Origin of the sequence: Candidatus Binatus sp., assembly GCF_030646925.1 — a bacterium.
GTDB lineage: Bacteria > Desulfobacterota > Binatia > Binatales > Binataceae > Binatus.
Genome location: NZ_JAUSKL010000016.1, coordinates 1 through 42,211 on the forward strand (window position 1 = coordinate 1; position 42,211 = coordinate 42,211).

At 60.8% G+C, this 42,211-nt stretch carries 43 protein-coding genes and 1 tRNA gene; 25 read left to right on the plus strand and 19 right to left on the minus strand.

Annotated elements, in window-relative coordinates; all coding sequences use genetic code 11:
• Window positions 1-44: 44 nt before the first annotated feature.
• The 3 genes from Q7S58_RS01750 to Q7S58_RS01760 form a co-directional block, all read right to left on the minus strand.
• Window positions 45-1,052, minus strand: coding sequence for a DUF262 domain-containing protein (locus Q7S58_RS01750; protein WP_304820169.1), 1,008 nt, complete (start codon window positions 1,050-1,052; stop codon window positions 45-47).
• 147 nt (window positions 1,053-1,199) lie between these two features.
• Window positions 1,200-2,180: a CPBP family intramembrane glutamic endopeptidase gene (locus tag Q7S58_RS01755; protein WP_304820171.1), complete on the minus strand. Its 981-nt coding sequence runs from the start codon at window positions 2,178-2,180 to the stop codon at window positions 1,200-1,202.
• Between the two features lie 32 nt (window positions 2,181-2,212).
• Window positions 2,213-2,959 (minus strand): SDR family oxidoreductase, encoded by a 747-nt coding sequence (locus tag Q7S58_RS01760; protein WP_304820173.1) that lies wholly within the window; start codon window positions 2,957-2,959, stop codon window positions 2,213-2,215.
• 142 nt (window positions 2,960-3,101) lie between these two features.
• Here Q7S58_RS01760 and Q7S58_RS01765 point away from each other — a divergent pair, with 142 nt between their 5' ends.
• The gene (locus Q7S58_RS01765) at window positions 3,102-4,457 is read left to right on the plus strand and encodes a phosphomannomutase/phosphoglucomutase (protein ID WP_370655436.1); all 1,356 of its coding nucleotides are present in this window, start codon (window positions 3,102-3,104) and stop codon (window positions 4,455-4,457) included.
• A 4-nt stretch (window positions 4,458-4,461) separates the two neighbouring features.
• On the plus strand, window positions 4,462-5,523 hold the full coding sequence (locus tag Q7S58_RS01770; RefSeq protein ID WP_304820177.1) for a mannose-1-phosphate guanylyltransferase: 1,062 nt from the start codon (window positions 4,462-4,464) through the stop codon (window positions 5,521-5,523).
• A 26-nt stretch (window positions 5,524-5,549) separates the two neighbouring features.
• On the opposite strand, the gene Q7S58_RS01775 is transcribed toward Q7S58_RS01770, so the two are convergent.
• Together Q7S58_RS01775 and Q7S58_RS01780 are read right to left on the minus strand one after the other, a co-directional pair.
• Window positions 5,550-6,020 carry a hypothetical protein gene (locus Q7S58_RS01775; protein ID WP_304820179.1) on the minus strand — a complete coding sequence of 157 codons (471 nt, stop codon included), beginning with the start codon at window positions 6,018-6,020 and terminating at the stop codon, window positions 5,550-5,552.
• Between the two features lie 123 nt (window positions 6,021-6,143).
• Entirely contained in the window at window positions 6,144-6,650 is a 507-nt protein-coding gene (locus Q7S58_RS01780) for a hypothetical protein (RefSeq protein WP_304820181.1), read from the minus strand.
• 141 nt (window positions 6,651-6,791) lie between these two features.
• Here Q7S58_RS01780 and Q7S58_RS01785 point away from each other — a divergent pair, with 141 nt between their 5' ends.
• The 3 genes from Q7S58_RS01785 (at window position 6,792) to Q7S58_RS01795 (ending at window position 11,292) form a co-directional block, all read left to right on the plus strand.
• Window positions 6,792-7,274, plus strand: coding sequence for an adenosine-specific kinase (locus Q7S58_RS01785; protein WP_304820183.1), 483 nt, complete (start codon window positions 6,792-6,794; stop codon window positions 7,272-7,274).
• Window positions 7,275-7,416: 142 nt separating this feature from the next.
• On the plus strand, window positions 7,417-9,867 hold the full coding sequence (locus Q7S58_RS01790; protein ID WP_304820185.1) for a transglycosylase domain-containing protein: 2,451 nt from the start codon (window positions 7,417-7,419) through the stop codon (window positions 9,865-9,867).
• A 105-nt stretch (window positions 9,868-9,972) separates the two neighbouring features.
• Entirely contained in the window at window positions 9,973-11,292 is a 1,320-nt protein-coding gene (locus Q7S58_RS01795; protein WP_304820187.1) for a kelch repeat-containing protein, read from the plus strand.
• Between the two features lie 19 nt (window positions 11,293-11,311).
• Here the strand turns inward: Q7S58_RS01795 and rcsF are convergent, their stop codons facing one another.
• The 3 genes from rcsF to Q7S58_RS01805 form a co-directional block, all read right to left on the minus strand.
• The gene (gene rcsF, locus Q7S58_RS21955; RefSeq protein ID WP_370655434.1) at window positions 11,312-11,719 is read right to left on the minus strand and encodes an Rcs stress response system protein RcsF; all 408 of its coding nucleotides are present in this window, start codon (window positions 11,717-11,719) and stop codon (window positions 11,312-11,314) included.
• A 17-nt stretch (window positions 11,720-11,736) separates the two neighbouring features.
• Window positions 11,737-12,072, minus strand: coding sequence for a helix-turn-helix transcriptional regulator (locus tag Q7S58_RS01800; protein ID WP_304820188.1), 336 nt, complete (start codon window positions 12,070-12,072; stop codon window positions 11,737-11,739).
• A 403-nt stretch (window positions 12,073-12,475) separates the two neighbouring features.
• A complete protein-coding gene (locus Q7S58_RS01805) occupies window positions 12,476-13,372 on the minus strand; it encodes a tRNA (adenine-N1)-methyltransferase (protein ID WP_304820190.1) in 897 nt (298 codons plus the stop codon).
• A 219-nt stretch (window positions 13,373-13,591) separates the two neighbouring features.
• Between Q7S58_RS01805 and Q7S58_RS01810 the strand changes: the two genes are divergently transcribed.
• The 14 genes from Q7S58_RS01810 to Q7S58_RS01875 all read left to right on the plus strand — a co-directional run bounded on the left by Q7S58_RS01810 (window position 13,592) and on the right by Q7S58_RS01875 (window position 23,354).
• A complete protein-coding gene (locus Q7S58_RS01810; protein WP_304820192.1) occupies window positions 13,592-13,762 on the plus strand; it encodes a hypothetical protein in 171 nt (56 codons plus the stop codon).
• A 23-nt stretch (window positions 13,763-13,785) separates the two neighbouring features.
• Entirely contained in the window at window positions 13,786-14,193 is a 408-nt protein-coding gene (locus Q7S58_RS01815) for a hypothetical protein (RefSeq protein ID WP_304820194.1), read from the plus strand.
• A 37-nt stretch (window positions 14,194-14,230) separates the two neighbouring features.
• Window positions 14,231-15,163 carry a protein translocase subunit SecF gene (gene secF / locus Q7S58_RS01820; RefSeq protein WP_304820196.1) on the plus strand — a complete coding sequence of 311 codons (933 nt, stop codon included), beginning with the start codon at window positions 14,231-14,233 and terminating at the stop codon, window positions 15,161-15,163.
• Window positions 15,164-15,206: 43 nt separating this feature from the next.
• Window positions 15,207-15,533 carry a hypothetical protein gene (locus Q7S58_RS01825; RefSeq protein WP_304820198.1) on the plus strand — a complete coding sequence of 109 codons (327 nt, stop codon included), beginning with the start codon at window positions 15,207-15,209 and terminating at the stop codon, window positions 15,531-15,533.
• 64 nt (window positions 15,534-15,597) lie between these two features.
• On the plus strand, window positions 15,598-16,086 hold the full coding sequence (locus Q7S58_RS01830; RefSeq protein ID WP_304820200.1) for a GNAT family N-acetyltransferase: 489 nt from the start codon (window positions 15,598-15,600) through the stop codon (window positions 16,084-16,086).
• 232 nt (window positions 16,087-16,318) lie between these two features.
• The gene (locus Q7S58_RS01835; RefSeq protein WP_304820202.1) at window positions 16,319-17,536 is read left to right on the plus strand and encodes an IscS subfamily cysteine desulfurase; all 1,218 of its coding nucleotides are present in this window, start codon (window positions 16,319-16,321) and stop codon (window positions 17,534-17,536) included.
• 50 nt (window positions 17,537-17,586) lie between these two features.
• Complete coding sequence (gene iscU / locus Q7S58_RS01840) at window positions 17,587-18,003, plus strand: Fe-S cluster assembly scaffold IscU (RefSeq protein WP_304820204.1); 417 nt, start codon at window positions 17,587-17,589, stop codon at window positions 18,001-18,003.
• A gap of 5 nt (window positions 18,004-18,008) precedes the next feature.
• Complete coding sequence (locus Q7S58_RS01845; RefSeq protein ID WP_304820206.1) at window positions 18,009-18,332, plus strand: iron-sulfur cluster assembly accessory protein; 324 nt, start codon at window positions 18,009-18,011, stop codon at window positions 18,330-18,332.
• 72 nt (window positions 18,333-18,404) lie between these two features.
• On the plus strand, window positions 18,405-19,010 hold the full coding sequence (locus tag Q7S58_RS01850; protein ID WP_304820208.1) for a hypothetical protein: 606 nt from the start codon (window positions 18,405-18,407) through the stop codon (window positions 19,008-19,010).
• Window positions 19,011-20,876 (plus strand): Fe-S protein assembly chaperone HscA, encoded by a 1,866-nt coding sequence (gene hscA / locus Q7S58_RS01855; RefSeq protein ID WP_304820210.1) that lies wholly within the window; start codon window positions 19,011-19,013, stop codon window positions 20,874-20,876.
• Between the two features lie 31 nt (window positions 20,877-20,907).
• Window positions 20,908-21,132, plus strand: coding sequence for a Fe-S cluster assembly protein IscX (iscX, locus tag Q7S58_RS01860; protein WP_304820212.1), 225 nt, complete (start codon window positions 20,908-20,910; stop codon window positions 21,130-21,132).
• Window positions 21,133-21,179: 47 nt separating this feature from the next.
• Complete coding sequence (locus Q7S58_RS01865; RefSeq protein ID WP_304820214.1) at window positions 21,180-21,797, plus strand: hypothetical protein; 618 nt, start codon at window positions 21,180-21,182, stop codon at window positions 21,795-21,797.
• 171 nt (window positions 21,798-21,968) lie between these two features.
• Complete coding sequence (locus Q7S58_RS01870) at window positions 21,969-22,247, plus strand: hypothetical protein (RefSeq protein WP_304820216.1); 279 nt, start codon at window positions 21,969-21,971, stop codon at window positions 22,245-22,247.
• Between the two features lie 225 nt (window positions 22,248-22,472).
• Window positions 22,473-23,354 (plus strand): hypothetical protein, encoded by an 882-nt coding sequence (locus Q7S58_RS01875; protein ID WP_304820218.1) that lies wholly within the window; start codon window positions 22,473-22,475, stop codon window positions 23,352-23,354.
• Window positions 23,355-23,437: 83 nt separating this feature from the next.
• On the opposite strand, the gene Q7S58_RS01880 is transcribed toward Q7S58_RS01875, so the two are convergent.
• The 3 genes from Q7S58_RS01880 to ccrA form a co-directional block, all read right to left on the minus strand.
• The gene (locus Q7S58_RS01880) at window positions 23,438-24,439 is read right to left on the minus strand and encodes an LLM class F420-dependent oxidoreductase (protein ID WP_304820220.1); all 1,002 of its coding nucleotides are present in this window, start codon (window positions 24,437-24,439) and stop codon (window positions 23,438-23,440) included.
• Between the two features lie 64 nt (window positions 24,440-24,503).
• Entirely contained in the window at window positions 24,504-27,386 is a 2,883-nt protein-coding gene (locus Q7S58_RS01885; RefSeq protein ID WP_304820222.1) for an FAD-binding and (Fe-S)-binding domain-containing protein, read from the minus strand.
• A 228-nt stretch (window positions 27,387-27,614) separates the two neighbouring features.
• Window positions 27,615-28,868, minus strand: coding sequence for a crotonyl-CoA carboxylase/reductase (ccrA, locus tag Q7S58_RS01890; protein ID WP_304820224.1), 1,254 nt, complete (start codon window positions 28,866-28,868; stop codon window positions 27,615-27,617).
• A gap of 380 nt (window positions 28,869-29,248) precedes the next feature.
• On the opposite strand from ccrA, the gene Q7S58_RS01895 reads away from it, so the two are divergent.
• From Q7S58_RS01895 to Q7S58_RS01910, 4 genes are read left to right on the plus strand one after another with little or no spacing between them, the layout of a single operon-like run.
• The gene (locus Q7S58_RS01895) at window positions 29,249-29,716 is read left to right on the plus strand and encodes a MaoC family dehydratase (RefSeq protein WP_304820226.1); all 468 of its coding nucleotides are present in this window, start codon (window positions 29,249-29,251) and stop codon (window positions 29,714-29,716) included.
• 15 nt (window positions 29,717-29,731) lie between these two features.
• Window positions 29,732-30,898: an acyl-CoA dehydrogenase family protein gene (locus Q7S58_RS01900; protein ID WP_304820227.1), complete on the plus strand. Its 1,167-nt coding sequence runs from the start codon at window positions 29,732-29,734 to the stop codon at window positions 30,896-30,898.
• Window positions 30,899-30,903: 5 nt separating this feature from the next.
• Window positions 30,904-31,386, plus strand: a complete 483-nt coding sequence (locus Q7S58_RS01905; RefSeq protein WP_304820229.1) for a MaoC family dehydratase — start codon at window positions 30,904-30,906, stop codon at window positions 31,384-31,386.
• A 34-nt stretch (window positions 31,387-31,420) separates the two neighbouring features.
• Entirely contained in the window at window positions 31,421-32,458 is a 1,038-nt protein-coding gene (locus Q7S58_RS01910; protein WP_304820231.1) for a CoA ester lyase, read from the plus strand.
• 244 nt (window positions 32,459-32,702) lie between these two features.
• Here the strand turns inward: Q7S58_RS01910 and argC are convergent, their stop codons facing one another.
• The 8 genes from argC to Q7S58_RS01950 all read right to left on the minus strand — a co-directional run bounded on the left by argC (window position 32,703) and on the right by Q7S58_RS01950 (window position 39,224).
• A complete protein-coding gene (argC, locus tag Q7S58_RS01915; RefSeq protein WP_304820233.1) occupies window positions 32,703-33,758 on the minus strand; it encodes an N-acetyl-gamma-glutamyl-phosphate reductase in 1,056 nt (351 codons plus the stop codon).
• A gap of 74 nt (window positions 33,759-33,832) precedes the next feature.
• Window positions 33,833-36,058 (minus strand): CHASE2 domain-containing protein, encoded by a 2,226-nt coding sequence (locus tag Q7S58_RS01920; protein WP_304820235.1) that lies wholly within the window; start codon window positions 36,056-36,058, stop codon window positions 33,833-33,835.
• Window positions 36,059-36,154: 96 nt separating this feature from the next.
• The gene (locus Q7S58_RS01925; RefSeq protein ID WP_304820237.1) at window positions 36,155-36,925 is read right to left on the minus strand and encodes a hypothetical protein; all 771 of its coding nucleotides are present in this window, start codon (window positions 36,923-36,925) and stop codon (window positions 36,155-36,157) included.
• 17 nt (window positions 36,926-36,942) lie between these two features.
• The gene (locus Q7S58_RS01930; RefSeq protein ID WP_304820239.1) at window positions 36,943-37,623 is read right to left on the minus strand and encodes a FecR family protein; all 681 of its coding nucleotides are present in this window, start codon (window positions 37,621-37,623) and stop codon (window positions 36,943-36,945) included.
• Between the two features lie 240 nt (window positions 37,624-37,863).
• A complete protein-coding gene (rpsI, locus tag Q7S58_RS01935; RefSeq protein ID WP_304820241.1) occupies window positions 37,864-38,262 on the minus strand; it encodes a 30S ribosomal protein S9 in 399 nt (132 codons plus the stop codon).
• A 21-nt stretch (window positions 38,263-38,283) separates the two neighbouring features.
• Complete coding sequence (gene rplM / locus Q7S58_RS01940; RefSeq protein ID WP_370655435.1) at window positions 38,284-38,730, minus strand: 50S ribosomal protein L13; 447 nt, start codon at window positions 38,728-38,730, stop codon at window positions 38,284-38,286.
• Between the two features lie 26 nt (window positions 38,731-38,756).
• Window positions 38,757-38,834: transfer RNA gene (locus Q7S58_RS01945), tRNA-Asp, on the minus strand.
• A 210-nt stretch (window positions 38,835-39,044) separates the two neighbouring features.
• Window positions 39,045-39,224 (minus strand): hypothetical protein, encoded by a 180-nt coding sequence (locus Q7S58_RS01950; RefSeq protein WP_304820243.1) that lies wholly within the window; start codon window positions 39,222-39,224, stop codon window positions 39,045-39,047.
• 150 nt (window positions 39,225-39,374) lie between these two features.
• Here Q7S58_RS01950 and Q7S58_RS01955 point away from each other — a divergent pair, with 150 nt between their 5' ends.
• On the plus strand, window positions 39,375-39,827 hold the full coding sequence (locus Q7S58_RS01955) for an endonuclease domain-containing protein (protein WP_304820245.1): 453 nt from the start codon (window positions 39,375-39,377) through the stop codon (window positions 39,825-39,827).
• Between the two features lie 290 nt (window positions 39,828-40,117).
• A partial coding sequence (locus Q7S58_RS01960; RefSeq protein WP_304820247.1) for an efflux RND transporter permease subunit occupies window positions 40,118-42,211 on the plus strand: 2,094 nt, incomplete at its 3' end.

The following is a 42,211-nucleotide window of genomic DNA, read 5'->3' on the forward strand; positions in this document are numbered from 1 at the left end:
GGTCCGCCCCGCGCATCACCGCTACCTCCTCCTCCAACCACTTCCTACTCCACTATACACTGCCAAGCGGAAAACCCGTCGTTTTTCCGCAGCCTGCTAGGGCGTAAGAGCCTACCCTGCCTCTCAAATTGATGCCAAAAGCGATCTTCACCGCGATCGTCGGGCGACGGACTTCGACGCTCATCGAAATGTCGCCAGTACTTTTGATACAGCGAATCTATGTCAATTCCTTTGTAGGACGCGTCCAAAAACACCGTATTGCGAATCAAGTCCGACGGAAGAAGTGGTTGTCCTCGTGCGTTTAGAGTTTCAAAAATGACTTGCGGATCATCCTTTTCCTCGAGTTCTATCACAACAAATTGAAGACTCGTTTTGAGCGCATGAAGAATCGCATAGAGCCGATCACCTTGGCTAAGCTTTGTGCCCTGATACCTATCTGGACTACTGGTCTCGCTCGGACAATCTTCTTCGACAAATTGCTGAATGGCGTTAAAGAAGAATTTATAGGCTTCAGCCATCCTTGGCATCGCCGTCTTCCCACCAAGCGGGGTCTTTCCGAATCGAGCGAGCACTTCATCAAGCGATCCAGCTTCCAAGACGTTCATAAAAACGAGTCGATCAGCATTAGTAGGCCAGACTTTAAAACGCTCGTCGGACTTCGGGTCGCGGAGCGGATTTAAGGTAAGACGTTTCGCAGTTTCTGCGACATCTCTTTCCACATTCTGGGCGAAATCGCGCAAGGCTGCTAGAAATATTTGTAGCGTTGTCAGCCTTTGTTGACCGTCGATTATCTCCGAACGCGCCAATCCCCTACCAAAGACTTTAGCAACGTTGAGTACTATTGCTCCTAAAAAGTGACTTGTCGTTGATTGTCGATCATTTGAGAGGGTTTGGAGTGAATTGTTCGCTTGACGTTCGATGTCGCTCCAGAGCGGTTCCCATTCTCCCTCCTCAGTCCAGACGTAGGAGCGTTGAAACAAAGGAACGGTATATCGGCGTTCTTTTTCGAAAACTTCATGGATTGTTAACGTGGACGGTTGCATAGTCCACATAGTGACTTGGTTAGCGAGGCACTTCAATCGGAGTACGTGCCGTATCGAATGCGCAGGCAGGGTTTCTTCAAAACAGTGTTAACTTCAGCTTCACTGAACCGCGCTTGCTGTCTTTTTTGGCGGACACTAACTTACGAACTGGGATAGCTACTTCGCAAAAGGCCTTGATCTAGTCGGATCTTTGCCTTCATTACCGGGTTTGAGAGGCATTTCGCGTCCACCACTCCTTGGACTTACTTCTTCCGCGGCGGCATATACGCTTGGAGGCGTTCGCACTCCAGACAGTGGCTTCAATAACAGGAGGATGGCCGCGGCCATGAGCCATGCGGCGGCGCCACCGATCAGCGGAACTGCGCCGCCACCGGCGATCCACCACGGCATCGCAAATCTGCCGAGCACGATCTTCGGCCACAGTTTGGCGCCGAGCACGAAGCCAGCGTGCAGCCCGATCGAGAAATACACCGTGCCAGTGAGCAGGAATGCTTTGCCGAGTACGATACCGAGCAGGAAAAGTCCGACCAGCGCGGGAATCGCGACGGCAGGATTCGCGAACTGATCGAGGCTGTGGCCGAGCGTGACGAGACCGGCCATCGGCTCGTAACCAGTGACGAAGAAACGCGCCGGTGAGCGGACGAGATGCGCGAGCGCGTAAATTGCCGAGCTGACGAGCAGCGCGCCGCGCACGCCGAAATCGCTTTTCATTCCGGCCAGCAGGAATCCGCGGAAAAAAGTTTCTTCGATAGTCGCGATCACGATCGCCGAGAGGAAATACTTCGGCAAACGCGGGACGACGGGGCCGAAGGCGCGGAGCCCGCGTCCGCTGACGATCGCCGCGAGCGCAAACAGTATCGCGATCGCGCAGAGCGATACGGCGAGGCCTCGCATTGCGTTGCTCCAGTTGCTCGCGGGTGCGCTGAAGCCGGCGCGCAGCAAAGGCACAAACTTCAAATCGCGAACGGTCCACAGAATCGCGATCAGCAAGGTCGCCATCACGACTCGATCGAAGATGCGTGGAAATGGGAAGTTCCATCCCGCCGAATGAATTGCCGTCGCGACGATGGGAGCGGCGACGATCGCGGCGAGCAGGCCGGCGGCGACAGCGAGCGCAAATCTCGCGGTAAAGGACATCCGCGCGCGGCGCGCGATTTCGAGCCGCGTGCTTATCGCGAGCGCTCCGGATCGAACTGCGGCTCGAGCGCGATCTCGACCGGGCATGCGCGCATCGGCGAATTGACGATTTGCATCACCGCGTGCGCGACGTCGCCCGGCGCGAGCATCGTCGCGCGGTCGAGGCGCTTGTTCGGCGGAATCAGGCAGGTGTCGACCAATCCGGGCGAAATCGCGGCGAGCTTGATTCCACTCGCGCGCAAATCCTGGAATGAGGCGCGCGTAAATGCGATCAGGCCCGCTTTCGACGCTGCGTAAACCGCTTCTCCCGCAGGCGTTTTGTGGCCCGCAGAAGAACAAATGTTAATGATCGCGCCGTTGCCTTGCTTGGTCATCTGGAGCGCCGCGAGCCGCGCCAGCGCGATCGGCGCGCGCAGATTCACCGCGATGATTCGATCCAGATCTTCGGCGCGCATCCGCGTTATCGAAGCGCGCGGCGGCGCCCAGCCCGCGTTGTTCACGAGCAAGTCGAGGCGTCCGTAGCAATCGAGCACGGTGTGGATCACGGCGTCGGGCGCGTCGCCGCCGGCCAAATCGATCAGCACGATTAGCGATCGCTCGTGCGGGAGATCGGTCAGCGAGCGCGTCTCTTCAAGCTGCTCGCGGCTGCGAGCGACGAGGCATAGCGAGAAGCCCGACGCCGCCAGCTCGAGCGCGATCGCGCGGCCGATTCCGCGTCCGGCGCCGGTCACCAGTGCGACCGGTTTTTCCGACGGGGGTGACGCGGGGGTCTCGCTCATCTGCCACCTGCTTGCACTGAACTACTCGCTGCCACAGACTGCAATATTATCCGCGGAGCTTCAGGGTGGCCACTGGAGCCGCGCGGATCGTCGCTCACTGACATTAACTTCAACCGTAACCGCAAGCCCCAATGGATTGATGATGAATTCGCAGGTTTTTCGAGAGTACGACATTCGCGGCATCGTCGAGCAGGATTTCGACGACGCGTTTGTAACCGATCTGGGCCGCGGGTACGCGACCCTGTTGCATCGCGCGGGAGCGAAGACGATCACGCTTGGACGGGATTGCCGGCTATCATCGGACAGACTGCGAGGTCGCCTGCTCGAAGGACTGCTCGAGGCGGGCATCGACGTCGTGGACATCGGCGTGGCGCCGACGCCACTGCTTTATTTTTCAGTGCTGAGCTGGAAGATGGACGGCGGTGTGATGATCACCGGCAGCCACAACGCCGCCGAGTACAATGGATTCAAGCTCGGGGTCGGGCCGGCCACGATTTACGGCGCCGAGATTCAGAAGCTGCGCGAAATAATCGAGCGGCGCGACTTCGTGACGACCGGCAAACCGGGGAACGTAACCGAGCGGGCGGTGATTCCCGACTACAACGCGTTGATCCTGTCGCAGTTCAAGCTGAAGGCGGGACTCAAGGTGGTGGTGGACGGCGGCAACGGATGCGGCGGCGTGATCGCGGCGCCATTGATGAAGCAGCTTGGCCTCGACGTGATCGAGCTATACACCGAGATGGATGGCCGCTTCCCGAATCATCATCCCGATCCGACGGTCGAGGAGAACATGCGCGATTTGATCGCGGCGGTGAAAAAAAATCGCGCCGCAATCGGGATTGCTTACGACGGCGACGCCGATCGCGTTGGCGCAGTCGACGAAAACGGCAAGATCGTGTGGGGCGACGAATTGATGGTCGCGTTTTCGCGCGCGATCCTGAAAGAGCGGCCCGGCGCGACCATTATCGGCGACGTCAAATGCTCGAAGCGGATGTACGACGATATCGCGCGCCACGGCGGCCGGCCGATCATGTGGAAGACCGGCCATTCGCTGATCAAGAGCAAGCTCAAGGCGGAGAGCGCGGCGCTCGCGGGCGAGATGAGCGGGCACATGTTTTTCGCCGACCGCTACTACGGCTTCGACGACGCGATCTATGCGTCGTTTCGATTGCTGGAAATCTTGAGCCGCGAAGGGCGCGGACTGGCCACGATTCTAAGCGATCTTCCGCGGAGTTTTTTCACGCCAGAAATTCGCGTCGATTGCACCGACGATCGCAAATTCCAAATCGTGAGCGCCGCCGCCGAATATTTTCGCCAGCACTACGACGTCACCGATATCGACGGTGTGCGCGTAAATTTCGCCGACGGATGGGGCCTGGTGCGCGCCTCGAACACGCAGCCCGCGCTGGTGACGCGTTTCGAGGCGACCAGCGAAAAGCGCCTCGGCGAAATCCGCGAGCTGTTCGACGCCAAGCTCCGCGAGCTCGGCGCCAACTAGCGTGATGGCTCCAGGAGCCATCGGCGCGTCGGCGCTGATAATCGCCGGCGGACGCGGCACCCGCTTCTGGCCCGCCAGCCGCGAGGTCAGGCCAAAGCCGCTTTTTTCGATCGACGGCAAAACCAGCCTGCTCGCCAACACGATCTCGCGGCTGTCGATTGCGATTCCGCGCGAGCGAATTTTCGTGCTGGCCGCGGGCGTGCATCGCGTGCCGTTTCGGCGCGAGCTACGCGGGCTGATTCCCGCGCGCAACCTGATTCTAGAGCCGGTGGCGCGCGGCACTGCGGTCGCGATCGCGTACGGGGCGGCGATAATACAACGCCGGCACGGCGATGGGATTATCGCGGTGATGCCCGCCGATCACTACATCACGCCCGCCGACGGATTTCGCCGCACGCTGGGCGACGCAATCGGTCTCGCGGCGGCGCTCGATTCGATCGTGGTGCTTGGAATTACTCCGACGCGCGCCGAATCCGGTTATGGCTATCAGAAAATCGGCGCGAAAGTTGGGCGCGGATTCAAGGTCGAGCGATTCGTCGAGAAGCCGGCGCCCGCGCTGGCGCGGCGGATGGTGCGATCGGGCAAGTATTTGTGGAACGCCGGGATGTTCGTGATGTCCACGCAGGTGCTGGCGCGCGAACTGTCGGAGCATTGTCCCGCGCTGGCGACCGCCGCCGAGAAATTTCGCACGATGAAAGTGAGCGAGATCGAGCGCTTCTATCCGACGCTCGTATTCAATTCGTTTGATTTCGAGTTGATCGAGAAGAGCCGCAATATCCTCGGCGTGCGCGCGCGATTCGCCTGGCACGATGTCGGCTCGTGGGACGGACTCTGGTCGGCGGTGAAAGACAAGAGCGGCAACGTGCTCCGCGGCAACGTGATGCCGATGGATTCGGAGCGGGTGCTGGCGCATTCGGACACGCGGCTGCTGGCGCTGTTTGGCGTGAGCGATCTGGTCGTGGTCGATACTGGCGACGCGATCCTGATCGCGCATCGCGATCGCTCGCAGGATATCGGACGTATCGTCAAGGAACTGCAGCGCCGCGGCCTGAAGCAATATCTGTAGCTCGGCACTGCGCGCGAAGTCGGCGCTTAGTCCAAGGCTTGTGGATCGCACTTCAGCGCGAGCTTGCGGAGCGCGCTTTCGTGCTCGTCATCTTCGTTAGAAATGCGGCGGATGACTTCCGCGATCGCCTCGTCGATCGATTCCCATTTGACCGCGGCGAGCCGCAGTTCCGCCGCGAGCGATCCGAGCACTTCGAGATCGCCGCCGAGACGCGCCCAGTTGCTCGATCCGTCGTGGAGCGGCGCCTCGGGCAATTTCGCCCACACATTATTGTCGGAAAGAATCGAGTTCAGCGTCTTGAAGTGCGCAGCCTCGCTCTCCGCGAGCGCCGCGACGCCCTGGCGCAGGTTCGAGAACTTGCACATCTCGGCGTGGCGCCGCAGCCGCTCGGCGAGACCGTGATTATGGCCGGTCAACACCGCCAGTTCCTCGAGCAAACTCGTTCGGCTAAGCGCCGAGGAGCGTAACTTCTGAAAGAATCCCATACCAGTCGCCATTTCTCCCACCGCTGTTTTTCAGGACGGGGCATAGAGAGCGCCGCACAGCCGAAACCGCATCGCTACAATAGCTATCGGGCAATACCTATCGGGCAATAGCTATCGGGATCGACGGCGGCGATGTCAAGCCGGTGCGGAATCGAACAGCGCGCGCACCAGCGAGGATTCGCGCTTGAAGAAGCCGCTGTTGTGGAATGAGTTATCGAGCCGCAGCAGCGCGTAATCGAGATGATGCCCGACTTCGTGCATCAGCGTGCGCACGAAGGTGCGCGGCTTCACGACGTCGTGGCGCTGCGCGGTGCGCATCCATAGTTCGATATACGGCGGCTGGCGGCGGCGCGGATCGAACAGATGATAGAGCCCGTGCAGTTCGCTGCGGGAATTGCGCGGGCGGACGCCTTTCGCCTGGACGCGAACTAGCGGCGCGCCGAGCAGACGGCACACCTCGGAGGCAAGCGCCTGCGCGCAAGCGGTGGTGGTAGCGAGATTGTCAGATTCCAGCGCGCGAAGGAGAGCGTCGAGCGCGATGCGTGCATTGGGACTCACGACAAAGTCGAAGCGCTCGATCGAATCGCCTCTGAGATAGGTCCGCTGCGCGCGTTGCGACAGCCGGTAAAAATACGCCGGCATCGAAGTCGTTCGAGAATTTGTGCGAAGGGTTAGCTGAGTTGCCACCGCACCTCCTCCATCGGCCGGAGTAAGATTTCACTCACTTCCGGCGCCGCATCCTGTTGCATATCATCCACGGTCGAACGCGAAGAGGCAATAAATATGGAACTGAAAGCCGTTGAGATTTCGATGCCGCAAGACGCGAACGTGATCGTCGGGCAGGCGCACTTTATCAAGACCGTCGAGGACGTGTACGAGGCGATGGTGCAGGCGGTGCCAGGGATCAAGTTCGGCGTGGCGTTCTGCGAGGCGTCGGGACCGTGTCTGATTCGGCATACGGGCACCGACGAAGTACTCGAGCGGGCGGCAGTCGATGCGGCATCGGCAATCGGCGCGGGGCACGTATTCGTCGTGATGCTCGGCAATGCATTCCCGGTCAACGTGCTCAATCAAATCAAATCGGTCACCGAAGTATGCACGGTGTTTTGCGCGACGGCGAATCCGCTCCGCGTAATCGTCGTAGAGGAGGGAGATGGCCGCGGCGTCGTCGGGGTGATCGATGGCAGCTCGCCTAAGGGAATCGAGGATGACGCCGCGCGGGCCGATCGTCACGCGATGCTCCGCCGCTTCGGTTACAAGCAGTAGGTTCCGAAGGGGCCGTCGAAGCGGGGCGTTTGGACCGTGTCAGACGCGGGCGGTACGCTTGATTAGGTGAGCGGGTGATTTGCGGCGATCCAACTGTTGCTATCATGTGTGGCGGCAGCGATCAGAGTTGAGGCGATGAGAGATGGGTGGCGGACGACCAGCGGCTGCGAAGAAAAAGCCGGTAACGAAAAAAGAGTGGCGGATTCGCGGATGGCGGGTACGGAACCTCGCGGCGGGCGCGGGCGTGCTTGTGCTCTTCGCGACCGGATTTTACCTCGCACAGGTCTATGCCGACATCTCGGCGATGATCGAGCAGCGGCGGGCGGCGCTGTCGTCGGCAATTTTCTCGGCGCCGCACGTGATTCGGGCGGGCGATGATATCAATCACAGCCTGCTGCTCGATCGGCTGACGTCGCTCAGCTACACGGCGGCCGCGGCGGCGCAGACGCCCGGGGAGTACGCGAGCTCACCGTCGGCAATCGCGATCTTTCTCCGAGGATTTCACCAAGGTGCGAGGCAGTATCCGGCCGAGTGGGTGCTGGTGCGCCTCAAGGGCACGCAGATCACGGCGGTAAACGATCAGGCGGGCGCATCGACGCGCGACGCGATGCTCGAGCCGGAGGCGATCGGGCGGCTCTTCCCCGGCACGCCGGCCGAGCGCGTCGAAATCCAGCTCGCGAATCAGAAGCCGTACCTCGTGAACGGATTGCTCGCGACCGAGGACCAGTATTTTTACTATCATCCGGGAATCAATCCGATCCGGATTATCGAAGCGGCGTTCGTCGATTTGCGGGCGCATCGCCTGGCCTCTGGCGCGAGCACGCTGACGCAGCAACTGGCGCGTACTTTCATGGAGCGCCGCGAACGCAGCTTCAAGCGTAAGTTCCGCGAGCTCGCGGTCGCGATCGTGCTCGAGATTCGCCTCAAGAAAGCGCAAATCCTCGAACGCTATATCAACGACGTCGCGATGGGATCGTACGAAGGCACGCCGATTCAGGGGATGCCGCAGGCGGCGCGGTATTTCTTCAACAAGGACTTGGGCCAGGTGACGCCGGCTGAAGCGGCGACGCTGATCGGGATGGTGCAGGCGCCGACGATGTACGATCCGCGGCGGCATCCGGAGGCCTGCACGCGGCGGCGCAACGTGGTGCTGGGGGTGATGAAGAGCGCCGGCGTGATCGATGACGCGACCTATGCGTCGGCGATCGCGACGCCACTCAAGATCAGCAAGCCGCCGGGGCTGCGGCGCGCGCCGTATTTCACCGACTACGTTATTTCGCAGGTGAACAAGATTCCCGGCTTCGACGGCAACCTCGCGGGGCTGAAGGTTTTCACCACGCTCGACACTGAAATACAGGCCGACACCGTCGATGCGATCACGACCAATATCGAGGCGCTCGAGAAAAATCACAGCAAGCTCCGGCGGACGGCGAACGCCGCCAAGCTGCAGACGTCGGCGGTGGTGCTGGATGCGGGATCGGGCGCGATTCGCGCGCTGATCGGCGGGCGCGACTACTCGCAGAGCCAGTTCAATCGCGCGGCGACGGCGCTGCGCCAGCCCGGGTCGGCATTCAAGCCGATCGTCTATCTCGCTGCCCTCGACCCGGAGCGCGCGCCGTTCTCGCCGCCGCTCACACTCGCCTCGATGCTGCCCGACGAGCCGATGAGCTTCAACGGATGGACGCCGGCGAACTATGAGCGCACCTACGAGCCGCAGGTGACGGTGGTGAAAGCGCTGTTCGAGTCGCTCAACGTGCCGACCGCGTACGTCGGGAGCCGGCTCGGGCCCGGCCTTATCGTGAAGACAGCGCATGAGCTTGGAATCCGGCAGGAGCTTCAGGCGGTATTGCCGATTTCGATCGGCGCCGACGAGACCACGCTGCTGGAACTGACGTCGGCCTACCAGGTGTTCGCCAGCGGAGGATCGCAATCGCCGCCGTATGCGATCGAATCGGTGATCGACGCGAAGGATCACGAAATTTATCATCACGAGGATGCGGACAATCGCGTGATCAATCCGGCGGTCGCGTATCTGATCACCGGCGCCTTGAAAGCGGTGATGAAATACGGGACCGGCGCGAGCGCGGGACGGCTCGGGCTCGATTTTCCCGCCGCCGGGAAGACCGGCACCACGCAGGATTACAAGGATGCGTACTTCGTCGGCTACACGCCGGAGATCGTGTGCGGCGTGTGGGTCGGCTTCGACGCGCCGCAGAGCCTGGGGTTGACGGGCGCGCAGGCGGCGTTGCCGGCGTGGGTGCAAATCATGCACGATTCGGCGCCGGCCGATCCGCAGGATTTCCCCGAGCCGTCGGGAATCGTGATGGCGAGTATCGATCCGGAATCGGGCGGGCTGGCGACGCCGTCGTGTCCGAAGCCGGTCGCGCTGCCGTTTCTGATCGGCACCGCGCCGACCGAGTACTGCCCGATCCACGGCGGTGGCATCTTCACGAGCGGCGTGGCGCCGAATCCTATCTGGGGCGGATCGAATCCCGCGGCACCGTTTGCGCAGCCGGCCGCGGCGGCAAATCGCGCTGCATCGGATGTATTCAGCAAGGTGGGAGGCTTTTTCGGATCACTTTTCCATCGCTAGCCCAAGGTATAAGATTGAACGTTCGATACTGCAGAGCCGGCAATATTGAGCAAATATTTGAACACAAGATCGCGGTGGGCGGCGGCCGCAATTGCGGCGATCGCGATGCTCAGCCTCGTTGCGGCGATCGGATGCATCAATGAAGGCGTCGCGCCGTCGGGCGATTCCACGACTGCGTCGATTCCGCTTGATGAGATCGCTCCGCCGCGAAGCGCGAATGCCGCGAAGCCGGCGCCGGGCGACGTGTTGATCGCGGGCGGCGCGGGCGCATCGCTCCGAACTCTCGCCAAAACGGAATTCTTCGATCAGGCGGCGCAGAAATTCGTCGTGACCGGCAGCGCGATCTCGAATCGCGCGGGCGGCGCGGCGATCGCGATTGCATCGAGCAAGGTGCTGCTGGCCGGCGGCTTCAGCGGGGGCGCATCGATCAATCACTTCACGCTGAGCCTGGAAGGCAACGTGGTGAGTGCGGCGGAGATTTTCGACGAGGCGACGGGATCGTCCAGCGCAGTTTCCGAGATGACGGTGCCGCGGATGGGCTTCACCGCGACGCTGCTCGCCAGTGGCAAGGTGCTGATCGCGGGCGGGCTCGATAACAACGGCAGCGTGCTCGCAAGCGCGGAACTTTACGATCCGGCGACGGGGAAATTCACGCCGACGAGCAACACGATGAGCGACCATCGCGTGTTTCACGGCGCGACTTTGCTGCCTGGCGGCAAGGTGCTGATCACCGGCGGCGCGACCAATCTTTTCGGCGATACTACGAATTCAGCGGACGTTTACGATCCTGCCGCGAATACATTCACGCCGACCGGCACGGCGATGGACCATCAGCGCGCGGCGCATACCAGCACGATACTCAAGGCCGGGCCGCTGGCGGGCAAGGTGATGATCGCGGGCGGCGGAGGTGGTTCGAGCTTTTTCCTGAAGGATAGCTCGGCTGAAATTTACGATCCGGCGTCGGGACAATTTGGGCTGCTGACGAGCTTTCTGAACGAAGCGCGCTCGATGCATACGGCGACGGTGCTTGATGACGGCTCGGTGCTGCTTGCGGGCGGGTTCAACGGCTCGGTCGCAATCGCGGGCGGCGCGCTTTCGGGCGCGTCGGGTGTGATCAGCAACTCGGCGGAAATTTTCGATCCCAATTCGATGGAGTTCAACTGCGTCGTCGGCTTCAACACCGATACGCTGCGATGCAATCAATCGATGACATCGGCGCGCGCGGGACAAACGGCGACGCTGTTTACGACCGGCAAGTTGCGGAAGCAGGTGCTGATCGCGGGCGGTATCGGCGGAAATCAGCCGCAAGCGAAGGGGACGCCGCTCAGCAGCGCAGAGATTTTCAATCCCGCCAGTTCGAGCTTCACCGCAACATCTCCGATGACAACCTCCCGCGCCCTGCACACGGCAAGCGAACTGCGTTAGCGTGATTTGAGGAATGGCCTCAATAAGTAGGCGGCATGTCCAGATAGATCATCGTCGCGCGACAGGTTAGCGAAGACCAACAATTCTTGGAGAGTTCGGTTCCGTAAGACTCGCACCCCCAAAGCAGCAAGCCATTCGCGTGTCGCGTAAATGCTTTGAATCGCAACTGTGAGATCGCGTCTCCTTCCGTCGGAGATGGATCCCACAGCTGGTTTTTGCACGAAATCGCCTCTGTCTCACCAAGAGTGGTGTAGTTTACACCCGTAAGGTCGGCGGGTTTGTAGATGCGTACTTCGCTTTCAAGTGCTTGCGCTGACGTCTTATCGACATGCACCTGAGCGACAAAGGGACCGTAACATCCGAAAAGGTTGCATAGGCACGCCAGACTGAATCTCACGAGAGATGTTCTGCAACGTCGCGTAACCATTTCGCATGGCCTGAAAGCTACGCGACTTTGGGTTTCCGGTTGACGTTGACGAAGCGCAGTTCGACCCGCTTGTTCAACGCATTGGCGATGCGTTCGAGCATCGCAAGTGAGTGGCCGTGGTAATCGGCGTCTTCGAGTCGCGAAATCACGGAAGTGGTGGTACCGACCAGTTTGGCGAGTTGTTGTTGGGTGAGGCCCGCGCGCTTGCGAAGCGCACAAAGCTTTCGCGCAATCGTGTCGTTGGCCTCGGCTTCCGCAAGTGCGGCCATCCGCTGAGGGTGCCCTTCATAGTGACGCCGATGAATGATCTCGATCGCGTCAGTCGTCGGTGTGCGCTTTTTGGTGGCTTTCATAGAGAGCTATTCCGGCATCGGGTAAGAGGTAGCTAAGCGACCGACAGGAGTGCAATGGCGGGCGCGCAGATACCTCGACTTCGGTGGACTCCCCTCAAGATGACGGATTGGCGGTCTAAACGAGCAGCGTGAGCGGATCTGTCATCCTGACCGAAGCGAGTTAACGCGAGCACAGGGACAAAGGCGAGGGAAGCGGCCTCCGCTCAGGATGACAGAGGGGAGCAGCCTTCGCTCAGGATGACGGAGGGGAGAGCAGCCTGCGCTCAGGATGACGGAGGGGGCGCATCGGGCGAGGAAGTGCAGTGGCGGGCGATCCGGCACCCTCACCGCCTCGCCGCTGCGCGCCTCGGCCGCCTCTCCCGTAAAAATAACGGGCGAGGGACGGAAGGGCGGAATCGTTCAATTACACTGGATCGTCATCGGGGGCGCTGTCGCCAGGAAGGACCACATCTGAATCATCGTGGTCGGGAGAATCGCCGACCACCTCGACGGGCTCGGCGGGATTGATCGGCGATGGTGCTGCGATCGGGACGAGGCGGCGGGAGACGATGATGAATGCCGAATGTGCGATCATCCGGAAATGCGGGCGCACGCTGAGTCCCTTGACCTGCCAATGACGCAGCAGAGTCTCGAAGCTTTCGACTTCGCCAAAATCGCTGCGCGACTGGATCGCCTCGACGGTGTCTTTCAACTGAATCGCAGTCGGCACGTAGCAGACCAGCACGCCGCCGGGACGGAGCGCGTCCGACGCCATATCGAGCGCTCGCCCCGGTTCAGCAATGTCCATAAACATCCGATCGACGCCGGTTTCGTCGAAGCCGTGGTAGAGATCGCGAACCTTGATTGTCCAGTTGGGCGCGTCACCGAAAAATGCGGCGACGTTTTTGCGCGCGGCGTCGGCGAAATCCTCGCGCAGTTCGTACGAGATGACGCGGCCTTCTTTGCCGCCCGCGCGCAGCAATGCGATCGTCAACGCGCCTGCGCCGGTGCCGCCTTCGATCACGGTGGCGCCCGGAAACACGTCGCCCCAAATCAGCAGCGGACCGGTATCTTTGGGATAGATCACCTGCGAGCTGCGCGGCAGATGCGGGATCAGATCGGCGTAGGTCGGACGCAGCACCAGAAATTTCTCGCCGGTCGACAACTTGACGCGCGAGCCTTCCTCGACGCCGATCAAATCTTCGGCGCGCATCTCGCCGCGGATGAGAATCTTTTTGCCGGGCCGAATCATCTTCAAGTAGCGGCGGCCCTTGCGATCGATGAAGAGGACGGCGTCGTTCTCTTTGAGGCGGGAATCCAAAGTGCTCCAACGCTTGCACGCATCGCAGCCGCGGGCAACACGCGCGCGCTCGAATAGCCCTGCCGCGCGGGGTGTGCTATTGACTATATAGTACCTGGGCGCTTACGCTTTACGCCGCGCCCGGCCAGATGATCTCATTCTCAGGCCGGGTTGTTTTGCGTCAAACCCACAATCCGATCGGTGACGATCCGGGAAATTCGACAGTCGAGCATTTGAATCATGGCAGAGAAAAAAGCGAAGACCGCTGAGAAGAACGCCGGAATCCTCCAAAAGCACTTCTGTCCCTCGTGCGGCGCGGAGAGCAAGGTGACCAAGTTCGCCGGCTTCGGCCGCAAAGGCTTCTACCTGGTATGCGAAAAGGCGTGCGGCTTCGTCGGCCGCACTCGCTAACAGCAGTCGGCGGAGGCAGTTCGATGGGCAGAGCGCGCAAGAGCAAGACGTCGAAGCGCGACAAATACGCTTCGTTCGGCGACATGTCGGATGAGGCGGAAGAAGATGCGGATCTTCCCAAGGACGAAGCCGGGCGGCGAAAGATCAAGCGCCAGTACGCCGAGTTGCTTGGAATCCGGATCGAGAAACTCCGCGGGCGAATCCTGAACCGCGAACGAATCAACAAGACGATCGAAGGCATCTATTTTATCTGCGCGGGATGCCTGAAGGTCTGCCATTCACTCGACGACGGGCTGACCGAAGATCCGGCCAATCAGAACAACCTGTGCGGCGCCTGCTCGAAGGAGCGCGCGGCGGCGCAAGCCGCGGCGACGGCGAAAGAGGGCGGTTCGACCCGCGCATCGTCGCGCAAGCGCGCCGCGGCCAGTTAGGGTTGTGCATCCGGCAGCGAAAAGATAAACAGGGCCGATGTCCTTACAGCTGATTCGCCCCGACATCAATCTCGATTTCGTCGGGAAGCGCTACTTCTTCGTTATTCTGTCGACCGTGATCAATATTGCGGCGATCGTGCTGCTGCTCACGCGCGGACTGAACTACGGCGTCGATTTCGCGGGCGGCAGTATCGCGCAAATCGAGTTCAAGCAGAAGACCGACAGCGACACGATTCGGAAATCGCTCGCGTCGCTCGACCTGGGCGAAGTCACCGTGCAGGATTTCGGCAAAGCGGGACGATCGTACCTCGCCGGATTTCGCGCGGTGAAGAATATCGGCAGTATCGGTCCCAAGCTCGAGAGCGCGCTCGAGAAGACCTACGGTCCCGGCATCGCGAAGGTGGTGCGCGTCGAGAGCGTCAGCGCGAAGGTCGGCAGCGATCTGCGCCGGCGGGGATTCCTCGCGGTGATCGTTGCGACGCTGATCATGGGTGCGTATATCGCGTTTCAATTTCGGCGCGTGAGTTGGAGCTTCGGCGCAGGCGCAGTGATCGCGCTGATTCACGACGTGCTGGTGGTGATGGGCGCGTTGGTGATCAGCCAGTTCCAGTTCGACCTCACGACGCTGGCGGCGGTGCTGACGGTGATCGGCTACTCGGTGCACGATACCATCATCGTGTCGGATCGCATCCGCGAGGACTCGGCCAAGCGGCGGCGCGAGCCGATCGAGTCGGTGATGAATCGCGCGATTAATGAAACGCTCTCGCGAACCATCCTCACCTCGGGCACGGCGATCGCGGTGCTGATCTCGTTGCTCGCGTTTGGCGGGCCGATCCTGCGGCCGTCGGCGTTCACACTGCTGGTCGGATTCATCACCGGCACCTATTCGTCGATCTATATCGCGGGCCCGGTCGTGCTGTTCTGGGAAGGCGGGAGGAGGGTCGGCGCGGTTTCCTCACGCGCTGCCTGAGCGAACTTCAACCTCGCGCGCGATTTCGGCGCGGCACTTTGGCATGTCGATCAAAATCGAGACCGGACGCGGCATCTACGAACTCAAAAGCGCGGCGCCGATCGAACGATCGATCGATTCGATCGTGCTGACGATCAGTCTCGAACGCGCCGACGGAATCGAGAAGGTCGCGCTCAGATGCAAAATCTCGGCGGCAATTGTGCAAGCGGACGAACTCGACGCGCCGGATAAATTGATCGAGCGGATCGCACCGTGGATCAGGCGCGAGATCGAAGTCACGCGTGAGGCGGCGCTGAAATCGATTCGCAGTGAGCATCGCTTGCTGGAGATCGCCTTCGATTCGGCGAATCGCGGACCGTTTACATCGTGAGGCTCGCCGCCGTATACGATGAATCCGATATCAACTGAAAATCTTGCGCTGGGAGGATCCTTCGATGGCGATTCAGGTTCGGCGCGCGATCGAGTCCGATATTCCTGAACTGTCGCGCCTGATTGCCGGGCTCGCTTCGTATGAAGAGGCGCTCGACCCGCGCGCGAAATTCGATTGGGTTCTGATTCGCGATGCACCGAAGTGGCTCAAGCTGGTGCTCAATCGAGAGCATCATGCGGTATGGGTGGCCGATCATGGCGACGCGCGGCTCGTCGGTCATCTGTGGATTCGTCTCAAGCGCCAGAAGGACGGCGCGCTGCCGGCGACCGTCGGTTATATCAGCCAGGCTTTTTTGGACGAGAACTTCCGCGGTCGCGGGCTAATGAAGCCGATGCTCGAAGAGGCGTTCGAATGGTTCCGCAAGCTGGATATCGAGGTGGTGACGCTGAGCGTGCTGCATCGCAACTGGCTGGGCTCCGCCGCGTGGCATCGATTGGGCTTCAGCGATTGGCGTGAAGAGCGCCGGATGGAGCTGAGACCTCGTCAAAAATAGCCCGCGATTTCCCATTTCTGACCTCTCGGTTAAGCGCGGATTCCCCTTGACAGGCCATAAGAATCTCTTTACTAGACTAAACGGGTCCAGTATTCTTTTCAGGGGCTCGATTCGTTTGATTGCCGTGACCAGCGCGCTATAGTATACCTAAGGAGTCCACTATAGGTTCGATGATGGTTAGATTGAGGCTTGGAGGCTGAGATTCAGAGGCAGGGACTCATTCAGAGGAAAGATGCTTAAGACACCGGTCTACATGGACAATCACGCGACGACGCGAGTCGATTCGCGCGTGCTCGAGGCGATGCTCCCGTACTTCACGGAGAAGTTCGGCAATGCGGCCAGCCGCAATCACAGTTTTGGCTGGGAAGCGGAAGAGGGGGTCGATCGTGCGCGCAATCAGATCGCGGCGCTGATCGGGGCCAAGTCGAAAGAAATCATTTTCACCAGCGGTGCGACCGAATCGGACAACCTCGCAATCAAGGGCGTCGTCGAGTTCTACAAGGAAAAGGGCAATCACATCATCACGTGCGTGACCGAGCATAAGGCGGTGCTCGACAGTTGCCGCGCGCTGGAACGTGCGGGCAAGGCGACGGTCACGTATCTGCCAGTCGATAAATTCGGGATGGTCGATCCCGACGCAGTTCGGAAGGCAATTACCGACAAGACCGTGCTGATCACGATCATGTGGGCGAACAACGAAATCGGCACGCTGCATCCGATCGCGGAAATCGGCAAGATCGCGAAAGAGAAGGGCGTGATTTTTCATTGCGACGCGGTGCAGGCGATCGGCAAGGTGCCGGTGGACGTGGAGAAGGCCGGAATCGATCTCGCATCGATCACGGCGCACAAGATTTACGGGCCGAAGGGAATCGGCGCGATTTACGTTCGATCGAAGGGACCGCGCGTGCGGCTGACGCCGACGATGGATGGCGGCGGTCACGAGCGCGGGATGCGATCGGGCACGCTGAACGTGCCTGGAATCGTCGGGCTCGGCGCCGCGTGCGAAATCGCGGGCAACTCAATGCCCGAGGAATCGCACCGCTTGCTGCAACTCAGGAGCAAGCTCGAGGCCGGACTGTTCGAGCGTCTCGACGAAATCTACGTCAATGGGCATCCGACCGAGCGCCTGCCGGGCAACCTGAACGTGAGCTTCGCGTATGTCGAAGGCGAATCGCTGCTGATGGGCATCAACGATATCGCGGTGAGTTCGGGCTCGGCGTGCACGTCGGCGACGCTGGAGCCGTCATACGTGATTCGCGCGTTGGGCATCAACGAGGAATTGGCGCATAGCTCGATTCGCTTCGGGCTGGGGCGTTTCAACACGGAAGAGGAAGTGGATTACGTGACCGAGCGCGTCACCAAGGAAGTGAAGCGGCTCCGCGACATGTCGCCGCTCTATGAGATGGCCAAAGAAGGAATCGATCTCAAGTCGGTAAACTGGAAGCAATAGCGAAGGAATCGGCGGCCGATCGCGGCCGTGGACGATTCGCCGGAGACATTATGGCTTATTCCGAAAAAGTTATTGAGCACTACAACCACCCGCGCAATGTCGGCAGTTTCGCCAAGGATGAGGCGAACGTCGGCACCGGCGTGGTTGGCGCGCCCGAGTGCGGCGACGTGATGAAGCTGCAGCTCAAGATTAGCGATGCGGGCGTGATCGAGGATGCGCGCTTCAAGACCTTCGGCTGCGGCAGTGCGATCGCAAGCTCGAGCTACGTGACCGAACTGGTCAAGGGCAAGCATATCGACGAAGCGATGACGATCAAGAATACGGTCATCGTGAAGGAGCTGAACCTGCCGCCGGTCAAGATTCATTGTTCGGTGCTGGCCGAGGACGCAATCAAGGCTGCGATCACGGACTGGCGCAAACGCAAGGGCGAGCAGATCGAAGAGCCTGCCAAGGCGCGCGAGGCGTAATTTTTGTGGCAGTGATTTCTCTCTCAGAGGGTGCGGTGCAGAAGATCAAGCAGTTGGTCGCCGACAAGGGCGAAGGCGCGGGGCTGCGCGTGAAGGTGGTCGGCGGCGGATGCTCGGGCTTGCAGTATCGCATGGAAATCGACGCGGCCAAGGAGCGCGACAAGGTTTTCGAGCGCGACGGCGCGCGCCTGATCGTCGATAAGAAAAGTTTTCTTTATCTGAACGGTTCGGAACTCGACTACGGCGAAGAGCTGATGTCGTCGGGCTTCAAGGTGGTAAATCCGAACGCCAAGCGCAGTTGCGGATGCGGAGAATCGTTCGTCGTATGAACGGGTGGAGGCGGGAGCAGCAACCCAACCATGATCGAGTGCCCCTCATGTGGACGGCGGCAGGAGCCGCGATTGATATGTGCTGACTGCGGAGCGCCGCTTTCGGCTGAGCTCGACAGTTTCGCCGCCCTGGAACTTCCCCGAAAACTCGCGATCGAATTGCCGGCGCTGGAGCGCGTCTATCACGAGCTCAGCCGCAAGATTCATCCCGATCGATTCGCGTCGAGCGCGGCGGCGATTCGCGACGCGAGCCTGCGCGGGACCGCGCTGCTGACCCGCAGCTACCGGACGCTCAGAGATCCAGTCGCGCGCGGACTTTACTGGCTCGAGCTGCGTGGCGAGAAGCTCGCGGAAAACAACAAGCGAGTTTCCCCCGATTTGGCCGAGATGGTTTTCGACGTGCAGGAGCAGATCGCCGAGCTTCGCGGCGAATCGCCCGCCAGCGATTCGTTCTGGGCGGCCGCAACCCAATTGATTGAAAAGCGTACAAACATTCAGGAGCTGATGGATGCGAGCCGTGCCGAACTCGAGCGCAATTTCGCGGTGTGGGATGAGGGCAAGCCAGATCGCGGATCAATGCTTACATTGGAGTTGAAGGCAATTCTCTCGAAGATCGCCTATCTCAGAACATTGCTTCGCGATGTCGATAGCGCGCTCGAAAGCATCAGGGCAGCCTGAATGGCACGCATATTCGGAATAGACCTCGGCACCACTAACAGCCTGATCGCGGCGATGAACAATGGCGCGCCGAAGGTGATCGCGGACCGCGATACCGGCGCGATTCTGCTGCCGTCGGTGGTTGCGGTTGCTCCTGATGGCGCGGTGACGGTCGGCGAGCCCGCAATCGAGCTGGAACCGCATCTGACGGTAGAGCGCGACGGGCGGGTGAGTGCAGTTGGTTTTCCTGGCGGCGAGTACGGCGCGGTAATTCGATCGGTCAAGCGCTACATGGGACTCGGCGGCGACGAGGTCGCCGCGGAAGAGCGCGCGCGCTACACGTTCGCCGATCTGAGCAGGCCGGTCGTGCGCTTCCAGATTGGAAAGCGCGTTTTTACGCCGCCGCAAATTTCGGCCGAGATTCTGCGCGCGTTGAAGGATCGAGCGGAGAGCGCGCTCGGCAATGAAACCGTCGAACGCGTCGTGATCACGGTGCCCGCCTACTTCAACGACGGACAGCGCCAGGCCACCAAGGACGCGGGCCGGCTCGCGGGACTCGAAGTGGTGCGCCTGGTGAACGAGCCGACGTCCGCGTCGCTCGCGTACGGGCTCAATCAGATGGCGACCGGCAACGTCGCGGTCTATGACTTCGGCGGCGGCACGTTTGACATCTCGATCCTCAGTATCAAGGAAGGAATTTTCGAGGTGCTCGCGACCAACGGCGATACTCATCTGGGCGGCGACGATATCGACCACGCGATCGTCGATTGGCTGCTGCACGAGCTGCCCGACGCCGTGAAGCGCGATCGCCACGTGTGGAACAGCGCGCGGATGGCCGCCGAAGACGCGAAGAAGCGCCTGACCGACGCAGGTGATACTGAAGTCGTCGTCGAGTTGCCGGGTCATACGGTGCGCCGAAATCTCAAGCGCGCCGAGCTCGACAAGATAGCGGCGCCGTTCGTCGCGCGAACGCTCGATCGATGCGCGCTGGCGCTGAAGGATGCGAAGCTCGAGCCGCGCCAGATCGATGCGATCGTGCTGGTCGGCGGCTCGACGCGGATGCCGATAGTGCGCGAGCGCGTTGCCGCGATGTTCCATCGGGAACCGCTGTGCTCGATTGATCCGGACCAGGTTGTGGCGCTGGGAGCCGCCGTTCAGGCTTCCGTGTTAATGGGAACCCAGGGCGACATGCTGCTGCTCGATGTCGTTCCGCTGTCGCTCGGGATCGAGACCATGGGCGGCATTATGGAACGCTTAATCCATCGCAACACGACTATCCCGACCAGCGTTACCGAAGGGTTCACGACGGCTGTGGATAACCAAACGCACGTGGACGTGCATGTTTTGCAAGGAGAGCGGGAGCTTGCTAAGGATTGCCGGAGTCTGGCGCGCTTCAAACTGGGGCCGATACAGCTTCAGCCGGCAGGGGTACCGCGCATCGACGTGACTTTCCTCATCGATGCAAACGGGATACTAAATGTCAATGCGCGAGATCAGCGCACCGGCCGCGAGCACTCGATCGACGTCAAGCCGAGCTATGGACTGACTGACGACGAAATCGAGCGGATGCTCGAAGAGGCGATCGACCTGGGCGAGCAGGATTTGGAGGAGCGCTTGCTGATCGCCGCCCGCAACGACGGCGAGCAGATACTGGGCGCACTGCAGAAGCAGCTCGGCGAGTTCGGGAAGCTGGTGGAAGCCGGCGAGCGCGCGCGCATTGAGGAGACGGCGGAGTGGCTGGAGGCGGCCCGGAAGGGAACCGATCGCGAGCTAATCGCAAATCTGGTCGAGGAGCTGAACCAGGTCACTACTCCATTCGCGGAGCGGATCATGAACGCCGCTATCAAGCTGGTGCTGGAGAAGCGGTCGGTCGAGGAAGTGTCATAAGCGCGACGCGGCGGCAGAGGAAGAAGGACTTATGGGACTCAAGTGGGATCAGGCGGAGGAAATCGCGGAAGTGCTTGCGGAAAATCATCCGGGGCTGAATCCGCTCGATGCGAGATTTACCGATTTGCGCCAATGGACCGTCGATCTCGACGAGTTCGACGACGATCGGAACGCCTCAACCGAGGGCAAGCTCGAGGCGATCCAGATGGCTTGGCATGCGATTTATAAAGAACAGAATGAGGATGATTCTGAATAGGTTTGAATCATAATTCGTCAATAGCGAGTAGTGGAGGAGGTGGGGTGATGGAAGCGACAGCAGTTAATTTGAAGTCCGGACAGGGTGAGAAAATGCAGGAAAAGGAAACTCTTGACGAAAGATTGCCGGGGTTATTCGAGCCCGACACTCTTTTGCCAATTCAATATTTCGAGGCGATGCGCAAAAAGCATCTGCTCGAAGGCGAGAAGCGGCTGATTCTGAGCGTGCTCGAGGACGCGATCGAATGCTTCATGAAGTGTATCGATGCGTCGACCAGCAAGAGCCAGCGGTTGTTCCGCGAGGCCGATGAATGGATCGCCCACGAGGACAAGCGCTGGGTGTTCTCCTTCGACAACGTGTGCGACATGCTCGACATCAATCCCGAGTACATGCGTGGGGGACTCCGGAGGTGGAAAGAGAAGCGCCTCGAAGCGATCGCACGCCAGCGGGCGGTATTGATCGAAGAGGCGGAACGGGCGGCGCTCGAGGCAGCCTCGCAGCCGGCGACTCCGGTTATTCCGATCACAATCGAAGCGCCTGCGGCGCCAGTCGCGATCGCGGCGCAATCGAAGATCGCGGCGAAGAAGCCGGCGCATCTGAAACGCCGTGAGGAACGGGTTCAGATCAAGCGGAGCGGTCAGAAACTGCGCAAGGTGCGCGCGTGATCGATTAGCTCGACGAACAATTGGCGCAAAAGACCGCCAGCGATAAGGCGGCTCGGATCGGGCCGCCTTTTTCGTTTCGGCTGAAACGCAAGCCGGACTTGCGCGGCGAATGCCCTGCTCGTAGCGTTTCCTTCCGATACGTCGCAGGATCCAAGGTGCCTCGGAAACGCGATGCCGCTGAGGACTAAAATCGAATGCCCCAAATGCAGCGCCGATTTGGTGATCAAGCGCGGCGGCGTATGCCCGAATTGCGGCGAGCCGATCACCGAGCACGTCGCCCGAGTGCGCGCGCGCGAACGGCGGATCGAGCAGGTGGTGGCGATAATCGGCACCGCGCTGATGCTGGGGGTGATGCTGGTGACGAGCGGCGTCACGCTGCTCGAGGGAATCGCGGCGTACGCCGTCGTGGGAGCTGTAATATACTACCTGGCGCGCCGCACGTTTGTATAGTTTCGTTCTAAACGTTTGTTAAGTTATCCCGCCGCCCTCGAATCCTGAACATACGTTAAGCCGTTCTCTCCGTTGACGTTTTGCGTCGAGAGAGTTTGCAATGGTGTATCCAGTTCGCGCGAACTACGTACTCAATTTTGTTGGGATGTAGCTAGTGCGGATAGTTTCTCAGAAACGGCCGGTGGCATCGTTAATGCTCTCAACGATCGACAGAGGTATCCGAAGATGAAGTCGAAGCAAGGTCTAATGACTGCTTTGGTGGGAATCGCAATGATCGCGATGCCGATTACTGCGATGGCTGGCGATCACGGTCGCCATTGGCGTTCGGCTGAGCAAGCGCGCACCCGTTTCACGGGGCCGCCGGTAGCCGTGGGAGGCACTCGCTACATGGGACCGCCGGTCGCGCGTGGCGGAGCGGAATGTGAATACCGGCGCCACGACAACGGGAATCACTACGGCTGGGAGAAGCATCGCGGCTGGGAGAAGCATCGCGGCAATTCCAACGCCGGCTACATCTGCGATGACGACGGCGACGATTGCCGTCCGGCGGGGTACGGATATCAGCCCAGCGGTTACGGATATCAGACGATGGCGCCGACCGCGTACGCCGCGCCTGTTTCATATCAGGCTCCCTACTACGGCTCGGGTTACTCGGCCCCGACGTTGGTCGACCCATCCGCGGGCGGTTCGCAGGCAAACTTGATGGCGGCCAAGGCGCAGGCGCAAGCGCAGTTTCAAGCGGCAAAGCAGTCGGGCAACGCGCGAGCGATCCGGAACGCGCGGAAAAATCTCTACGCGATCGACCGCAAGATCGCGCGCACCAATGTCCGTACTACTGGCGTGCCCTATGCGCGATATGGATCGAACGTGTCGCAGACGCCGCTGCATAAGAGACTGCTGAATGGAGTGCTCGGTACGCCGGGATACAATGCGGCGCCGGCTTACGGCAACGGGCTCGCAAACAACAACTACAACGGCGGCGCGCTGCCGGGAGTCGCGGCATATCAGAACTACGGTGCGGCGCCGGTAGCGCCGGCCTACGGCACGCCGTATGCGGGCGGAGCGACTTCGATGCTCGCGCCGCTGCTGCAGAACTTCGTTCCGTAAGCGCCGGAACTCGAACTCCGATCGATGATGCGCCCCGTCCTCCGGCGGGGCGCTTAATTTTTGCGCCTACCAGACTTTAAGGCTTACCAAACTTGCGCCAGGCGCTCGATCGCGCGCAGCACCTTGACGCGTCGTTCATCGGGCGTCGATGCGAACGACGAAAACTGGAGCGCCGTGGTGGTGATGCCCGCGCGCGCGTAATCATCGAGCCGCCGGCGGCATTGCTCGGCGGTTCCGAACACGAAGATTTTCTCGACCATGTCGTCGGGGATCGATTCGAGCGCTTTCTTGCGATCGCCAGCATTCCACGCGGTCATCGCGACCGTCGCTTCCTTGTCGTAGCCGATCTCGCGGAAGAATTGATTGTACTGCGGCACCGTGACGTAGGCAGTGAGCGAGCGGCGAAAGAGGTTGCGCGTGACGTCGGGATCCTCGTCCACGGCGACGATGATTCGGCATACGACGTCGAGCGTGGCGGGATCCTTGCCGGCGGCGCGCATCCCGTCGCGGGTGTGATCGAGCATCGGCGCGACGGTCTCGGGCGTGATGAAATTTACGATCACGCCGTCGCCAAGTTCGCCGGCGATGCGCAGCATCTTCGCGCCTTGCGCGCCGATGTAAATCCGTTGCGGATGCTCGATTGGCAAATCGAGTCGGAAGCCGTTGATTCTGACCATCTTGCCGGCCATCGTGACTTTCTCGCCGCGAAAAATTCCGCGCAGCGCTTCGACCGTCTCGCGCATCTGCGTGACGGGTCTGCGAAACGGCACGCCCATCCAGTTTTCCACGATATTCGGCGTCGAGATGCCCAGCCCCAGCGTGAAGCGGCCGCCGGAAAGGTTGTTGGTGGTGACTGCGGACATCGCAATCAACGGCGCGGGCCGCGTGAAGACGGGGATGATCGCGCAGCCGAAGCGCATCCGCTCAGTGAGCATCGCGGCGGCGGCGATCGGCGCAAACGCGTCGCTCGAAAACGATTCGTAGGACCAGCCGTCGGTGTAGCCGCATCGATCGGCGGTGCGGACCAACTCGGCGAAATGCTTGCCCTGAAAAGGCTCGAACGGGATTGTGATTCCAAGACGCATGTTGAAAGTTCCTCGAAGAGATGAATCTAGCGCAGCGCCGGCGTAGTCGCCTACCACTCGATGATCACAGTGACGCTGCGCGGCTGGGATTGCGCGATGCGAGTTCGAGCACCTGCGCGAGATGGAGTGGGCGTCGGGTCGGCGCGAAGTGTCGAATCTGCGCGCGGCACGAGAATCCGTCGGCGATGACGAACGTGTCGGGCGGCGAATTCTCGATCGCGGGAATCAATACGCGCGATGCGAGCGTGCTCGACAGTTCGAAGTGATCGCGATCGTAGCCGAATGCGCCGGCCATCCCGCAGCATCCGGCGTCGAGCACTTCGACCTCGAGGCCCGCGATGCGCTGTAGCAAGCTGCTTTCGCGATCGATTCCAGCGAGCGCTTTCTGATGACAGTGGCTTTGCACAATCGCGCGTCCGCGAAGTTCTCCGGCGACAAAATCCGGCGCATCCCGCGCGATGAACTCATCGAGCATCAGCGATTGCGAGGCGAGACTGCGCGCCGCCGCGTCCTTGGGGAACAACATCGGCAATTCGTCACGGAAGGTGAGGATACAACTGGGCTCGAGTCCGACAATCGGGACGCCGGACGCGGCAAACGGTCCGAGTACTTTCATCGCGTCGGAGAGGCGCCACTTCGCGCGGTCGAGCATCCCCTGGTCGTAGAGCGGGCGGCCGCAACAGATGTCGCGCGGCGGAATCGTCACGCGGAAACTCGCGCGCTCGAGCACTTCGACCGCGGCGATCGCGACTTCGGGCGCGAAAAAATTGTTGAAGGTGTCGGGAAACAGCACGACCTGGCGCTGGGATATGCTCGCGGGTGCGCGGCGCTTGAACCACGCGCGGAAAGTCTCGGGCGCGAAGCCTGGCAACTCGCGCGCAGGATGAATCCCGAGCAGGCGGCGAGTGAGATTTGCGAACGGCGCCGTCTGCGATAACGCATTGGCGAGGCGCGGCGCCGCCGATGCGAGGCGGGAGAATTCGTGCAAGCGGCCGAAGAAGTGCGACGAAAGCGGGCGCCGATGACGCCGATAGTAGTGCGCGAAAAACTCCGCTCGATACGCCGCCATGTCGATCGACGACGGGCATTCGTTCTTGCACGCCTTGCACGAAAGACAAAGATCGAGCGCCGTTTTCACGTCAGGATGATCGAAGCCGCCGGCGAGCAAATCGGTCGTCATCGCTTCGAACAGGATTCGCGCACGGCCGCGCGTCGAGTGCATTTCCTCGCGCGTCGCCATGTACGAGGGACACATCGTGCCGGCGTCGGTCTTGCGGCATTTGCCGATCCCGACGCATTTCAGCGTCGCGCCGGCGAGCCCGTCCTCCGCGCTGAAATCGAAGTGCGTCGAGACTCGCGCGGGCCGATAGTTCGCGCCGAGTTTGAGATGCGAATCGAGCGGATGCGCATCGACGATCACGCCCGGATTCATCATCGAAGCGGGATCGAAGATTTGCTTGAAACTGCGGAATGCGCCGATCAACTCGGGACGAAAAATCATCGGCAACAGTTCGGAACGCGCGATGCCGTCGCCGTGCTCGCCGGAAATCGAGCCGCCCAGTTCGGCGACCAGAGCGCCGAGTTCCATCATCGTCCGGCGAAAGGTCGCGATACCGGGCGCGCTTGCCAGATCGAAATTGACGCGCGCATGAACGCATCCTTCGCCGAAATGTCCGTAGTAGGTCGCGACGCGAAGGCCGTGATAGTTGAGGATTCGATCGAAGCCGCGGAGAAATGCGCCGAGATTTTGCGGCGGCACCGCGGAATCCTCGGCGCCCGGCCAGGTGCGCGGACGCCCGGGAATAAACGCGCTCGAGCCGAGCCCGGATTCGCGGATTTGCCACACGGTGGTTTGTTCGCGCGCGTCGGAGAGGAACGCGGCGCCGGTGCATTGAGGGACGCGATGCGCTTGATCGATTAATCGCTCGGCGCGAGCGCGCGCTTCATCGTCGGTAGCGCCGCCGAGTTCCACCAGCAGGAACGCACGGCCAGCGGGAAGGAACTTCACACCGGGCATCGACTTGATGCGCGCGAACTCGGGCAAATTGTGATCGAAGCCTTCGACGGCCTCGGGGCGATGCTCCAAAATCCACGGCGTCTGATCCGCAGCGATGAACACGTCATCGAACCCAAGCACCGCGAGCGCGATTTTCCGCGGACGAGGCACGGCTCGGACCGTCGCGCGGAGAATGATTGCGAGAGTGCCTTCGGAGCCGACGATTGCACGGCTGAGATTGAATCCGCGCGCGGGCATCAGCTCGTCGAGGTTGTAGCCGGAGACGCGGCGCGGAAGTTTCGGGAAGTGATCGCGGATTGAATCGGCGTTTCGATCGCGCAGCTCGAGCAGCCGCGAGTGGATTTCACCAACGCGACCTCGTTGCGCGATAGCGTCTCGGATATCGCCATCCGACATTGCGCCTTTGAGCGACAGCCTTGTGCCATCGTAGAGCGCGACTTCCAGCGCCTCGACGTTATCGACGGTTTTGCCGTAGGCCGCCGAATGCGCGCCGCACGAATTGTTGCCGATCATGCCGCCGATGGTGCATCGATCCTTGGTCGAAGGATCGGGCGCGAAGAAAAGGCCGTGGGGCGCAAGCGCGGCGTTCAGATGACTCTGCACGACGCCGGGCTCGACGGTCGCGACGCGGGCATCGGCGTCGATCGACAGAATGCGATTCATGTACTTCGAGAAATCGAGCACGATCGCGACGTTGCACGCCTGGCCGGCGAGACTGGTGCCTCCGCCGCGCGCGAGGATCGGAATCGAGTGCTCGCGGGCGATCGAAAGCGCGGCGAGCACGTCGGCTTCATGGCGCGGAATTACGACCGCGATCGGAACCTGCCGATAGTTCGACGCGTCGGTCGAGTAGATAGCGCGGGTGCCGGCGTCGAAACGTACTTCGCCTTCGATTGCGCGGCGCAGTCTAGATTCGAGTGCGGTCGCCATGATCGATCGGGATTGTAGATGATCTTGCCTGGGGACGCAGAACCCTCACCTACCCGCCGCAGGAGCGGCGGGCTTCCTCTCCCGTAAAGTAACGGGCGAGGTAGATCAGAAGTAACGGCAGATTTCGCGGATTACGCAGATTAAGGAAATCGCGGCCGATCAGCCGCGACAGTATCTTCTGAAATGAATCTGCGGAATCTGCGGTTAAGTTTTCGTTTTCGAGAAGATCTAGAGGCCGAGGGTTTTCAGGCCGGGTCTCGGCGCGCCGACCAGCGCGACCATCTTGCCCTCGGGCGCGCGATTTTCATGCATCGCCTGGTGGCATTCCGGGATTTCCTCGAACGAGAAAGTTTTCGCGACGCATGGATCGATCTTGCCGTCCACCACGAGCTGATTGAATGCGTAAGCCTGTTCGTCGTTGGCGAAATGCGATCCCTGCAAGCGCTTTTGCCGCATCCAGAGGTAGCGCAAATCGACGACCGCGTTGTAGCCGGTGGTGCCCGCGCAAATCACCACCATCCCGCCGGTATCGCAGACGAAGACCGACGTGCCGATGGTGTCCTCGCCCGGATGCTCGAACACGATGCGCGGATTTTTGCGCTCGCCGACGATGTCCCAAATTGCCTTGCCGAACTTTCGGCATTCAGCCGCCCACTTGTTGTAGGTCGCTACGTCTTTCCAGTGCGGCATCATGCCCCAATGCAGATATTTCCTGCGATTGATGACGCCCTTGGCGCCGAGCTTCATGCAAAAGCCGGCTTTGCGATCGTCGCCTACAACGCCGACCGGGATACCGCCTTCGGCCTTTACGATCTGAATCGCCATGCATCCGAGTCCGCCCGACGCACCCCAAATCAGGACGACGTCGCCGTGGCGCACGATATTCGGCGACCATCCCATTAGCATCCGGTACGCGGTCGCGCCGACCAGCGTTGGTCCCGCGGCTTCTTCCCAGGTGAGATGGCGCGCTTTGGGCATGCATTGATGCGCCTGGACTTTGGTGAACTGGGCGAAGCTGCCCCAATTGGTTTCGTAACCCCAAATTTTGAACGACGGATCGTACATCGGATCGTCGCCGTTGCGGACCGCGGCGCAATCCTTGTCCCAGATGCCGCAATGGATGACGACTTCGTCGCCGATTTTGACGTTGCGCACGTCGGCGCCGACGGCATACACGATTCCCGACGCGTCGCTGCCGCCGATATGGAAATCGGAATGATCGTATTTTGATTTCTGGCGCGCGCCGATTACGTCCACCGGCGAGCCGAGCGCCGCCCATACGTTGTTGAAATTGACGCCGGCCGCCATTACGTAAACCAGCACTTCGTCGGACTTGATCGAGGGAACGTGAATTTTTTCGACTTTGAAGGCGTGGCGCGGGTCGCCGAATCGATCCGCCCGGATGAGCTGGGCGTACATATTTTTCGGCACGCGCCCGATCGGCGGCACTTCGCCGATCTCGTAAATATCCTTGGCGTGCATGCTAGTAGGTTATCACCTCGCCCCCATTGAACTTAACGGTGATTTCGGCGGGAATCCGATTTCGCTGTCAGGCATCGCCTACCGTCATGCGCGCAACTAAGTACCTGTTTGGCGCGGCTTTGACAATAGCCAACCTTTCAGGTGTTAGGGAGACGAATCAAGCTGCAGGGTCGGTTGACGCGCGAGGCCGAATTCCATAAAAAACGGACTCGGCTCCGAAAGCCGCGGTCATTTCGAGAAGATTGCAAACGGATTCCTGCTGTCAGCGGGAGCGGACCTGTCTGCTCCTGATGCGGACAACGAACCGCGGCTGACTTGCATGAGCGCCAAGATACAAAGGTTATAGTACCAAGGTCACAGACAGAGGCAGCCAGAATCAGATGGCGGTGCGCAAAATCGAGCGTGGCCACTACTTCGAAGACTTCGAAGTGGGCCATCTTTTCAAGCATCATTGGGGCCGGACGATCACCGAAGGCGACAACAGTTTCTTCAGCAGCGTCACGATGAACTTCAACCCGATTTATTTTAACCGCGAGTACGCGCAAAGCCTCGGCTACAAGAATGTAGTCGTGAATCACATGCTGGTGATGAACGTCGTGTTCGGCTTGTCGGTCGAGGATTTGAGCGAGCGTGCGATCGCGCATCTCGGCTACGAGAAAATGAAATTCGGCGAGACGGTGTATCCTGGCGATACGATAACCTCGCAATCGCTGGTGCTCGAAAAGCGCGACACCTCGAAGCCGGATCGTGGCGTCGTCAAATTCCGCACCACCGGCCACAATCAGCGCGGCGAGAAGGTGCTCGAATACGAGCGTCCGGTCCTGATTCGCAAACGCACGTCCGCGTAGGAGTCCACCCAAAAAATGCCGCTGGTTACGCCTGAGCATGAGTTGATCCGCCGCTCGGTCCGCGATTTTGTCGAGGCCGAGGTCAAGCCGATCGCCAACGACCTCGATCGCAACAACCAGGAGATCCCGGAAAGCATCCTGAAGCAGATGGCCGAGCTGGGCTACTTCGGCGTGATCTTTCCCGCCGAAGAGGGCGGCATGGGCCTCGATTATATCGCGATGGCGATCGTCACCGAGGAGCTGTCGCGCGGATGGCTCAGCGTCGGCTCGGTGATGACGCGCAATATCATTACCGGCACGCTGATCAGCGCCAACGGCACGCCCGAGCAGAAGAAGCGGCTGCTGCCGAAGATCGCTCGCGGTGAGATGCTGACGGCGGCGGCGTTCACGGAACCGGACTCGGGCAGCGATACCGCGTCGTTCAAAACGCGGGCGGTGAAGCAGGGCGACGGCTACCTGATCAAAGGATCGAAAATGTGGTGCACGTTTGCCAATCGCGCGAACATGCTGACCGTGATGACGCGGACCGATCCCGACGTGTCGAAGCGGCACAAGGGTCTGTCATTGATCCTGCTCGAAAAGGAGCCGGGCGACGATTTCATGCCGCCGCAGCTTACCGGCTCCGCGATTCCGACGGTAGGTTATCATGGGATGCGCAGTTACGCGCTGCAATTCGATGACGCGTTTGCGCCGGCCGAGAATCTAATCGGTGGCCAGGAAGGCCGGGGTTTTTATCAATTGATGGCGAGTTACGAGGCGGCGCGAATCCAGACCGCGGCGCGCGGCGTCGGCGTGGCGCAGGCGGCCTTCGAATGCGCGACCAAATATGCGAAGCAGCGGACGCAGTTCGGCCAGCCGATCGGCGATTTCCAGGTGATTCGGCACAAGCTCGCGCACATGGCAGTGGAAATCGAAGCGGCGCGGCAGCTTTGCTACTATGCGGCAGCGGAGAAAGACACCGGACGCCGATGCGACTACGAGGCGGGCCTCGCCAAGGCGTTCGCGGCCGAGATGGCGGAACGCGTGACGCGCGAAGCGATGCAGGTGCACGGCGGCTACGGCTACTCGATGGAATTCGAGGCGCAGCGTTTCTGGCGCGACGCGCGCGTGCTGTCGATCTTCGAAGGCACCAGCGAGATTCAGTACGAAGTCATCGGGCGCCGAATCATGGAGCAGGATTAGCGCGCATGAGCATCACGCAGGACGGCAGCTACTTCGAGGATTTCACCGTCGGCGAAACGCTGCAGCATCAGCGCGGCCGCACGATCACGGAATCGGACAATCACGTTTTTACTTCGCTGGTGATGAACACTGCGGAGCTTCACTTCAATCAGGATCTGATCGATCGGAATCCGGGCGCGTACGTGGGCGGCAAGCTGCTGGTGTATGGCGGCGTAGTGCTGGCGTTCACGGTCGGATTGGCGTCCGAGGACACCAGCGAGAACGCGATCGCGGAGGTCGAGATGGATAACGGGCGGCATACCAATCCCGTTTTTCACGGCGACACGATCTATGCGGAATCAACCGTGCTCGAGAAGCGCGATTCCGATCGCCCCGACGCCGGACTGGTCAAGTTCAAGCTGGTCGGCAAGAAGCCCGACGGCACGGTGGTCGTCGAAATCGAGCGCACGGTTCTGATCAAACGAAAGTCACATTACCTGGCGCCCTGAAAACAGCCGAAGCGGACAAGCAGGAGATCGAGCAATGTACGTCCTGGATAAAGGCACGCGTTTCGTAATTCCACGCACCGAAATGACCTACCCCGGCCACAACATGAAGTTGCATCAGACCGCCGCCGACGCGGTGAAGGCGCCGGTCGATCACGTGATGGCGGATTTCGAGGATGCGTGTCCTTACGAGTTCAAGGGCGAGAAGAGCCGCAAGGTGATGGTCGAGGCGCTGAACACCCTCGACTTCGGCAAGAAGATCGTGACGGTGCGGCCGAACAATATCCATTCGAAGTTTTTCAAGGGCGACATGGAAGCGATCATGCTGGGCGCGCCGAATCGCTTCCATGGAATCATGCTGCCGAAGACGCGCGGATCCGAAGAGATTCGCGAAGTATCGAAGCTGCTCGACGATTTGGAAAAGCGCGGCGGCTGGACTTATCGCGTGCAGATCGAGTCGTTGATCGAGACGCCGCATGCGCTGGTGCATGCCTACGAAATCGCGACCGCGTCGGATCGCATGTGCGGACTGGTGTTCGGAATCGCGGATTACGCGGCGAATCTTGGCATCCGCGAGATCGTCGAGAATCAGAACCAGAATTTTCACTACTCGAAGCAGGCGGTCGTGGTGGCGGCGAAAGCGGCCGGACTGCATGCGATCGACAACGTCTATCTGCGCTTGTGGCGCAAGGAAGATTCACCCGAGCGCGTCAAGCAGTTGCAGGAAGGGCTCCGCGAAAAGAACGTCGGCGCGGCGAACCTCGGGATGGACGGGACGTGGGTGATTCATCCGCAGCAGGCGGAGATCGCCAATGCCTGCTACACGCCGAGCGGCGATCAGGTCGAAGAAGCGCGCCGCGTGATCAAGCTCTACCACGAGAAGGGTGGCGGCTCGATGGCGGATCCAAAATCGGGCGAGATGATCGACGAAGCGACGATCAAGATTGGACTGATGGACCTCGCGAAGGGCGCGCAGGCGGGCCTCGTGTCGGATGCGGAGCTGAAAGACTGGTCGGCGAAGAGCCGCGAGATCACCGGCTACGACATCCTGGAGTTGATGCGCCGCACCGCATAAGAAAAGCGCGGTGCGAGAAATCCTGGACTGCTGTCTGGCTTTTGTACGTGGGCCGACTGCACCCTCACCCGCGCCCGACTGTTCGTCGTGCGCGACCTCTCCCGCAACGAAGCGGGCGAGGGAAAGATCGGGATTTCTCGCTGCGGCTCGAAAGGACCGGCAGACGGGATTCATTCTTCGCGCAGTAACCACGCGCGAGAATGACAGAAAAGTGCGAGCCCGAGAATGTCGGAAAGTCAACCGATCAGGGGACGGGGGCGGCAGCGAGCAGGCCGGCGGCCTCGTCATAGCCAAGCATCAGGTTCATGTTCTGCACGGCCTGACCCGCGGCGCCTTTGCCGAGATTATCGATCGCCGTGATCACCAGCAGCGTATCGCTCCGCTTATCGAGCACATACGACAGTTCGCAGAAATTGGTTGCGCGCACGTTGCGCAGTTCAGGCAATTCGCCGCGCTTCAGGATACGCACGAAGCGCGACTTGGCGAAGCTCGCCTCGAATGCCGCGTGAACGTCGCTCTCCGAGGTGCCGCGGCGCGGGCGCATGAAGATCGAGGTCAGGATGCCGCGCGTGATCGGCAGCAGATGCGGCACGAACAGCAGCGCGATATCGCGGCCGAGCGCAGCGCCGATTTCCTGCTCCATCTCAGGCACGTGGCGATGATTGCCGACGTTGTACGCGCGGAAATTTTCGTTCACTTCGGCGAACAGATACTCGACTGAAGCGGCGCGTCGGGCGCCGGTCGTGCCGGATTTGGCGTCGATGATGATCGACGACGGTTCGATCAGATCGCGGCGAATCAGCGGCAGCAGCGCGAGCAGCGCGCCGGTCGGATAGCATCCGGGATTCGCGACCAGCCGCGCTTCCCGCAGTTCAGGCCGATGAAATTCGGTGAGGCCATAAACCGCCTCTCGCAGCAGATGCGCGGCGGCGTGATCGACGCCATAAGTGGTGCGATATGCAGCCGGGTCCTTCAGCCGAAAATCCGCGGATAAGTCCACGACCTTGATGCCGCTCCTGACAAATTCGGCGAGTACCGGAGTGCCGACTTTTTCCGGCAGGCATGAGAGCACGATCTCGGCGCGGCCCTGCAGCAAGTCGGGACGCAGTTCCTCGAATGGCGGCAGATCGACGCCCGCCATGTGACGGTAAACGTCGGCCACTTCGCGGCCGGCGTAGTGCTCGGAGGTCAGCACGCTCAACTCGACGAACGGATGCGCCGCGAGGATGCGCACCGCCTCGATACCGGAGTATCCGGAGGCGCCCACCACGGCCACTTTGACCCTATCGCGCGTAGCCATTGCGCAGAATGCGATACTCCCCTGTCAGCGGATGATGAAGCAACTGAGTATCACGATTGTGAACGTCGAGCCAGTTACTTGCTATCGAACTCGAAAATCATGTCGGTCGGCGGATGCTCGGGATTCGCGTTGAGCCGCTCGAGAAAATATTGCACCGGCGTGTCGGAGGGCCGCTCGGAGCTTAGTTGCTCGAGTTCGTCGCGCGCGGCAGGCGCGCTGCCGGCGCGGATCATCTTGAGCGCATCGGCAAAGCGGCGGTAGAAAACCGGATCGACGCTGTCGTTCTCGAGGCCGGCGATCTCCACGATCGGCACATACAGTTCCTTGCCTTTCACTCTCACCTGTCCGAGTTCGCGCGCGATAAACCCGGCGCCAGCTTCGGTGTAAGTCTGCAAGCTAACCAGCATCCGCACTTTGAACTGGCGGGTAAGTCCTTCGAGGCGCGACGCGAGATTCACCGTGTCGCCGATTACCGAATAATCGAAGCGCCGCTCGCCGCCGAAGTTGCCGACGATTCCGTCGCCGGTCGCGATGCCCACGCCGATGTCGAGATCCTTGAAACGCGCGTCGCGCACGCGCATCGCGTCCAGCTCCGCGAGCATCGCAAGCCCGGTCTCGACCGCGGCGCGCGCGTGATTGGGCAAATCGAGCGGCGCGCCCCAGAACGCCATGATTCCATCGCCGCGAATCTTGTCGACCACGCCGTCACTCTCGAGGATTCGATCGGTCATCTTGGTCATGTAGTCGTTGAGCAGCGCGACTAGCGCCGCGGGATCGGTGCGTTCCGAAAGGCCGGTGTAGTTCACGATATCCGCGAACAGGATGGACAGATGGCGGCGCTCGCCGCTCAACTTGAGCGCGCCAGGATTATCGACGATCGCGGCGACCACGTGCGGATGCAAATAGTGTTCAAACGCGACGCGCAGGTAGCGCTTCTCGAGTCCCTCGGTGACGTAGCGGTAGCCAGCCAGCACCATGTAGATGGTGAGTGCGGCCGTCATCGGAAACGCGATACCGATAACCAGGCCGTCATTGATGAGTTGAAACTGCGCGTAAATGTAGTAGCCGCCGATTAGAATGACGCCGGCCATCGCCGACCCGAGAGCTGTGAGCCAAGCGACCGCGAGCGCCATCGCGATTCCGATGACCACGGTAGCGTACATCGCAATCTCCGTTGACTCGAACGGATGACGCATGAAGTCGCCGAGCAGCAGATTGTCGATCGCATGCGCGTGAATCTCGACCCGTGGCAGGTCGCCGCCAATAGGAGTGACCGCGCGATCGCCGAGCGCATGCGCCGTTGCGCCGACCAGTACGATTTTTCCCGCCAGTTTTTCAGGCGCGATTTTGTGATTGATGATGTCCGATATCGAGTAGTACGGAAACGGATGCTTGCCGCGCCGATAGTTCACCAGCATCAGGCCCTGATCGTCCACCGGGATATTTACCGTGCCGAGCGCGACCCTGGTTACGCCGGTTTCGCCGAGACTGAGCGATAGCGTTTGCCCGCCAGCGAAGGCAGCGGCCGCCGCCAGGAACAGCGGCACGCAGTAGCGATCGTCGAACTTCACCACGGTCAGCAGGTGGCGCAGCTCGCCGTCCGCGTCAGCATCGACGTCCACGTATCCGATCGCGTGTGCCGAATCGTTAAGCAGATTGACCGGTGGCAGGTAGGCCTCGGCGCTGATCAAATCCTTGGTCGCGCCCGGCGTCGATCTGACGATTCCATAGATCATCGGACCGGGTTGCCGAATCTTGTCCAGAAATCCGATCTTGCTCGCGAGTTGTTCGCGGCGTTTGAAATAGTGGCTCTCGAATGGATAGCCGAGGATGCTCGTACCTTGGGATTTCATCGCGTCGGCGAAGGCCTGATCGTTGCTCGTGCCGAGCGCGTCGCCGATATTTTGCTGCTTGATGCCGAGACCGATAAGGCGCTTTGCGATATTCGAGCGCATCAGGTCGCCGTTGTCGGTCTCGCTGAAGACCGTATCGAAACTGATCACTGCGGCCTTGTAATCCTTGAGCGCATCGACGAGTTGCGCGAGGACGTTGCGCGGCCACGGCCATTGGCCGAGTTGCGTGAGGCTCTTGTCGTCAATCGCGGCGATCGCGACGACGCCGGAGGGAGGCGTCACGGGCAGCCGGGCGACTCTAAGATCGTAGGCGACCAAATCGGCGCGCTCGAACACGGCGCCGTAGCGGAATTTGAACATGAACAATCCCGCCACCAGCGCGATTCCGATCGCGAATGTGCGCCAGGAAAACTTTAGCGAGGGTCGTTTGGAGCGCGCGGGCGGCATCGTTGAACGTGCGACCAGCTTAGCTGTGTGCGCGCGCCGCTAACAGTGCAGCGCGCGTGAATCGAGGCTCAAAGTCCTCGCCTCCGCGCCGGGGACTTATTCGAAGAAATTAAGCTGCTTGAACATACTGAGTTGCCCGTATTGATGAGCACTGCCGTAGCCAGCTTGTGCGGTAACGCCCATCTGCCATGGGCGGTAGTAGAAACCGATATCAGGTCCGCCCTGGCCATCGACGCCCTCGACGAAGCCGCCAGCGTAGAAGGCGCCTCCGCCACCGGCAAGAATCATGTACTTCTCAGTCGAATACACGATCGTCTGCAAGTCGATTTCGTTGCTGGTTACCTGATTCTGCCAGTCATGGATCGAGCTGAAGGACAGGTTGATCGGATGACGGCTGTGCAGCCAGAGCCAGCTCGAGAAATCGCCCTCGACCAAGCTCCCGTGACTGTTGCCGGTGTCCTTGCCGCCGGAAACCCATAAATGCGTCCCGGGCAGCAGCGTGAAATCGAGGCCGCCCTGAAAGCGCCCGAAGTTCAACCGCGACGAATGCCCCGAACCGGGGGACAGCGGACTGTCGAAGCCCTCGCCGATCCAGAGCTGATAGCCGGTCGCGCGCCCGAAGCCGCCGATATAAGGCGTAAGAGTCTGCTCGACCTGCACGCCTTCCTGGAGAACGCCGTACTTATCGCTGACGTAGCCGCCGCCAAACACCGTCACGTCGAGCCGGCCCGGATCCTGAACCGAGAAGAATCCCGGGTAGTAGTTGTTGAAGAATTGAGCACGCGCGGCGGGTGCCACCGCGACGATGCCGACAATCACGATCGAGGCGGCCGCAAGGCACAGGGGGACTATTCTTTTTATCTGCACGTTCGGCACCTCCACCATCACCTCGCACCCGGTTGAATTGGACTGCAAACGGGGCATCCGGGTGAGGGTGCGCCACTTGCGCCCGGCATCGCCCCAGCGAAGCCGGAAGTCGCGCCCGCGCCGCCGCCGTACGACGCCGCGCCGGTCATCGCGAGCGGACCGGGCGGTACCGGCGAGAACTGGCACGGGACGGTGGCTTCATAGCCCGCGCCGACATCTTCGCCGGCGTTTGGAGCGGCGCTCGATGCGAGATTCACCGTTCCTTCATAGACGGAGACGTCGGTGTAGCGGGAGCATCCGTCGTAGAACGGCCGCACCGCGCCTTCGCTGTATGCGGTGTCGAAGCGGGTGCCGCGAACTGCCGCAACCGCGTTTGGCGTATGCACTTCGTAAGCGGCCGCGGCGCCACCGGTCGCGTTGACGATCGATCTGAGGACTCCGGAGAACAGGCTCACGTGAGTCGCCGGCGCGCCTGCGCCGCCCAGTTGGTCGATATTGATCGCGCTCGCGGGGCCGAGTTCGAGCCGGCTCTGATCGCTCAGCACGATCCCCGCGTGACCGTCGAGGCCGGTGACCACCCGGTCGCCAACATTCACCGCGGTGCCCGCGGTCGCAGCCGACGTCGCGCCGCCGCGCTGAAGCTGGACTTGGCCGGTGGCGACGGTGATCGAGCCTGCCGCGGCCTGGGCAAATGCCAACTCTGGTGCTGCCAATGAAAGAGCGCTCAACCACACAACCGCGGCGCCAAGCACACTGAGCAGATGGGTTCGACTTCTTTGCGTCATCGAATGGGCGCTCCTTCGCACCAGCGCAATCTCTAATTGCGGGCATCGTACATTGTCGAACCATAAAACGTAAGTGCTGGTATGAAAGAAAAGGGCGCGAGTGGCGATACCTCGCGCCCGAGAGATCCGGATCGAATTGAGCCTGCGACGCGGCTAGCGCTTCGAGTATTGCGGCCGCTTGCGCGCTTTGTGATGCCCGTACTTCTTGCGCTCGACCTCGCGCGAATCGCGAGTCAGCATCCCGCCTTTGCGCAGCGGCGGGCGCAGCGTCTCGGTCCCTTTCACCAAGGCTCGCGAGATTCCATGACGCACCGCGTCGGCCTGCGCCGCGATCCCGCCACCCACGACACTGACGAGCGCGTCATATTGCCCGACCGTCTCGGTGACTTCGAACGGCTCGAGAATGCGCATCCGCGAAGTAGGGCGCGGGAAGTAATCCTCGAGCGTGCGCTCATTGATGACGATAGTGCCGGTGCCGGGAAACATCCGCACCCGCGCAATTGCAGTCTTGCGCCGGCCCGTTGTCCAGATGATGTTTTTCTTTTCTGCCATGTGACCTTTGAACAGCCTCGATCAGAGGGTGATGAGATTGGGTTTTTGCGCGGCGTGCGGATGCTCCGCGCCGCGATACACCTTCAGTTTGTTGAACATCTGATGCCCCAGCCGATTCTTCGGCAGCATCCCCTTCACCGCCATCTCGATCATTCGCTCGGGCTTGTTATCGAGCATCTTGCCGGCCGAGGTGGTGCGAATGCCGCCGGGCCATCCGGTGTGCCGATAGTAAATCTTGCCGACTAGTTTGGCGCCGGTCAGCTTCACTTTCGCGGCATTGACGATGACGACGAAATCGCCGGTGTCCTGGTGGGGCGTGAAATCCGGGCGGGTCTTGCCGCGCAGCAGGCTTGCTGCGCGCGAGGCGACGCGGCCGAGCGCGTGCTCACTGGCATCGATTACGACCCAATTGCGGTCGCGCAGTCCGCTCTCGCGAGAGATGCTGCGGGTTTGTTCGGTCAGCTTCAACTTCGTTCACCCAATAGATAAAGATTTGGCGGGGCCGATGGGATTTGAACCCACGACTTCCGACGTGACAGGCCGGCGTTCTAACCGGGCTGAACTACGACCCCGCCTGAACCATCCTTTGTTACATTTTTGCGCCCGCGGAGCAACCAAGGCGGAAGCGCATTACTGGCTTAATTTGGGCTTGAGTGTCTGAATTTGAAATTACGGGTGGCCTACTTTGGTTTGAGGCGTGGATCGTCACTAGCGATGCAAACAGATTTCGCCATCCGGAGCGTAAAGTATTCGTCACGGTTCGGCAGTCGCTGGAAACCCTCTCAGCCGGCGTCCTGATCTGAGCTGCACTGCGTCGCGGTGTCGAAAGAATCCTCTATGTCCCACTTTTGTAGGGGCGCCATCGTCAGCACGGTGGGATGCCCGTTGACTTTTATCACTGGCGGTACCATCAGATACCAGGCCACGAGTGCGAGGGTGGCGGCGTGATGGCGCTGCTTCATGGATCTCCAATTAACCAACGCACGCACTGAGAAGAAGTCGAAACGTCTTTAACATAGCTCGCTCTTTTCTTTACCTCGCCCGCTTCGTTGCGGGAGAGGTCGGCAGCGGCGAACAGCCGATGCCGGGTGAGGGTGCAGTCGGCTCATGCTATGCCTCGGTCTGACGTGTCTTCCACTCGGCCAAAAACGATCGATGGCGTAACGCTCCATCGAAGTCGTGCACTTCGCCACGAAGCAACCGGCGCGGAAACCAAGTTGTGGTACGCGCTGCGCGGAGGGCAGATTGAGAATTTCAAATTCCGGCGACAGTACCCGATCGGAAAGTTCATCGTGGATTTCTGCTGTGTCGGAAGAAAGCTGATTATCGAATTGGATGGCAGTCAGCATGCCGAGCAAGCTGCCGACGACAAGGAGAGAACGTCCTGGTTCGAGAAGCGCGGATATCGCGTTATTCGGTTCTGGAATTTTGAAGTCATGGAGTCCCTCGCCGACGTGCTCGACCGAATCAAAGAGGCTCTCGACGACGCGTCTGCACCCTCACCCGCCGATCCCTCACTTCGTTCGGTGTCGGCGACCTCTCCCGCAACGAAGCGGGCGAGGTAAAGACGCGGCGGCTTCGCTGAGCGGGATAGCTCCCGCAACCAAGCGGGCGAGGTAAGGAAAGGAGCGGGCGAGGTAAAGAAACACCCTCAGCGCCGACACGTTACTGCGCGAAAATCCGTAACTTGAATCGAGTCAGTTCGTAACCTATTTTGAAAATCGCTTTGATATTCGTCCGCGAGCACCACTCAGACGCTATTACTTGGTCGCATTCGCGGGCAGGATGAAAATCCGTAACCATTGGCGCTCGACTTCGCGGCAGCGAACTTAGACTCGGGCCCTCGGCAACATCTATGTGGATCGTCCGCCTCGCGCTTCGCCGGCCACTCTCGGTCGGCGTGATGGCGCTCCTGATGCTCGTCCTCGGCGTGCTCAGCTTCGGCTTGATGAACGCCGACATTTTCCCATCAATCGATCTGCCGGTAGTGATGGTGGTGTGGAATTACCCGGGCCTCTCGGCGTTCGACGTCGAGCGGCGGATGGTGTTCATCAGCGAGCGCGCGTTTTCGACCACGGTCAACGGGATCGAGCATATCGAGTCGAGTTCGATCAACGGCGTCGGCATCCTGAAAGTATATTTTCATCCGGGCAGCGACGTCGGCGGCGCGATCGCGCAGATGAACGCCGTCTCCGAAGCGATTCTGAACATCCTGCCGCGCGGGGTTCAGCCGCCGCAAATCATTTCGTATAACGCGACTAACGTGCCGGTCGCGCAGTTGAACATCTACAGCGAGGTGCTCTCGACCAACAAGCTGTTCGACTACGGACTGAATTTCATTCGCGTGCAGCTATTCACGATTCCGGGATTTTCGTCGCCGGCGCCGCTCGGCGGCGTCAATCGATCGGTGATGGTCAATCTGAATCCGGCCGCGCTCTACGCCAACGGGCTTTCGGCGTTCGACGTCGGCAACGCGCTCGCCTCGACCAACGTCGTCATCCCGTCGGGCACGGCGAAGATGGGCAACTACGAGTACACCGTCGATCTGAACATGTCGGTGCCGAAGGTGTCGGACTTCAACCAGTTGCCGATCAAATATCAGAACGGCGCGCCGGTTTTTCTGGGCGACGTGGCGCCGGTGACCGATTCGCATCAGCCGCAGACCAACGTGGTGCGCTTCAACGGCCAGCAAGCGACCTACCTGATGGTGATCAAGCATGCGGACGCCTCGACGCTGGCGGTGGTCGATGCGGTCAAGAAACGGCTGCCCGAGATTCGGGCGGTGGCGCCGAAGGGATTGAACGTCGCCCTCACCTTCGACCAATCGGAATTCGTGCGCGCCGCGTTGCGCGACGTAATGCAGGAGGCGATCACCGCCGCACTGCTGGTCGCATTGATGGTGATGCTGTTCCTCGGCTCGCCGCGCAGCATGCTGATCGTGATCACGTCGATACCGCTGTCGATTCTCACCGCGATCGTCGGCCTGAAGCTCACCGGGCAGACCATCAATACGATGACGCTTGGCGGAATCGCGCTGGCAGTTGGAATGCTGGTCGATGATGCGACGGTCGAAGTCGAGAACATCCATCGCAACCAGGCGATGCATAAGCCGTTACTGGTCGCGATTCTCGACGGTGCATCGCAAATCGCCGGCCCAACATTTGTCGGCACCATTTCGATTTGCATCGTTTTCTTCCCGGTCGTGCTGCTGACCGGAGTTGCGCGATTCCTGTTCACGCCGCTCGCGCTGGCGGTGGTATTCGCGATGCTGACCTCGTATCTACTGTCGCGCACGCTGGTGCCGTCGATGGCGCGGTATCTGCTCCCCGAGAGCAACGACGATCATATCGGCGACGGCCGCTGGGCGAAGTTCGCGCGGGGATTCGATGCGCTATTCGAGCGGGTGAAGGAGAGTTATCGATTCGGGCTCGCGAAGTTCGTCGCGCAGCGCACCTTCGGACTCATTTGCGTCGCGATCGTGATCGTTTCGTCGGCGGGACTGCTGTTCGTGGTCGGCGAAGATTTTTTTCCGAAAGTGGACGCCGGCATGATGAAGTTGCACGTGCGGATGCCGACCGGGACGCGCGTCGAGACCACTGAGTACATCGTGGATAACATCGAGCGCACGATCCGCACCGTGATTCCGGCCGACGAAGTGGCGGGTATCAGCGATACGATCGGACTCCCGCTCTCGTTCGTGCTCGCGTACTACCAGACCGACAGTATCGGCCCGCAGGATGCTGACATCCTGATTCAGCTTCGCCCGAAGCATCAGGCAACCGCCGGCTACCAGGACCAGATTCGCAAACTGATGAAGGTCACATATCCCAACGTGACCGCGTATTTTCAGGCCGCGGATATCGTGAGCCAGGTGCTCAATTTCGGCCTTCCCGCGGCGATCGACGCGCAAATCAACGGCAACGACATGCAGGCCAACTACGATATCGCG

Bases quoted from the DNA above. Each gene is read 5' to 3' on its own strand.
- Q7S58_RS01750 (WP_304820169.1), bottom strand. From the start codon at position 1,052: ATGTGGACTATGCAACCGTCCACGTTAACAATCCATGAAGTTTTCGAA.
- Q7S58_RS01755 (WP_304820171.1), bottom strand. From the start codon at position 2,180: ATGTCCTTTACCGCGAGATTTGCGCTCGCTGTCGCCGCCGGCCTGCTC.
- Q7S58_RS01760 (WP_304820173.1), bottom strand. From the start codon at position 2,959: ATGAGCGAGACCCCCGCGTCACCCCCGTCGGAAAAACCGGTCGCACTG.
- Q7S58_RS01765 (WP_370655436.1), top strand. From the start codon at position 3,102: ATGAATTCGCAGGTTTTTCGAGAGTACGACATTCGCGGCATCGTCGAG.
- Q7S58_RS01770 (WP_304820177.1), top strand. From the start codon at position 4,462: ATGGCTCCAGGAGCCATCGGCGCGTCGGCGCTGATAATCGCCGGCGGA.
- Q7S58_RS01775 (WP_304820179.1), bottom strand. From the start codon at position 6,020: ATGGCGACTGGTATGGGATTCTTTCAGAAGTTACGCTCCTCGGCGCTT.
- Q7S58_RS01780 (WP_304820181.1), bottom strand. From the start codon at position 6,650: ATGCCGGCGTATTTTTACCGGCTGTCGCAACGCGCGCAGCGGACCTAT.
- Q7S58_RS01785 (WP_304820183.1), top strand. From the start codon at position 6,792: ATGGAACTGAAAGCCGTTGAGATTTCGATGCCGCAAGACGCGAACGTG.
- Q7S58_RS01790 (WP_304820185.1), top strand. From the start codon at position 7,417: ATGGGTGGCGGACGACCAGCGGCTGCGAAGAAAAAGCCGGTAACGAAA.
- Q7S58_RS01795 (WP_304820187.1), top strand. From the start codon at position 9,973: ATGCTCAGCCTCGTTGCGGCGATCGGATGCATCAATGAAGGCGTCGCG.
- rcsF (WP_370655434.1), bottom strand. From the start codon at position 11,719: ATGGTTACGCGACGTTGCAGAACATCTCTCGTGAGATTCAGTCTGGCG.
- Q7S58_RS01800 (WP_304820188.1), bottom strand. From the start codon at position 12,072: ATGAAAGCCACCAAAAAGCGCACACCGACGACTGACGCGATCGAGATC.
- Q7S58_RS01810 (WP_304820192.1), top strand. From the start codon at position 13,592: ATGGCAGAGAAAAAAGCGAAGACCGCTGAGAAGAACGCCGGAATCCTC.
- Q7S58_RS01815 (WP_304820194.1), top strand. From the start codon at position 13,786: ATGGGCAGAGCGCGCAAGAGCAAGACGTCGAAGCGCGACAAATACGCT.
- secF (WP_304820196.1), top strand. From the start codon at position 14,231: ATGTCCTTACAGCTGATTCGCCCCGACATCAATCTCGATTTCGTCGGG.
- Q7S58_RS01825 (WP_304820198.1), top strand. From the start codon at position 15,207: ATGTCGATCAAAATCGAGACCGGACGCGGCATCTACGAACTCAAAAGC.
- Q7S58_RS01830 (WP_304820200.1), top strand. From the start codon at position 15,598: ATGGCGATTCAGGTTCGGCGCGCGATCGAGTCCGATATTCCTGAACTG.
- Q7S58_RS01835 (WP_304820202.1), top strand. From the start codon at position 16,319: ATGCTTAAGACACCGGTCTACATGGACAATCACGCGACGACGCGAGTC.
- iscU (WP_304820204.1), top strand. From the start codon at position 17,587: ATGGCTTATTCCGAAAAAGTTATTGAGCACTACAACCACCCGCGCAAT.
- hscA (WP_304820210.1), top strand. From the start codon at position 19,011: ATGGCACGCATATTCGGAATAGACCTCGGCACCACTAACAGCCTGATC.
- iscX (WP_304820212.1), top strand. From the start codon at position 20,908: ATGGGACTCAAGTGGGATCAGGCGGAGGAAATCGCGGAAGTGCTTGCG.
- Q7S58_RS01865 (WP_304820214.1), top strand. From the start codon at position 21,180: ATGGAAGCGACAGCAGTTAATTTGAAGTCCGGACAGGGTGAGAAAATG.
- Q7S58_RS01870 (WP_304820216.1), top strand. From the start codon at position 21,969: ATGCCGCTGAGGACTAAAATCGAATGCCCCAAATGCAGCGCCGATTTG.
- Q7S58_RS01875 (WP_304820218.1), top strand. From the start codon at position 22,473: ATGAAGTCGAAGCAAGGTCTAATGACTGCTTTGGTGGGAATCGCAATG.
- Q7S58_RS01880 (WP_304820220.1), bottom strand. From the start codon at position 24,439: ATGCGTCTTGGAATCACAATCCCGTTCGAGCCTTTTCAGGGCAAGCAT.
- Q7S58_RS01885 (WP_304820222.1), bottom strand. From the start codon at position 27,386: ATGGCGACCGCACTCGAATCTAGACTGCGCCGCGCAATCGAAGGCGAA.
- ccrA (WP_304820224.1), bottom strand. From the start codon at position 28,868: ATGCACGCCAAGGATATTTACGAGATCGGCGAAGTGCCGCCGATCGGG.
- Q7S58_RS01895 (WP_304820226.1), top strand. From the start codon at position 29,249: ATGGCGGTGCGCAAAATCGAGCGTGGCCACTACTTCGAAGACTTCGAA.
- Q7S58_RS01900 (WP_304820227.1), top strand. From the start codon at position 29,732: ATGCCGCTGGTTACGCCTGAGCATGAGTTGATCCGCCGCTCGGTCCGC.
- Q7S58_RS01905 (WP_304820229.1), top strand. From the start codon at position 30,904: ATGAGCATCACGCAGGACGGCAGCTACTTCGAGGATTTCACCGTCGGC.
- Q7S58_RS01910 (WP_304820231.1), top strand. From the start codon at position 31,421: ATGTACGTCCTGGATAAAGGCACGCGTTTCGTAATTCCACGCACCGAA.
- argC (WP_304820233.1), bottom strand. From the start codon at position 33,758: ATGGCTACGCGCGATAGGGTCAAAGTGGCCGTGGTGGGCGCCTCCGGA.
- Q7S58_RS01920 (WP_304820235.1), bottom strand. From the start codon at position 36,058: ATGCCGCCCGCGCGCTCCAAACGACCCTCGCTAAAGTTTTCCTGGCGC.
- rpsI (WP_304820241.1), bottom strand. From the start codon at position 38,262: ATGGCAGAAAAGAAAAACATCATCTGGACAACGGGCCGGCGCAAGACT.
- Q7S58_RS01950 (WP_304820243.1), bottom strand. From the start codon at position 39,224: ATGAAGCAGCGCCATCACGCCGCCACCCTCGCACTCGTGGCCTGGTAT.
- Q7S58_RS01955 (WP_304820245.1), top strand. From the start codon at position 39,375: ATGCCTCGGTCTGACGTGTCTTCCACTCGGCCAAAAACGATCGATGGC.